Origin of the sequence: Mycobacterium sp. 48b, from assembly GCF_048282725.1 — a bacterium.
Classification (GTDB): Bacteria; Actinomycetota; Actinomycetes; order Mycobacteriales; family Mycobacteriaceae; genus Mycobacterium.
Genome location: NZ_JBLVUL010000001.1, coordinates 5885440 through 5940134, shown reverse-complemented (window position 1 = coordinate 5940134; position 54695 = coordinate 5885440). Strand labels below are relative to the sequence as shown.

56 protein-coding genes and 2 riboswitches (2 of these 58 only partly in view) are annotated in these 54695 nt (G+C 66.7%); of the genes, 26 read left to right on the top strand and 30 right to left on the bottom strand.

The annotated features are described in order from the left end of the window. A protein-coding gene (locus ACNQR1_RS29030) for a tRNA (cytidine(34)-2'-O)-methyltransferase (RefSeq protein ID WP_418049038.1) crosses the window boundary here: on the bottom strand, positions 1-155 show its 5' portion. The gene continues 310 nt to the left of window position 1, outside the view; the window shows 155 of its 465 coding nt (coding positions 1-155); it begins with the start codon at positions 153-155; the stop codon falls past the left edge of the window. Between the two features lie 331 nt (positions 156-486). Between ACNQR1_RS29030 and ACNQR1_RS29025 the strand changes: the two genes are divergently transcribed. Genes ACNQR1_RS29025 through ACNQR1_RS29005 form a run of 5 tightly spaced genes read left to right on the top strand, consistent with a single transcriptional unit; the run spans position 487 to position 5449 of the window. Further along, entirely contained in the window at positions 487-3489 is a 3003-nt protein-coding gene (locus ACNQR1_RS29025; protein WP_418049037.1) for an ATP-binding protein, read from the top strand. Further along, positions 3486-3893 (top strand): roadblock/LC7 domain-containing protein, encoded by a 408-nt coding sequence (locus tag ACNQR1_RS29020; protein ID WP_019346515.1) that lies wholly within the window; start codon positions 3486-3488, stop codon positions 3891-3893. Before ACNQR1_RS29025 ends, ACNQR1_RS29020 begins: the two co-directional genes overlap by 4 nt. Before the next feature lie 31 nt (positions 3894-3924). Further along, the gene (locus tag ACNQR1_RS29015; RefSeq protein WP_082448780.1) at positions 3925-4290 is read left to right on the top strand and encodes a DUF742 domain-containing protein; all 366 of its coding nucleotides are present in this window, start codon (positions 3925-3927) and stop codon (positions 4288-4290) included. Further along, the gene (locus ACNQR1_RS29010) at positions 4271-4882 is read left to right on the top strand and encodes a GTP-binding protein (RefSeq protein ID WP_418049036.1); all 612 of its coding nucleotides are present in this window, start codon (positions 4271-4273) and stop codon (positions 4880-4882) included. Before ACNQR1_RS29015 ends, ACNQR1_RS29010 begins: the two co-directional genes overlap by 20 nt. 3 nt (positions 4883-4885) lie before the next feature. After that, a complete protein-coding gene (locus tag ACNQR1_RS29005) occupies positions 4886-5449 on the top strand; it encodes a pentapeptide repeat-containing protein (RefSeq protein WP_418049035.1) in 564 nt (187 codons plus the stop codon). A gap of 152 nt (positions 5450-5601) precedes the next feature. On the opposite strand, the gene ACNQR1_RS29000 is transcribed toward ACNQR1_RS29005, so the two are convergent. After that, positions 5602-8250 (bottom strand): FHA domain-containing protein, encoded by a 2649-nt coding sequence (locus ACNQR1_RS29000; protein ID WP_418049034.1) that lies wholly within the window; start codon positions 8248-8250, stop codon positions 5602-5604. A 76-nt stretch (positions 8251-8326) separates the two neighbouring features. Here ACNQR1_RS29000 and ACNQR1_RS28995 point away from each other — a divergent pair, with 76 nt between their 5' ends. Then, positions 8327-10096, top strand: a complete 1770-nt coding sequence (locus tag ACNQR1_RS28995; RefSeq protein WP_418049033.1) for a hypothetical protein — start codon at positions 8327-8329, stop codon at positions 10094-10096. Here ACNQR1_RS28995 and ACNQR1_RS28990 read toward each other — a convergent pair. The 5 genes from ACNQR1_RS28990 to ACNQR1_RS28970 form a co-directional block, all read right to left on the bottom strand. Beyond that, entirely contained in the window at positions 10093-10515 is a 423-nt protein-coding gene (locus ACNQR1_RS28990; RefSeq protein ID WP_418049032.1) for a hypothetical protein, read from the bottom strand. The genes ACNQR1_RS28995 and ACNQR1_RS28990 overlap by 4 nt on opposite strands. A gap of 44 nt (positions 10516-10559) precedes the next feature. Further along, the gene (locus tag ACNQR1_RS28985; RefSeq protein ID WP_418049031.1) at positions 10560-10985 is read right to left on the bottom strand and encodes a hypothetical protein; all 426 of its coding nucleotides are present in this window, start codon (positions 10983-10985) and stop codon (positions 10560-10562) included. 21 nt (positions 10986-11006) lie between these two features. Continuing rightward, positions 11007-13019: an HNH endonuclease gene (locus ACNQR1_RS28980; RefSeq protein WP_418049030.1), complete on the bottom strand. Its 2013-nt coding sequence runs from the start codon at positions 13017-13019 to the stop codon at positions 11007-11009. 248 nt (positions 13020-13267) lie between these two features. Beyond that, positions 13268-14176 carry a diphosphate--fructose-6-phosphate 1-phosphotransferase gene (locus tag ACNQR1_RS28975; RefSeq protein WP_418049029.1) on the bottom strand — a complete coding sequence of 303 codons (909 nt, stop codon included), beginning with the start codon at positions 14174-14176 and terminating at the stop codon, positions 13268-13270. A gap of 7 nt (positions 14177-14183) precedes the next feature. Then, positions 14184-15416, bottom strand: coding sequence for an NADH:flavin oxidoreductase (locus ACNQR1_RS28970; RefSeq protein ID WP_418049028.1), 1233 nt, complete (start codon positions 15414-15416; stop codon positions 14184-14186). A 37-nt stretch (positions 15417-15453) separates the two neighbouring features. Between ACNQR1_RS28970 and ACNQR1_RS28965 the strand changes: the two genes are divergently transcribed. Both ACNQR1_RS28965 and ACNQR1_RS28960 read left to right on the top strand, forming a co-directional pair. Then, complete coding sequence (locus ACNQR1_RS28965; protein ID WP_418049027.1) at positions 15454-16305, top strand: bifunctional methylenetetrahydrofolate dehydrogenase/methenyltetrahydrofolate cyclohydrolase; 852 nt, start codon at positions 15454-15456, stop codon at positions 16303-16305. Then, a complete protein-coding gene (locus ACNQR1_RS28960) occupies positions 16302-16595 on the top strand; it encodes a DUF3017 domain-containing protein (RefSeq protein ID WP_418049026.1) in 294 nt (97 codons plus the stop codon). Before ACNQR1_RS28965 ends, ACNQR1_RS28960 begins: the two co-directional genes overlap by 4 nt. Here ACNQR1_RS28960 and erm read toward each other — a convergent pair. Further along, the gene (gene erm / locus ACNQR1_RS28955; RefSeq protein WP_418049025.1) at positions 16592-17332 is read right to left on the bottom strand and encodes a 23S ribosomal RNA methyltransferase Erm; all 741 of its coding nucleotides are present in this window, start codon (positions 17330-17332) and stop codon (positions 16592-16594) included. The two genes, ACNQR1_RS28960 and erm, sit on opposite strands and share 4 nt — an antisense overlap. 209 nt (positions 17333-17541) lie before the next feature. Here erm and ACNQR1_RS28950 point away from each other — a divergent pair, with 209 nt between their 5' ends. After that, positions 17542-18165, top strand: coding sequence for a TetR/AcrR family transcriptional regulator (locus ACNQR1_RS28950; protein ID WP_418049024.1), 624 nt, complete (start codon positions 17542-17544; stop codon positions 18163-18165). After that, entirely contained in the window at positions 18162-19697 is a 1536-nt protein-coding gene (locus ACNQR1_RS28945) for an FAD-dependent monooxygenase (RefSeq protein ID WP_418049023.1), read from the top strand. The genes ACNQR1_RS28950 and ACNQR1_RS28945 overlap by 4 nt, the downstream gene beginning before the upstream one ends. Here the strand turns inward: ACNQR1_RS28945 and ACNQR1_RS28940 are convergent. Beyond that, positions 19687-20106, bottom strand: a complete 420-nt coding sequence (locus ACNQR1_RS28940) for a nuclear transport factor 2 family protein (RefSeq protein WP_418049022.1) — start codon at positions 20104-20106, stop codon at positions 19687-19689. The two genes, ACNQR1_RS28945 and ACNQR1_RS28940, sit on opposite strands and share 11 nt — an antisense overlap. A gap of 80 nt (positions 20107-20186) precedes the next feature. On the opposite strand from ACNQR1_RS28940, the gene ACNQR1_RS28935 reads away from it, so the two are divergent. Then, positions 20187-20726, top strand: a complete 540-nt coding sequence (locus ACNQR1_RS28935) for a winged helix-turn-helix transcriptional regulator (protein ID WP_418049021.1) — start codon at positions 20187-20189, stop codon at positions 20724-20726. Here ACNQR1_RS28935 and ACNQR1_RS28930 read toward each other — a convergent pair. Genes ACNQR1_RS28930 through ACNQR1_RS28920 form a run of 3 tightly spaced genes read right to left on the bottom strand, consistent with a single transcriptional unit; the run spans position 20690 to position 23897 of the window. After that, positions 20690-21418 (bottom strand): class I SAM-dependent methyltransferase, encoded by a 729-nt coding sequence (locus ACNQR1_RS28930; protein WP_418049020.1) that lies wholly within the window; start codon positions 21416-21418, stop codon positions 20690-20692. The genes ACNQR1_RS28935 and ACNQR1_RS28930 overlap by 37 nt on opposite strands. Next, complete coding sequence (metX, locus tag ACNQR1_RS28925; RefSeq protein ID WP_418049019.1) at positions 21415-22545, bottom strand: homoserine O-acetyltransferase MetX; 1131 nt, start codon at positions 22543-22545, stop codon at positions 21415-21417. Before metX ends, ACNQR1_RS28930 begins: the two co-directional genes overlap by 4 nt. 20 nt (positions 22546-22565) lie before the next feature. Then, on the bottom strand, positions 22566-23897 hold the full coding sequence (locus ACNQR1_RS28920; protein WP_418049018.1) for a bifunctional o-acetylhomoserine/o-acetylserine sulfhydrylase: 1332 nt from the start codon (positions 23895-23897) through the stop codon (positions 22566-22568). Positions 23898-24081: 184 nt separating this feature from the next. Beyond that, positions 24082-24201, bottom strand: a riboswitch (SAM riboswitch). Between the two features lie 277 nt (positions 24202-24478). On the opposite strand from ACNQR1_RS28920, the gene ACNQR1_RS28915 reads away from it, so the two are divergent. After that, positions 24479-26716, top strand: coding sequence for an NADP-dependent isocitrate dehydrogenase (locus ACNQR1_RS28915; RefSeq protein ID WP_418049017.1), 2238 nt, complete (start codon positions 24479-24481; stop codon positions 26714-26716). Between the two features lie 137 nt (positions 26717-26853). On the opposite strand, the gene ACNQR1_RS28910 is transcribed toward ACNQR1_RS28915, so the two are convergent. Then, entirely contained in the window at positions 26854-27687 is an 834-nt protein-coding gene (locus ACNQR1_RS28910; RefSeq protein ID WP_418049016.1) for an alpha/beta fold hydrolase, read from the bottom strand. A 108-nt stretch (positions 27688-27795) separates the two neighbouring features. On the opposite strand from ACNQR1_RS28910, the gene ACNQR1_RS28905 reads away from it, so the two are divergent. Beyond that, on the top strand, positions 27796-28587 hold the full coding sequence (locus ACNQR1_RS28905) for an exodeoxyribonuclease III (RefSeq protein ID WP_418050545.1): 792 nt from the start codon (positions 27796-27798) through the stop codon (positions 28585-28587). Here the strand turns inward: ACNQR1_RS28905 and ACNQR1_RS28900 are convergent. Beyond that, positions 28578-29195, bottom strand: a complete 618-nt coding sequence (locus tag ACNQR1_RS28900) for a TIGR03086 family metal-binding protein (RefSeq protein WP_418049015.1) — start codon at positions 29193-29195, stop codon at positions 28578-28580. The genes ACNQR1_RS28905 and ACNQR1_RS28900 overlap by 10 nt on opposite strands. Positions 29196-29263: 68 nt before the next feature. On the opposite strand from ACNQR1_RS28900, the gene ACNQR1_RS28895 reads away from it, so the two are divergent. From ACNQR1_RS28895 to yhjD, 3 genes are read left to right on the top strand one after another with little or no spacing between them, the layout of a single operon-like run. Continuing rightward, on the top strand, positions 29264-29686 hold the full coding sequence (locus tag ACNQR1_RS28895) for a MarR family winged helix-turn-helix transcriptional regulator (protein WP_418049014.1): 423 nt from the start codon (positions 29264-29266) through the stop codon (positions 29684-29686). A 24-nt stretch (positions 29687-29710) separates the two neighbouring features. Beyond that, a complete protein-coding gene (gene trpS, locus ACNQR1_RS28890) occupies positions 29711-30727 on the top strand; it encodes a tryptophan--tRNA ligase (protein WP_418049013.1) in 1017 nt (338 codons plus the stop codon). Positions 30728-30747: 20 nt separating this feature from the next. Next, on the top strand, positions 30748-31764 hold the full coding sequence (gene yhjD / locus ACNQR1_RS28885) for an inner membrane protein YhjD (RefSeq protein WP_418049012.1): 1017 nt from the start codon (positions 30748-30750) through the stop codon (positions 31762-31764). 203 nt (positions 31765-31967) lie between these two features. On the opposite strand, the gene ACNQR1_RS28880 is transcribed toward yhjD, so the two are convergent. Next, a complete protein-coding gene (locus ACNQR1_RS28880; protein WP_418049011.1) occupies positions 31968-32285 on the bottom strand; it encodes a DMT family transporter in 318 nt (105 codons plus the stop codon). Between the two features lie 12 nt (positions 32286-32297). Then, positions 32298-32362: riboswitch (guanidine-III (ykkC-III) riboswitch) on the bottom strand. 22 nt (positions 32363-32384) lie between these two features. Here ACNQR1_RS28880 and ACNQR1_RS28875 point away from each other — a divergent pair. Continuing rightward, complete coding sequence (locus ACNQR1_RS28875) at positions 32385-33242, top strand: NAD(P)H-dependent flavin oxidoreductase (RefSeq protein WP_418049010.1); 858 nt, start codon at positions 32385-32387, stop codon at positions 33240-33242. A gap of 93 nt (positions 33243-33335) precedes the next feature. Here the strand turns inward: ACNQR1_RS28875 and ACNQR1_RS28870 are convergent, their stop codons facing one another. From ACNQR1_RS28870 to ACNQR1_RS28845, 6 genes are all read right to left on the bottom strand, one after another. Further along, on the bottom strand, positions 33336-34595 hold the full coding sequence (locus tag ACNQR1_RS28870; RefSeq protein ID WP_418049009.1) for a glycosyltransferase: 1260 nt from the start codon (positions 34593-34595) through the stop codon (positions 33336-33338). Next, entirely contained in the window at positions 34596-34826 is a 231-nt protein-coding gene (locus ACNQR1_RS28865) for a F0F1 ATP synthase subunit C (protein ID WP_122975218.1), read from the bottom strand. A gap of 7 nt (positions 34827-34833) precedes the next feature. Further along, on the bottom strand, positions 34834-36105 hold the full coding sequence (locus tag ACNQR1_RS28860) for a glycosyltransferase (RefSeq protein WP_418049008.1): 1272 nt from the start codon (positions 36103-36105) through the stop codon (positions 34834-34836). Further along, a complete protein-coding gene (locus ACNQR1_RS28855; protein WP_418049007.1) occupies positions 36102-36731 on the bottom strand; it encodes a TetR/AcrR family transcriptional regulator in 630 nt (209 codons plus the stop codon). The genes ACNQR1_RS28860 and ACNQR1_RS28855 overlap by 4 nt, the downstream gene beginning before the upstream one ends. Before the next feature lie 93 nt (positions 36732-36824). After that, entirely contained in the window at positions 36825-37985 is a 1161-nt protein-coding gene (locus tag ACNQR1_RS28850; protein WP_418050544.1) for a D-alanyl-D-alanine carboxypeptidase family protein, read from the bottom strand. A gap of 310 nt (positions 37986-38295) precedes the next feature. After that, positions 38296-39234, bottom strand: a complete 939-nt coding sequence (locus ACNQR1_RS28845) for a helix-turn-helix domain-containing protein (RefSeq protein WP_418049006.1) — start codon at positions 39232-39234, stop codon at positions 38296-38298. 105 nt (positions 39235-39339) lie between these two features. On the opposite strand from ACNQR1_RS28845, the gene ACNQR1_RS28840 reads away from it, so the two are divergent. After that, a complete protein-coding gene (locus ACNQR1_RS28840) occupies positions 39340-39825 on the top strand; it encodes a MarR family winged helix-turn-helix transcriptional regulator (RefSeq protein WP_418049005.1) in 486 nt (161 codons plus the stop codon). Between the two features lie 4 nt (positions 39826-39829). Here ACNQR1_RS28840 and ACNQR1_RS28835 read toward each other — a convergent pair whose 3' ends face one another. The 3 genes from ACNQR1_RS28835 to ACNQR1_RS28825 all read right to left on the bottom strand — a co-directional run bounded on the left by ACNQR1_RS28835 (position 39830) and on the right by ACNQR1_RS28825 (position 42798). Then, a complete protein-coding gene (locus ACNQR1_RS28835; protein WP_418049004.1) occupies positions 39830-40837 on the bottom strand; it encodes an SMP-30/gluconolactonase/LRE family protein in 1008 nt (335 codons plus the stop codon). An 81-nt stretch (positions 40838-40918) separates the two neighbouring features. Continuing rightward, positions 40919-42289 carry an aspartate aminotransferase family protein gene (locus tag ACNQR1_RS28830; protein ID WP_418049003.1) on the bottom strand — a complete coding sequence of 457 codons (1371 nt, stop codon included), beginning with the start codon at positions 42287-42289 and terminating at the stop codon, positions 40919-40921. After that, entirely contained in the window at positions 42286-42798 is a 513-nt protein-coding gene (locus ACNQR1_RS28825) for an Lrp/AsnC family transcriptional regulator (protein WP_036440614.1), read from the bottom strand. Before ACNQR1_RS28825 ends, ACNQR1_RS28830 begins: the two co-directional genes overlap by 4 nt. A gap of 123 nt (positions 42799-42921) precedes the next feature. On the opposite strand from ACNQR1_RS28825, the gene ACNQR1_RS28820 reads away from it, so the two are divergent. The 3 genes from ACNQR1_RS28820 to ACNQR1_RS28810 all read left to right on the top strand — a co-directional run bounded on the left by ACNQR1_RS28820 (position 42922) and on the right by ACNQR1_RS28810 (position 45928). Continuing rightward, positions 42922-44409, top strand: coding sequence for a gamma-aminobutyraldehyde dehydrogenase (locus ACNQR1_RS28820; RefSeq protein WP_418049002.1), 1488 nt, complete (start codon positions 42922-42924; stop codon positions 44407-44409). 98 nt (positions 44410-44507) lie between these two features. Continuing rightward, positions 44508-45434, top strand: coding sequence for a sigma-70 family RNA polymerase sigma factor (locus ACNQR1_RS28815; RefSeq protein ID WP_418049001.1), 927 nt, complete (start codon positions 44508-44510; stop codon positions 45432-45434). Further along, positions 45434-45928 carry a PPOX class F420-dependent oxidoreductase gene (locus tag ACNQR1_RS28810; protein ID WP_418049000.1) on the top strand — a complete coding sequence of 165 codons (495 nt, stop codon included), beginning with the start codon at positions 45434-45436 and terminating at the stop codon, positions 45926-45928. Before ACNQR1_RS28815 ends, ACNQR1_RS28810 begins: the two co-directional genes overlap by 1 nt. 3 nt (positions 45929-45931) lie before the next feature. Here ACNQR1_RS28810 and ACNQR1_RS28805 read toward each other — a convergent pair whose 3' ends face one another. From ACNQR1_RS28805 to sdhC, 6 genes are all read right to left on the bottom strand, one after another. Next, positions 45932-46756, bottom strand: coding sequence for a 3-oxo-5-alpha-steroid 4-dehydrogenase (locus tag ACNQR1_RS28805; protein ID WP_418048999.1), 825 nt, complete (start codon positions 46754-46756; stop codon positions 45932-45934). A 99-nt stretch (positions 46757-46855) separates the two neighbouring features. Beyond that, a complete protein-coding gene (locus tag ACNQR1_RS28800) occupies positions 46856-47437 on the bottom strand; it encodes a carboxymuconolactone decarboxylase family protein (RefSeq protein WP_418048998.1) in 582 nt (193 codons plus the stop codon). A 162-nt stretch (positions 47438-47599) separates the two neighbouring features. Beyond that, complete coding sequence (locus ACNQR1_RS28795; protein WP_418050543.1) at positions 47600-48313, bottom strand: succinate dehydrogenase iron-sulfur subunit; 714 nt, start codon at positions 48311-48313, stop codon at positions 47600-47602. Between the two features lie 75 nt (positions 48314-48388). After that, on the bottom strand, positions 48389-50143 hold the full coding sequence (gene sdhA / locus ACNQR1_RS28790; protein WP_418048997.1) for a succinate dehydrogenase flavoprotein subunit: 1755 nt from the start codon (positions 50141-50143) through the stop codon (positions 48389-48391). Between the two features lie 3 nt (positions 50144-50146). Then, on the bottom strand, positions 50147-50569 hold the full coding sequence (locus tag ACNQR1_RS28785) for a succinate dehydrogenase hydrophobic membrane anchor subunit (RefSeq protein ID WP_003882378.1): 423 nt from the start codon (positions 50567-50569) through the stop codon (positions 50147-50149). A 47-nt stretch (positions 50570-50616) separates the two neighbouring features. Then, the gene (gene sdhC / locus ACNQR1_RS28780) at positions 50617-51033 is read right to left on the bottom strand and encodes a succinate dehydrogenase, cytochrome b556 subunit (RefSeq protein ID WP_418048996.1); all 417 of its coding nucleotides are present in this window, start codon (positions 51031-51033) and stop codon (positions 50617-50619) included. A 214-nt stretch (positions 51034-51247) separates the two neighbouring features. Between sdhC and ACNQR1_RS28775 the strand changes: the two genes are divergently transcribed. From ACNQR1_RS28775 to ACNQR1_RS28755, 5 genes are all read left to right on the top strand, one after another. Further along, positions 51248-51646, top strand: a complete 399-nt coding sequence (locus tag ACNQR1_RS28775; protein WP_418048995.1) for a cytidine deaminase — start codon at positions 51248-51250, stop codon at positions 51644-51646. Positions 51647-51705: 59 nt separating this feature from the next. Beyond that, on the top strand, positions 51706-52998 hold the full coding sequence (locus ACNQR1_RS28770) for a thymidine phosphorylase (protein ID WP_418048994.1): 1293 nt from the start codon (positions 51706-51708) through the stop codon (positions 52996-52998). Positions 52999-53115: 117 nt separating this feature from the next. After that, positions 53116-54204: an adenosine deaminase gene (locus ACNQR1_RS28765; RefSeq protein ID WP_418048993.1), complete on the top strand. Its 1089-nt coding sequence runs from the start codon at positions 53116-53118 to the stop codon at positions 54202-54204. 144 nt (positions 54205-54348) lie between these two features. Further along, the gene (locus ACNQR1_RS28760) at positions 54349-54621 is read left to right on the top strand and encodes a hypothetical protein (RefSeq protein ID WP_418048992.1); all 273 of its coding nucleotides are present in this window, start codon (positions 54349-54351) and stop codon (positions 54619-54621) included. A 69-nt stretch (positions 54622-54690) separates the two neighbouring features. Further along, a protein-coding gene (locus ACNQR1_RS28755) for a DUF1254 domain-containing protein (protein ID WP_418048991.1) crosses the window boundary here: on the top strand, positions 54691-54695 show its 5' end (the start). 1402 nt of this gene lie beyond the right edge of the window; 5 of the gene's 1407 nt are visible here — the first part of the coding sequence; it begins with the start codon at positions 54691-54693; its stop codon lies beyond the right edge, outside the window.

The window sequence follows — 54695 nt, the reverse complement described above, 5'->3', positions numbered from 1 at the left end:
TGGTAGTCGAGGCCGGCCCGGCGCAGCTTGGGTTCGGACAAATCGAACCCCAGGGGCTCGACCAGATGCAGCTCGCACCCGGTACCTGCCACCATCCTGATCGCATTGCCTGTGTTGGGTGCGATGCGAGGAGAAAAGAACAACACCCGGAACATCCGACGATGATCGTACGAAGGCCCGCCCGGGGTCGAATCGGGATGTGAATGAGGCCCGAATCGGCACGCGGAATAGGAAGTGGAAATCGGCACGCGATTCGGCAAGGACAGCGCTGTTTGCTCGATTACCACACAACTGCGCTACGGCTCGGTCACGAACTCTGTCTGTTCAGTAAGAATTGTGGAAACGCTCGCGAGCTGCTGTCATACTCGTGCAATTGCCAAGGCGTTTGACGCCCGCCCCCGCGTGGGCGGAAACAGCAGGAAGTCTTATGAATCACGCCCCACGAGTAAATTGCGGCCACGCAGCCGGTAGTGCGGTTGGGCGCCGATGACTGCCTTTACGCAGCTGAAACAGGCTGACGGCACCCTCGTCGAATTCTCCCCAGCACCATCGGCTCCGGCCAAGCGCCCCTCGCGCTGGTCACCGGCCAACTGGCCGGTCAGCCGGAAAGTCCTTGCCATTGTCGTCGTGCCGTTGATCCTGGCGGCGACGTTCGGTGGCTTGCGCATCTATGCCAGCGCCAGCGCTGCCGGAGATCTGCGATTGGCGGCCGATCGTGCCGAAGTGATTCCCGACGTCGACCGCTACATGGCGGCGATGGAGGGTGTCCTTATCGCAGCTACCGAAGGTGGCGACGGGCAGTCGGCGATGTCCACGTTCAATGAGCGCAAATCTGATTTGCAGCAACGGGTAGATGCCACCGATGTGTCCGAGGACGTGGGCCAGGCCGTGGCCGGCCTTCTCGGCAAGGGACAGCAGCTCGTCGACGCGGTGATGTCCGATTCGATCGATCTGCGTCAGCGCATCCTCGATTACGGTCCGCTGCTGCTGACCGGGGAAGCCGCCATCACCGGCTCGGTGCACAGCAACCAGCAGTCGGTCCAGGCTCAGGTCGAGGCGCTGGCCCGGGCGGTCGGTGCCCGCGGGCAGATGGCGATCCAGCGGATGCTGGTCAACCGGGGCGGGGACGAGCCGGAGCCGCTGCTGCGCACTTCGATGATCACGATGGCCGGAACCGAGCCGTCCACGGTCGCTGCGCTGACCAAGGTGCTCGGCGGTGGCTCCGAGGAGGCGGCGACGCTTCGCGCCGAGATGGTCAAGCGCATGGCGATGATGTCGAACCCCGGCATCCCGCTGGTCGGTAACCCGGACATGCTGGCCTCGCTGGACGCGACCAACAAGATCGCCGGGCAGATCGTCGCCGACACCACCGCGTCCATTCCGGCCGCCGTGGAGGCCCAGGCCAACGATGCCCGCAACGACGCGATCCGTGACGCCATCCTGGTGGCGACCGCGATCGTCAGCGCCATGGTCATCGTGTTGTTGGTGGCCCGCTCACTGGTGCGCCCGCTGCGGACGCTGCGCGACAGCGCGCTCAAGGTGGCGCATCAGGACCTGGCCAAGGAGATCGAACGGGTCCGTGCCGGCGGTGAGTTGGTGCCGGTCACCCCGATCCCGGTGCAGACCACCGAAGAGGTCGGTCAGGTGGCCCATGCCGTCGACGAGCTGCACGAGCAGGCGGTGTTCCTCGCCGGCGAACAGGCTCAGCTGCAGTTGCAGGTCTCCGACATGTTCGAGACGCTGTCGCGGCGCAGCCGCTCGCTCGTCGACCAGCAGTTGTCACTGATCGACCAGCTGGAGCGCAACGAGGACGATCCGGAACGCCTGGAGAGCTTGTTCCGGCTCGACCACCTCGCTGCCCGCATGCGCCGGAACGGTGCGAACCTGCTGGTGCTGTCCGGCTCCAAGCTGGCACGCGAGCACAGCCGCCCGGTGCCGCTGGCGACGGTGATCAATGCCGCGGCCTCGGAGGTCGAGGACTACACCCGCGTCATCACCGCGTCGGTGGCCGACGTCGAGATCACCGGTTCGGCGGCGGGCGACCTGATCCACCTGCTGGCCGAGCTGCTCGACAATGCGCTGCGCTATTCGCCGCCGATCTCGCAGGTGCGGGTGTCGGCTGTGCACGCGGCCAAGGGTGCGTTGGTGATCGAGGTGAGCGACGTCGGCCTGGGCATGACCGAGGCCGACCTGCGGGTCGCCAACACCCGTCTGCAGTCGGGCGGCGAGGTCAATCCGTACACCGCGCGTCACATGGGTCTGTTCGTGGTCGGGCGGCTGGCCACCCAGCACGGTCTGGTGGTGCGGCTGCGCAGCACCGTCGCCGAAGAACCGAGCTCGGGCACGACGGCAGGGGTGTACATCCCGGCCACACTCCTGGCCCGCGACGGCGGCGACGCGGTCGACGACCTTCCGTACGGCAGGCCTGTCGACGCGCACGCCGGGATCGCGACGGCGCTGTCGCTGGACGCGGACCCTGCCGATGCGTCGGCATTCGGGTCCGGCACCGACGAACCCCACCTCAACGGGGCCGAGATGCCGTTCGATCTGCTGCCTCAGCGCAGTCCGGGTGCCAGCGGCATCTCGGAGCTGCCGGGGACACTCGCACCGCAGCCGGACCAGGCTGCCGAGGTGCCGGCCGAGGAGCCCGCGGAGGAGCCCGTCGGTGAGTGGCCACAGCAGTGGCCGGTGCACACCGAAGAGAGTGCGGCGCTGGCCAAGGGAGAAGCCAAGGGCGAAGTCGCCGCAGCGGCCGACCCTGCAGCCTCCGACGACGCGGTTGACGACGTGGAATCCGGGCGTCAGACGCCCACCAACACGTCATCGTTCTTCGCGTCCCGCGGGCAAGCCGCCACCAACGGCGTGAACGGTCACAGTGGCCCCAACGGGGCGAGTGACCTCAACGGCCACAGCGGCCTCAACGGCGTCAATGGCGTCAATGGTCTGAACGGTCTCAACGGTCTCAACGGTGCGGCTCATCAAGCCGAGCAGGTACCCGAGGAACCGGTCGAACCCGCCGCGGCTCAGGCCGAAGACCCCGAGGTCCAGGGCGACTCGATCTATCAGTCGATGGTCTCGGAATTCGAGATCGACCCGACGACCCACGTGCGCAGTGCCGATCTGGACTGGAAGACGGTCTGGGAGAAGGGCTGGTCGGTGGCCGCCGCCGCCCAGGATGCGCCCGTCGAGCAGCACACCGAGGAAGGCCTGCCCATGCGTACGCCGGGTGCCCGCCTGGTGCCGGGTGGCGTGGCTGCGGCTGTCGGAGTGGCCGGCGAGTCCAACGGCCGTCACCGCAACGGTGGAGTACACCGTAACGACGACGGCTTCGAGACGGTAGCATCGGCAGACGAACCTGACAGCGGCATGTTCGCGGCGTTCAAACCGCGTGACCCCGAGTCTGTCCGTACGAGCACCAGCAACCTTTTCGGAGGCGTGCACGCCGGACGATCGCATGCCCGTGAGACCAGAGGAACCGATAACGAATGACCCGTCCGACGCAGCGCGACTCCCTGGACTGGCTCGTGTCCAAGTTCGCCCGCGAGGTATCCGGGGTGTCCCACGCAGTGCTGGTTTCGGCCGACGGACTGCTCATGGCAGCCAGCGAACACATGCCGGTCGAGCGGGCCGACCAGCTCGCCGCGGTCTCCTCCGGCCTGGCGAGCCTTGCCACCGGCGCCTCCCAGCTGTTCAACGGCGGCCATGTGATGCAGTCGGTGGTCGAGATGGAGAACGGCTACCTGCTGCTGATGCGGGTGGGCGACGGCTCCAACCTGGCCACGCTGACCGCCCCTTCCTGTGACATCGGCCAAGTCGGCTACGAGATGGCCATCCTGGTCGAGCGGGTCGGCGCGGTGGTGCAGTCTTCGCGCCGTACGCCGCAACCGTCCTGAGTCCCCGCTCCCTTCAAGTCGCGAGGTGCCTGTGGACGAACCGGAAACTACTGACCGTCCGAGTCTGGTGCGGCCGTACACGCTGACGGCCGGCCGCACCGACTCGCGCGTGCACCTTCCGCTGGAAGCCCCGATACAAAAAACCGACACGACACGTGAACCGCGCTGGACTGGGCACGATGTGCGCGCACAGATCGTAGAGTTGTGCACCGGCAGCCCTTCGGTTGCCGAGATTGCCGCTCATTTATCTCTCCCGCTCGGCGTGGCGCGCGTGCTGATCGGGGACTTGGTGACGCAGGGTTATCTACGGGTGGAAGCCACCCTTGATGATTCGGCTAGCTTCGACGAACGCCGCGAATTGATTGGAAGGACCCTGCGTGGCCTACGAGCACTCTGAACCCCGCTCGGCCTCCGGCGGTGGCGCCCCCCGACGTGGGGCTGCCTCGACGAAGATCGTCATTTCTGGCGGGTTCGGCGCAGGGAAGACAACATTCGTGGGCGCGGTCTCCGAGATCATGCCGCTGCGCACAGAAGCGTTGGTCACCAACGTGTCTGAGGGCGTCGACGCGCTCGACGGCACCCCGGACAAGCGCACCACCACGGTCGCGATGGACTTCGGCCGGATCACGCTCGGCGAGGATCTGGTGCTGTACCTGTTCGGCACCCCCGGGCAGCGCCGGTTCTGGTTCATGTGGGACGACCTGGTCCGTGGCGCGATCGGTGCGATCATCCTGGTCGACGTGCGCCGCCTGCAGGACAGCTTCGCCGCCGTCGACTTCTTCGAGGCCCGCAAGCTGCCGTTCATCGTCGCGGTCAACGAGTTCGACGACGCGCCAAAGCATCCCACCCAGGCGGTCCGCAAGGCCCTGGCGCTGCCGGAGCACATCCCGGTGGTCGCCGTGGACGCCCGTGACCGCAACTCGGCCAAGGCCGCGCTGATCGCGGTCACCGAGTACTCGTTGACCACAATGTCGGCGTTGCCCGGCTGAGGCGTGGTAGCTGACGAAACCGCCTGGGCGGACCGGGAATTCACAGGTCACGATTTCCGCGAGGAAGATCTGAGCCGGTTGCGCACCGAGCGTGTGGTGTTCACCGAGTGCGATTTCAGCGGTGTCGACATGTCCGAGTCGCAACATTTCGGCTCGGCATTCCGCAACTGCACGTTCCGCCGCGCCACGCTGTGGCACAGCACGTTCACCAACTGCAGCCTGCTGGGTTCGGTGTTCACCGAGTGCCGGCTGCGGCCCATCAAGATCGTCGAGTCGGATCTGACCCTGGCCGTACTCGGCGGCTGCGATCTGCGCAGCGTCGACCTGTCGGACTGCCGGATGCGTGAGGCCAGCCTGGTCGGGGTGGACCTGCGCAAGGCGGTGCTACGGCAGGCGGACCTGACCGGCGCGCGGGTGCAGGACGCCAAGCTCGACGAGGCCGATCTGCGCGGGGCGCGCGTCGACCCCACCTTCTGGACCACCGCCAAGTTGCGCGGCGCCAAGATCGACATCGCCCAGGCGCTGGCCTACGCCGCCGCCCACGGTCTCGACGTCCACGGCGGCTAGCGGTTACCGGTCGCCGCTGTCGCGCACCTTTTGTCACGCCAGAGTGATTGCCAGCGTCCAGTGTCACGCCAGCGTGACACCCCAACTTGCTGTGTCACGCCAGAGTGGCGATCGGCACCGGGCGTCACTCTGGCGTGACAAAGCGGGAGAACTCAGCCGGCCTTGAGGCGGATCCGCCAGCGAACGAACCCGGTGTAGACGATGCAGAGCAGCAGCAGGATGCCGATGTTGATCAGCCACACGGTCGGGGTGTGCTTCCAATGCGAATCGGCGGGCAGCAGCGGCGGCGGCACCAGGCGAGTCAGGTCGATGGTCGAAGCGGAGGCCGCGAAGCCCCAGCGCGCCGGGGTGATCCAGGACAGCTGATCGAGCACCACGCGGTCGGTCACCGGGATCATGCCGCCGGAGAACACCAGCTGGCTCATCACGGTGACCACCAGCAGCGGCATGATCTGTTCGGCCGAGCGGGCCAGTGCCGACAGCGCCAGGCCCACCATCGCGGAGGCCACACACGTCATGGAGATGTCGATGAACAACTCCAGGTTGCGGCCGCCGATGAAGGCCCCGCTGTCGACAGAACCCGGGCCCCAGCCCTTTCCGAGGATCGTGATCACCGTGACGATGGCGGATTGGAGCACCGCGAATACGGCGAACACCGCGATCTTCGCGAGCAGGTAGGCGGTCGTCGACAGGCCGACCGCCTGCTCGCGACGGAAGATTGCCTGCTCGCCGATGAGCGCCCGGATGGTCAGTGCGGTGCCCATGAAGATGGCACCGACGTTGAGCATCACCAGGATCTGGCCCGGTTCGTTGGGTGCCTCGCCGCCCTGGACGGCAGGCACCGGCAGACCGAACCCGACATCACCGGGCACCGACAGCGACAGCACACCCATGATGAACGGCAGCATCAGCAGGAACGCGGTATAGCCCCGGTCGGACACGATCAGCCGGACTTGCCTGCGGGCGATCGTGGACAGCTGCCGGAAGAGGCTGGTCTTGGCCGGCTCGCCGAGATCGCCGGGTTGTGCCGACGACGCCTCGGCCGCCGGGGCAGGACCGGTGCGGGCCAGGTACTTGCGGTTGGCCTCGGCCGGATCGCCGGCGACGGTGCTGAAGATGTCGGCCCAGTTGGTGGTGCCGAGTTCGGGGCCGATCTGGTCGGGCGGGCCGCAGAAGGCGGTCTTGCCGCCGGGGGCCAGCAGCAGCACCTGATCGCACACGTCGAGGTAGGTCAGCGAGTGCGTGACGACCAGCACCACGCGGCCGGCGTCGGCCAGCTGGCGCAGCATCGTCATCACCTGGCGGTCGAGCGCCGGGTCCAGGCCCGAGGTGGGCTCGTCGAGGATCAGCAGTGACGGGCCGGTCAGCAGTTCGAGGGCGACCGAGGCGCGCTTGCGCTGGCCGCCGGACAGCTTGTCGACGCGGGTGTCGAGGTGCTTGGTCATCTCGAGTTCCTCGAGCACCTGCATGACGACCTGTTCGCGGTCTTCCTTGGTGGTGTCCGGTGGCAGCCGCAGTTCGGCGGCGTACATCAGCGCCTGCCGGACGGTGAGCTGACCGTGCACGACGTCGTCTTGGGGGACCATGCCGATCCGGGAACGCAGCGAGGCGTACTCGGCGTGGACGTCGTGGCCCTCGAAGGTGATGGTGCCGCTGGTCGGATGTGTGTAGCCGGCGACCTGTTTGGCGAACGTCGACTTGCCGGCACCCGACGGGCCGATCACCGCGGTGAGCGTGCCGGGCCGGGCGGCTACGGAGATGTTGTCGAGAAGCGTCTTGTTGCCCTCGATGGTCCAGGTCAGACCGCGCACCTCGAGGCCGCCGGTGCGGGTGTCGGCCTCGGTCTCGCTGCGCCGTACCAGGGTGCCGCCGCTGAACACCAGGTCGACATTGCCGATCGTGACCACGTCACCGTCGTGCAGGATCGCGCTGTCCACCCGCGCGCCGTTGACGAAGGTGCCGTTGATGCTGCGCTCGTCACGGATCTCGGTGCCGCCGGTCAACGGGATCAACGTGGCGTGATGGCGTGAGGCCAGCACGTCGGGGATGACGACGTCGTTGTCGGTCGCGCGGCCGATCTTCACCGCACCTGCCGGCGCCGGGGTCGTGCGACCGGGCCGCAGGATCTTCATCATGCTGGTCGCGATGTTGCCGCCGGCCTCGCTGCCGGCCCGGTCCGGGGTGGCAGCGGGCCGCATCGTGGTCGGTGCCTGGGCCGGGTTCGCCGGGGCCGGGGTACGAACCGGTTGCGACTGGTACGCCTGTGGCCCGCTGGGATATCCCGACTGCGGTCCGCTCGGGTAGCCACCCTGGGGGCCACTCGGATATCCGGTCGGCGGGGTCGGGTAGCGCGGCTGCGGGCCGGACGAGTAACCGGGGCGCTGGGCAGCCGGTGGCTGACCGTACTGCTGACGCCCGGGGGCCGCCGCCTGGGTGGGCCACGCGCCGCTGGGCCGGTTCCCGATGGGTACCGCCGCGGTCGGTGTCCGGCCGACAGAGCCCTGGTGACGTCCGACCTCGAAGGTCACCTGGGGCCCGTCCGGGTTGCCGATGTTGACGACCTGGCCGTCGTGGATGTCGATCGAGGGCACCCGGCGGCCGTTGGCGTACATGCCGTTGAGGCTGCCGTTGTCGATCGCGATCCATCGACCTTGGTCGAAGCGCAGCACCAGGTGCGCACGCGAGATCAGCGGGTGGGCGATGCGGACGTCGGCGCGGAGGTCTCGGCCGATGACGACATCGTTGCCCGGGGCAAAGGTACGGGTCGATCCGTCGTAACGAACGGTCAGCGCAGGGCTCATCGCGCTCAACTCTATCTGTACTTTTCACCGGGGCTGGGCCGTTGCGGGGGTGTTGCGGCGTGTGACTATGGCTCACATGGGTTCTGAAGGGTCGCAGAAGACGGCCGACCGGGTGCTCGGCGTGCTACGTCTGCTCGGCACGGTGTTGGCCGGTGCAGCGGCGGTGTTGTTGGTGTGGGCTGCGGTGCTGGGTGCCTGGGCGCGGCTGGTCGCGCCACGCAGCGCAGGGGAGGGCTCCTGGTACGTGATCGGCCTGCACCGCTGGGGCGAAGCGCTGCCGAACCGCATGGCGCTGGCGGTGGTGGTGATCGCGGTGGTGCTGATCGCGGCGATGGCCTACAGCGTCTGGCGTGGGCAGACCGGCCGTGACCTGGCGGCCACCCCGGCCGGTGCGGGCGGCGTGGCGGCGCTGCTGGTCATCGCCTACGTCTCGCAGGGCATCCCGGCGTTCTATCGGACGGCGATGACCGGTTCGCCGGTCACCGCGGCGCTGCCGGCCGGGATGGCGGCGTGGTGGTTGTGCCTGGCCGGTGCGGCGGCGACGTTCCTCGCGGCGCGGGCGTTCCCTCGGTTGGACCGTGGCGCGGTGAAGTTGCTGGCCGTCGGTGCGGCGATTGCTGTCGTGGTTGCCGCGGTGGTGACCGTGGGTGCGTTGCGTGCCGGTGACGACGGACGCTTCGTCGATGCGACGACGACGGCAGCTACCGATGTGCCCGCGGTGCCCAATGTGTTGGGGAAGCGGACGTTCACGGTGCCGGTGGCCGATGCGTTCGGCGATCAGGGCGTCGCGACGTACGACATCGGTTCTGCTGGTGCCGGATTCGCGGTGTACCGGGACGGGCGCATCACGGCCTACGGCGCTGACGGCAAGGAGCGCTGGCACTACGCGCGTACCGGGCCTGGCGATGTGGCCGTCACCGGGATGCGGGTGCTCGACAATGGCGCCACGGTCCTGGCGTTCATCGATGGCGGGCTGGTCGGCCTGGACGCCATCACCTGGCAGCAGTTGTGGGTGAGTGCGGATGCGGCCCTTCAGGAAGCGGCCCGTGGGCGTTTTCGTTTGGCGTCCGGGCCGTTCATCGTCGGGTGGAACGACGAGCGCATCTGGACCCGGTATGACAGTCGGACGGGCCACGCGATGTGGAGCGTGCCCGCCCCGCATCCCGGTTGCGGCATTGTCGAACCCGTCGTGACCGCCGCGGGGGTGGTGTCGATAGTCCAATGCCAGGACGGCAAGGTCTGGTTGAGTGTGCTCGATCCCGAAACCGGGCAAATCGGCTGGGACACAGTGCTGACGGAGAAGAAGATCGACCCGGCGGTGCCGATCGAACAGCGCTACCTCAAACTCGGGGCCAGGCCGGCCAACAGTGCCGGAGTCTTCGTATCACTGACTGGTTCCGGTGCGCCGGGCAGTGCACTGTATGCCGACATCGTTCACCGCACCGCGGCCCCATTGCCGGCTGAGGCGCGGCCGGCTGAATCGTACGGTCCCGGTGAGGATTTCGTGGTGTGGTACCTGATGGACCGGACCACCCGGCTGACCCTGTTCGGTCCCGACGGGCGTCAACGGTGCCAGGTTCCCGACGGCGTGGAGCCGGTTCGGACCAACGTGCCGAGCCTGCGAGTTGATCAACCCGCCTTTGTCACGTTCCCTGACACGCTGCTGCTTGCCGACCGCGGCGCCCGGGGCGCCGAGGGATCGCTGCGCACATTCGACGCGAAGACCTGCGCTCAGACCGCCACGGTGCCCGCCGAATCGGTCGAAGGATTGGTGCCGGTACCGGGCGCGGTGCTGGTGTTGCGCCGTGACGGGCAGACGCTGCAGATCGACGGGTACACCGCCTAGCTGTCGTCGATGAGGATGTTGATTTCGTCGGTTCCGTTGCCGGGCTGTGATTCTCGGGTGAGCACGCGGATGGGGATGGAGCCTGGCCGCCTGAGCGAAACATGTTGGCGGTCATCCTCAGCTGCGAGTCCACTACCGAAGGTGCATTCGGGTTGCGGAAAGATCAACGATGCGTCGAAGATGAGTCGCCCTAGGCCGGTGGTGTCCGCTCCTCGGTAAACATGGACATCGGCAGTGCGATCAGCGTGTTCGTCTTGGTCGTCGGCGAACGTGAAAATGTGGATGCTGGATTCGTCGGCAATGAACTCCACTGGGTATTCGTCGAGTTCCGGAACGCTCCTCGAGCCGAGTGCGGCGAAACGTACCTGGTGGTAGGCGGGGATGATGGTGGCTTGGGCGAGTAGTTCGTTCGCTGTCATCGGGACCGGCCCTTTCTGCTTCTTCTGGTCGACGGGTACACCGTCTAGCTGTCGTCGATGAGGATGTTGATTTCGTCGGTTCCGTTGCCGGGCTGTGTTTCTCGGGTGAGCACGCGGATGGGGATGGAGCCTATGCGTCGGAGCGGGACGTGGTGGTGGTATTCCGCGATCGCCAGGATGCTGCCGAAGGTGAGTTCAGGTTCGGGGAAGTTGAGGGGCGTGTCGAAGATGAGTCGGCCCAGCCCGGTGGCGTCGGTACCGCGGTAGACATAGATGTCGACGGTGCGGTCGGCGTGTTCGTCTTGGTAGTCGGCGAAAGTGAAGACGTTGACGCTGGATTCGTCGGAAATGAACTCCACTGGGTATTCATCACCAAGCTCTGGAACGTCATCCCAACCCAATGCCACGAAGGAGACTTGGTGGTAATCCGGGATCATGGTGGCGTGAGCGAGTAGTTCGTTCCCTGTCATCGGGTCCGGTCTCCTTCTGCCTCAGTTGGGCTTGGAGTGGTGCTTCTTACTCTTCCTGTCTTTCTTGGGTTTCTGCTTCTTCTGGTCACGGTTCTTGTTCGACGAAGACGCCGAGCGGTTGCCGTTGTCATTGTTGCGGTTTTCGCGGGCGGAGATCACCCCAGCCTTCTGCACCGCGTTGAGGCGCTGCCGGTTGGTGACCGTGCTGACCCGGTCGGCGTCGATGGCGCGCTGCTGGGCGGGGTTGGACGGCCGCAGCTGTGGCTGTCTCTTGAGCAGGTCTCGTTGTGCGCAGTCGCGGCAGCTGATCTGGCCGGTGCGGTCGCGGAATACTACTTCCACCTTGTCGCCGGGCTTGAGCTGGTATTTCTCTCGTACGTGCATCCAGATATTGCCTTCGACCGCGGACGCTCTGGGATTCAGGTATCGCACGTTAGGTGGACCATTGCCCCGGTCGGCGCTCATAGCGAGTGGTTTCTCATCCCGGGCAAACCCTGATCGCAAAGGAGAGCCTTTCATGGCATCTTTGCGGTGGGCGTCTCTCGCGGCCTCAGTGGCGATGGTGAAAGGACTGGGCTGGTCGAGGATTGCAGCTTCGTAGTGGTCGATGAAGGGGCCCTGGCCGCCCATCTTGGTTTCGTCGTAGACCCCGGCCGGGTGTTGAGTGGTGCACCCGCAATCCAGTGCGTGCCCGGGGGGAACATCTCGGGGGGTCTTGGCTGGGGGCCCGTTGGGGATCTTGGGAGTGCTCACGCCGGGCACGGGTGCTTTCGGGGCGCCCGTGGCAGCAACCTCGTCGGCGAGTTGCGCTGGCGGGGTGGGTGCGGCTTTGGCGACTTCGACCACGTCGTCGGCGTGTTTGGCCAGTTGTTCCCCGGCGATCTCCACGCCTTCTTTGACAGCCTTTTTGGCTGCGCCTTGTGGGGTCAGTGCGCTGGCGATGTCGAAACCGGTGGCGATGTTGCCGAGTACCTTGTTGTCCGGCATGGCCGCAGCGGCGATGTCCAGCCCAGCCGAACTCAGGTTCACGGTGGCGGCGGCGATCGCCGCAGCTCCGGCCGGGCCGCCGACTCCGGTCACGGCCAAGGCGACACCGCCGACGAGCATGGCCGATTCGAGCGGGTTCTCTTTGACGAAGGTGCCGACGGCCTTGGCTCCGGAGACGGTGGCCGACACCGCGGTAGCGGTGGCAGAGCTGACGGTATCGGCCATGGAGCTGACAGCGTTGGTGATCGAATCGAAAAACCCCTGCGGCAGTGGGATTCCGCCGGTATTGGTGAGATGCAGGGGTGGGTCAACGTAGACGGGCCAGGCGGTGTCGGGCCTGGGATCGATGGCCTCGGTCAGCGCATACAACTGTGGAGAGAGTCGCTTGACCACATACGAACTCGGCACCAAAGCGCCGGTGGCGTCGCGGGTTTCAGCTGGGGAGAACATGCCGATGGTCTCGGCGGCCGGGGTGGCCCGGTTGATCGTGAGATAGCCGTTGGTGTGAGCCAGCATCACGGTGTCGACGGGCGTTCGCACGAACGTGGTGACGATCCGCGGCCCGTCCGGATCGTTGATTCGGGCGACGGTGCGGGTGCCGGTGGCGGTGTTCTCGGCCAGCATGTCAAAGCCGGCCCCGGCATTCGGATAGACCACCTGGCCGCCTGCGGTGTGCCGGGCATGCCCGAGACCACCGGGCAGTACGACCTGAACCGGGCCGGCTGCGGTGGGTGAGGTCAGCCCGGACACCGGATCGACAGGCAAGCCCGCTCGCCGCTGCTGGGCCGACAATGACGGATCGGTGCCCACCGCCGAGTCACCGAAAGCCGCTACCGCTGCTTCGGCGAACCCCTCGTGCGCCGAGGCCGGGGACATCTCACCCTCGACCCGAGGTGGGGTCGGGGGGATCAGGTGTAGGCCGCCGACGGTGACGGCCACGGCGCACAGCACGGCCGACCACCGCGCCGGCCAGCCCAGCCAAATGCTTTGCTGACCATCTGGCACCAAGGGCCGTTTGGCCGACGTGTGGCTACGGCGAGTGTCCATGCTATCCCCCGATCAGCAAATCGCCATGTGTGCGAGCGGTCGCCCCGCCGACATGGATCGATACGGTAATCACAGCTGTTAAAAGCTGTCAATCGCATGTCAGGTGTTCGAGCTGAATGGGGCGGAAGCGTTAGTTTCTTGGGAGACAGCAAATGAAGCGTCACATGCACTGGGGTGGGTGACGGCCGCTCATGCCATCTGCGCGGTGACTGAGCTGCCGCTGGTGAGTTAGCTGATCGCGAGGCCGGTCACGGCGTGGCGTTGGCCAGCGTGGGAACGGCTTCCGCCGGGTAGCGGTCCTGGGCATCCCAGACGTCCCAGGTCTGCACGGCCCAGAACACCGCGAACAGCACGATCAGGATGAGTTCGACGGTGATCACGCCGAAGTGCCAGCCCAGGATCAGCAGCACGATGCCGGCCACGACAGTGGTCAGCATGAGGGCGGCGATGGTCGCGTAGAAGCGGGCCAGGTGTGGGCGCACAGCAGCCCTGGCGTAGCACGCGTGGTAGACCGCCACCAGCGTGATGGCCAGGAACATCGCCACTGCGGCGATCACGTGGGCGTGTTCGGCGAACCAGTCCCACAGCATCAGCGGTGCCCCGGCGATGGAGATGACCAACAGTGCTGCCGGAAGCCACTTTTCGACCCGAAGCAGTGCGGTGGCGATGGTCTTCCACAGGGTGGCGGCCTCGGCGCAGGACGGTTCGGAGGCCACGGGGGCCTGCTGGGGCCGCCGCCAGCGACCGAGCGCCAGGTACATCCCGGTGCCGACGGCGACGGCCACGAACAGTGCGGCGACATTGTTGGCGACGCCGCCGAAGGGGTCGGCCACGGTGGGAAGCCATGGCTGACACAGGTCGTCGCCGGGGCCGGTGGGTACCAGCGCCACGATGAAGGCCATGAAACCGGAGTAGTTCAGCAGCGCGTCCTCACCCACCCGGCTGCCCTTATAGGCGATCAGGCAGATCCCGATCGCGCACAGGGAGGCCAGGAACACCGCGTGGGTGCGGGTGTAGAAGAAGGCGCTGATCGACCCCTGCGGGCAGCTGTGCGCCCACGTCAGCGCCAGCGAGGTCAACAGGAACGCCACCAGCGCGACCAGTCCGACCCGCACGTACCGGTAGGTGACCATGGTGTCGCTGGGGTTACCGACCATAAAGCTATTAGCTCACGAGTGCGTCCGGGGCTCCCGTCACCACGCAGTGCGTGTGGCTGTAGATCGTCGGCATGCACATGTTGCAGTGCGTGCACTTGGACAAGACACGGCCTTGACCGTCGTTGTCTTTCTCGGCCTGGATCCGGTTCAGCAGGTCCGGCTCGGCCAGCAGCGCGCGGCCCATGGCGATGAACTCGAAGCCCGCTGCCATCGCCCGGTCCATCGTCTCGCGGTTGGTGATGCCGCCCAGCAGGATGATCGGCATGCTCAGCTCGGCGCGGAACTTCTCGGCGTCGCGCATCAGATACGCCTCGTGGTACGGGTATTCGCGGAAGAACTTGTTGCCGCTCATCCGGATGCCCCAGCTGATCGGCGGTTTGAAGTTCGCGGCGAATTCCTTGACCGGCGCGCCGCCGCGGAACAGGTACATCGGGTTGACCAGCGAGCTGCCCGCGGTGAGCTCGATGGCGTCGAGGCCGCCATCCTCCTCGAGCCACTTCGCCGTCTGCAGCGACTCGTCGATCGGGATGCCGCCGCGGACGCCGTCGCTCATGTTGAGTTTGGCGATGACGGCGATCTTCCTGTCGCCGTGCTTGTCGACGGCGTCGCGCACCGCGCGCACCACTCCGCGGGCGACCTTCGCCCGGTTCTCCAGCGATCCGCCGAACTCGTCGGTGCGCCGGTTGATGAGCGGAGACAGGAATGAGCTGGCCAGGTAGTTGTGGCCGAGGTGCACCTCGACCGCGTCGAAGCCGGAGTCGATGGCCAGCCGCGCGGCGTTGGCGTGCGCTTCGGTGACGTCGCGGATGTCGTCGATCGAGGCCTTCTTGGCAAACCGCATCGACAGTGGGTTGAAGAACCGCACCGGCGCCAGCGCAGGGGCCTTGTTTGTTCGTGAATTGGCGACCGGCCCGGCATGGCCGATCTGGGCGCTGATGGCAGCGCCCTCGGCGTGGATGGTCTCGGTCAGTTTGGTCAGTCCGGGGACAGCCTCGGGCCGCATCCAGATCTGCCAGCCGTCCGTGCGGCCACCGGGGGCCACCGCGCAGTAGGCGACGGTGGTCATGCCGACACCGCCGGCCGCGGGCAGCCGGTGGTAGTTGATCAAATCCTCCGTGACCAGCGCATCCGGCGTGGACGCTTCGAAGGTGGCGGCCTTGATGATGCGGTTGCGCAACGTCACGGGGCCGAGCTTGGCCTCACTGAAAACATCAGTGAACACATTGGGCTGGGTGTTCATATGCTGAGCCTGCCACGCGACTGACACAATGGGGACCGTGGGTTCCATTGTGTTGGACGGTAAGGCGACGCGCGACGAGATCTTCGTCGACCTCAAGCAGCGTGTAGCGAAGTTGGCCGAAGCCGGCCGGACGCCCGGTCTCGGGACCGTGCTGGTCGGTGACGACCCCGGTTCGCAGGCCTATGTGCGCGGCAAGCACGCCGACTGCGCAAAGGTGGGGATCAACTCGATCCGCCGCGACCTGCCCGCCGACATCACGCAGGCCCAGCTCGACGAGACGATCGACGAGCTCAATGCCAACCCGGAGTGCACGGGCTACATCGTGCAGCTGCCACTGCCCAAGCATTTGGACGAGAACGCCGCGCTGGAGCGCATCGATCCGGCCAAGGACGCCGACGGTCTGCACCCGACGAACCTCGGCCGGCTGGTGCTCGGCAAGGAAGCGCCGCTGCCCTGTACTCCCCGCGGCATCGTTCATCTGCTGCGCCGGTTCGACGTGCCGATCGCCGGGGCGCACGTCGTGGTGATCGGACGTGGGGTCACCGTGGGCCGGCCGATGGGCCTGCTGCTGACCCGGCGTTCGGAGAACGCCACCGTCACGCTCTGCCATACCGGCACCCGGGATCTGCCCGCGCTGACCCGGCAGGCCGACATCATCATCGCCGCAGTCGGTGTGCCGCACATGGTCACCGCGGACATGGTCAAGCCGGGTGCGGCGGTCGTCGACGTCGGGGTGAGCCGGGTGGACGGCAAGCTGACCGGTGACGTCGCACCCGACGTCTGGGACGTGGCCGGGCATGTGTCGCCCAACCCCGGTGGGGTGGGCCCGCTGACGCGCGCGTTCCTGCTGAGCAACGTCGTCGAAGCCGAAGAGTCGAAACTGGCGTGACAGTGAACGAGTTCGTCCGCAAGGTGTTCGCCGGACAATGGCCGATCCTGGTGGTCGGGCTGATCTTCATCGCGGCATTCGTCTTGGTGGTGGCGGGCTATTGGCGTCGCGGCGCGCTGGTGATCGGGATCGGCGTCGGTGCGGCGGCGGCGCTGCGGCTCGCGCTGACCGATGACCGGGCCGGTCTGCTGGTGGTGCGTAGCCGCACGATCGACTTCGCCACCACCGCGACGGTGAGCGCCGCGGTGCTCTACATCGCCTGGACCATCGACCCGCTGGGCACCAGCTAGCCGACCGCGGCGAACAACGCCACCCATTGTCGTACGGACAAGTCCCTTGGCAACGCCGAGGGATCAATTCCATTGGCCTGCAACCACCGCCGATCCACGTGAGGTCGCAGGATCTGCGCCAGGCCGCGGCCCCTCCCGGTAAACACCCGATGTGCCAGTGCCTGATACCGGCTACGCTCGGCCCACGGGATCAGCGGTTCATCGCGGCGCGTGATGGTCAGCAGCCCGGCGTCCACACCGGGGCGTGGCCGAAACGCGTCCGCGGAAACCTTTCGAGCCAGCCCGAATTCGAACCACGGCCACCACTGCGCCGTCATCATGGTGGCGCCGCCTACCGCAGCCCGCCTCCGGGCCACCTCCCACTGCATCAGCAGTACCGCGTCGGTCCATCCCGGGCCGTGTAGCAGCCGCCGCAGGATCGCGGTGGTCAGGTGGAAGGGCAGATTGCCCACCACCACGTGCGGTGTCTGCGGCAGCCGGTACCGCAGGAAGTCGGTACTGACCACCTCGGCCGAGGTTCGGCCGGCGAGTCGCCTGGCCCTCCGGCGGTCGATCTCGATGGCGGTCAACGGCCGGTCCAGCCGTTGCAGCGGCAGGGTCAGCGCGCCGTCACCGGCACCGATCTCGACAATGGGACCTGTTGTGCGCGCGACGATCTCGACGATATCGGCAACCACTCGACGGTCACACAGAAAATTCTGGCCGTACTCATGCCGGCCGTGATGAGTTGATGACACGAATGCTCCGCGCTCGCAGGGACAAAGCTGCTACGGCGGACGTTCCTGGAAAGTGAAGATCCGCCGGCTATGTGATGCGCAAGCGGATGTAGGTCACCGACATGGCTGCCACGTTAGGCAGGATGGCGCTCCGGCATCAACTGATATTCACAGTAAATGCCCAGGAGGCAATATTGCCCGCCGGGCAATATTTGGTCTACGGTGAAGGCATGGCACCCGGACTGCGAGAACGTAAGAAGCTCGATACCCGCAGAGCGCTGAGCGATGCCGCGCTGAGCCTGGCGTTCGAGCGCGGTCTGGAGAACGTCACCCGAGAGGACATCGCCAACCTGGCCGGGGTCTCGTTGCGCACGTTCACCAACTACTTCGCCGGTAAGTACGACGCGCTGGCCTACCGGCAGCAGGAACGCATGCGTCGCAGCATCGACATGCTGCGCGCGCGCCCCGCTGATGAGCCGTTGTGGACCGCCGTCACCGAATCGGTGATCAAACCGTTGGACGCAGACCTGTCCGATGTATACGGTGCCGAGAACGTGCTGCCTTCCCGCCGGCAGTTGGCCGAGGTTCGCAAGCTGCTGATGGTCGCCGAGATCCGCGATGCCATGTTCCGCGGGATGCACGACGAATGGGTGGCGGTGATCGCCGAGCGGACCGGCACGGATCCGCAGCGCGACATGTATCCGCGGCTCGTGGCTGCCGTCGTGCGGGCGGTCGGCGACGTCGCGATGGACGAGTACGGGATCTCCGATCCACCAGTGGCTTTCACGTCACTGCTGCGCAAAGGGTTTGCGGCGGTGGCCGCAGGCCTACCTGAACCGGGAGGGAAAGAATGAAAGATCAGGTAGACGTCGTCATCTCAGGTGCGGGTCCCAACGGCCTGCTGGTGGCGGGGGAGCTGGCCCTGGCCGGGTTGCGGCCGGTCGTGCTCGAGCAGCTGGCCGAGCCCAGCCCTGAGCTCAAGGCCAATGGCATTGTCGGTCAGGCCAATCGGGTGCTCGACTTGCGCGGCCTGTATCAGAAGCTCAGCGGGTCTGACGGCCCGCCGGAGCCGATGAACGGCTACATTTTCGCGGGCATGCAGGTGCCGTTCGCCGATGTGACGGACAATCCCATGTACGGCATGTTGATTCAACAGCCCCAGGTGGTACGCGAACTGGCGGACTGGGTTCGGGGCCTGGGGGCTGAGATCCGGTGGGGACATGAACTCACCGATTTCGAGCAGGGATCCGGCGGCGTCGCCCTGACTGTCTCCTCCCCTGAGGGGGACTACCGGTTGCCGGCCACCTACCTCGTCGGTGCCGACGGCGGCCGCAGTCCGGTCAGGAAGAAGGCCGGCATCGACTTCCCCGGGCTGACCACCGATGTCGTCTCGCGGGTGGCCCACATCAGCGTGCCGGACGAGTTGCGCACCGGCTATGGTGCACTCGACATCCCCGGTGTCGGTCTAATACCGTTCGGGCACAACCGGTTCGACAACGGAGTGCTGATCTACGCGGAATTCCAGCCGGGCCGGTCCATGCTCGGGACCATCGAATACGGTTCGATCCTGCCCGACGATGCCCCCGAGTTGACCATCGGCGAGCTTCGCGAGAGCGTGAAACGGGTGATCGGCGCGGATCTGCCGTTGGAACCGCCGAGTGGGCCGGGGCCGCATGCCCTGCGGCGGATCAACGGTCAGAACACGCGTCAGGCCGCGCAGTATCGCGCCGGCAATGTCTTCCTGGTGGGCGACGCCGCCCATGTGCATTCGGCCATGGGCGGGCCCGGGCTGAACCTGGGCATGCAGGATGCGATGAACCTGGGCTGGAAACTCGCCGCGACCGTGCAGGGCTGGGCGCCCGAGGGCCTGCTGGACAGCTATCACGCTGAGCGCTGGCCGGCCGGGCAACGGGTGATGATGCATTCGATGGCCCAGGCCGCCCTGATGGCCGCCGGCCCCCAGGTCACTGCGCTCCGAACGCTTTTCGGTGAGCTGCTGGCGACACCGGACGGCTCGGCGCACATCGCCGGCGTGCTTGCCGGTTCCGATGTCCGCTACGACGTCGGCGATGAGCACAGGCTGTCCGGGCGCCTGGTCCCGGCGTTGACGTTGTCCGACGGCCGCCGCGTCGAGCAACTGTTGCACCGCGGGCGCCCGGTACTGCTCGACCTGTCCGGCGGTGACTGCGCCGCGGCGGTCTCGGGCTGGCAGGATCGGGTCGACGTGGTCGAGGCGACCGCGGTAGATCGGCCCGCCGCCGCCCTGCTGATCCGGCCCGACGGGTACGTCGCCTGGGCTGCAGACGAATTCGACCAGGACGGCCTGCGTGCGGCCCTGGAGCGCTGGTTCGGTTCCGAGGCCGAGGTGGCCGCGCTCAGCGCCTGAGGGCGCGGCGCAGCACGCCGGGATGGCGGGCGAGTTGCGGTCCGAGCAACATCGCGAACACGGTCGTCGCGAACCATGGCCGTAGGTGTGGGCGCAGGCGTCGGATCTGCCCGCTTCCGTCGAGTTCGAACACCAGCGCATCGGTGATCGTGACGCCCGCGACCCGGCCGTCGCTGATCGCGACGCGGGAGGTGCCGGCGCCGATCACTTCCAGCCAGGTGAGGTCCCGCAGGCCGCTGTACACCGCACCGAGGAGTAGGCGGAGGTCGTCGTGTCCCCGGAACACCATCCGGCCCGAGAGCGGTGAGACCAGCTCCGCGTCGGGTGCGAGGGTCGCGACCAGCGCGTCGAGGTCATTGGTGCGGGTGGCCTCGCAGAACGCTGCGACGGAATCGGTAGTCGTTGTCATGCGCTGTCCTCACCTGGATTGCGATTTGCAACCCACTCAACCGTAGTTCATTGCAATTCGCAATGGACTACGGTTGAGTGATGCCGAAGCAGTCCTTCAGCGACATCTCGTGCTCGATCGCGCGTGCCGTCGAGGTGGTGGGGCAGCGGTGGACGCCGCTGGTCCTGCGTGACCTGTTCGCTGGGATGGCCCGGTTCGAGGACATCCGGCGCGACCTCGGTATCGCGTCGAACATCCTGGCCGCGCGTCTCGATGAACTCGAACAGCACGGGGTTGTTCAACGCCGCCAGTACCAGAGCGCGCCGCCGCGCTATGAGTATCTGCTCACCGACAAAGGGCGCGATCTGTACCCGGTGATCGCGACACTGCTCGCCTGGGGGGACAAATGGCTGGCCGGCGCGGACGGTCCGCCGGCCGTGATCGTCCACACCGAGTGTGGGTGCGCCACCACCGCGAAGACCGTGTGCGCCCAGTGCGGAGGCGAACTCGACGCCGCGACGGCAACAGCCGCGGCAGGCCCGGGCGCCCGGCCGGGGCCGGGCACTGCCGTCATCGGCGAGTTCATTCTCGGCGGTTCAACGGGTCAGGCGAGGGTGGCGCGGATGCCCACCGTCACGTAAGGCAACGCCAGCCCCGAGGAGTTGGCCAGTGCGGGGTGCGTGGCCAGCAGTTCGCGAACCTGCTCCAGCGTCCGGGTGCGCACCCGCTCCGGTGAGGTGATGCAGTAGCTCCGAGACGCCACCAGGTCGATGAGGGCCTGCGGTGTCAGGTAACTCGTCCACTCCACCTGATGCCGCTCGATCTCACCGAAGGGCTCGGCCAGCGTCACCTCACTGGTGAACGGATCGTGTTCGGGGCCGATGATGCGGCCCAGATCCTTGACCCAGCCCAGCCTTTCGTCGCGGGTGTTCCACACCAGGCCCAGCCGGCCGCCGGGGCGTAGCACCCGGCTGACCTCCTTGACGGCCCGTTGGGGGTCGAACCAGTGCCAGGCCTGGGCCACCAGCACCGCGTCGACGCTGTTGTCGGCCAGGGGGATCTCCTCGGCCGTGCCCAGCAGGGCCGGGGTATCCGGCAGCGAGTTCGACAGCAGCTCAAGCATTTCCGGGATGGGGTCGACGGCGATCACGTCCAGGCCGCGCTCGACGAGCCGGGTGGTCAGCTTGCCGGTGCCCGCACCCAGGTCCAGCACATCGTGGGCGCCCTCGGGCAGCAGCCAGTCGATCGCCTCCGGCGGATACGACGGCCGGCCGCGTTCGTAGGCTGCGGCTTCTGAGCCGAAGGACAGGGAACGCGCCTTGGGCGAGCTCACCGCTGTGCCAGCTCCAGCGTGCGGCGGATCAACTTGCCCACCACTTCCGTCTCGACCAGGAAGCCGTCGTGCCCGTATGCCGAGTCCACGACGTCCAGGCCGTTACAGCCGGGCAGGAGCTCGGCCAGCTCCTGCTGCAGCCGGATCGGGTAGAGCCGGTCGGAGGTGATCCCGCCGACGATGACAGGCACGGGACAACCGCGCAGCGCACTGGCAACTCCACCGCGGCCGCGACCCACATCGTGGGTGGACAGCGCATCGGAGAGAGTCACATAGGTGCCGGGGTCGAATCGGCGGGCCAGCTTGCCGCCCTGGTACTCCAGGTAGCTCTGCACTCCGTAGCGGCCGCCGGTGGTCGGATCCTCGTCGCCCTGGGCGTCGTTGCCGAAACGCTCGTCGAGTTCTTCCTCGCCGCGATAGGTCAGGTGGGCGAAGCGCCGGGCGATCTCCATGCCGGCCAGCGGGGCCCGGTCGGTGCCGTAGTAGTCCCCGCCCTGCCAGTCCGGATCGGCCTTGATCGCAGCCACCTGGGTGCTCTGGGTGCCGATCTGATCGGCCGTGGCGCGGGCGCCGACGGCCAGCACGAGACCGGCCCGCACCTCGTCGGGATGCCCGACGAGCCACTCCAGTGCACGGGCTCCGCCCATCGACCCGCCGACCACCGCAGCCACCTCGGTGATGCCGAAGGCCGCCAGTGCGGCCCGGTCGGCCTCGACCTGGTCGCGGATGGTGATCTGGGGAAACCTTGAGCCCCAGGGCTTTCCGTCGGGGGCGGGCGATCCCGGTCCCGTGGATCCCTGGCAACCGCCGAGCACATTCGTCGAAATCGCGCACCACTGGTCGGTGTCGATCGGGGCACCCGGTCCGGCCACCCCGTCCCACCAGCCAGCGGTCGGATGTCCGTCGCCGGCCGGTCCCGTGACGTGGGAGTCGCCGGTCAGGGCGTGCAGCACCATCACCACGTTGTCGCGTGCGGGTGACAGCTCACCCCAGCGCTGTACGGCGATCGACACGTCGGGCAGGACGGTGCCGTTCTCGAGCGTCAGGGCACCGATGTGCACCACGCAGGTCTCGCCTTCAGCGGGCAGAGGGAGGGTGGACACGGCTGGTTCTTCGGTGATCGTCATGCCGGTCTTCTCTCGCCGTCCTACACCGTCGCCGCGGTCTGCGGCACGCCGCTGAACGGACGGGCGGCGGCGAACCCCTGCTCCAGGTCGGCCAGGATGTCGTCGATTCCCTCGATGCCGACGGCCAACCGCACCAGACCGGGGGTGACGCCGGTCGACAGTTGTTCTTCGGGGGAGAGCTGCTGGTGGGTTGTGGAGGCCGGGTGGATCACCAGCGAGCGCACATCGCCGATGTTGGCGACGTGGCTGTGCAGCGTGAGGGCGTTGACGAATGCCTTGCCCGCTTCCACGCCACCGGCCAGCTCGAAGGCCAGCACGGCGCCGGTGCCCTTCGGGGCGATCGTGCGGCCCAGCTCGTGCCAGGGCGAGCTCGGCAATCCGGCGTAGTTCACCGAGGTGACGTCGGAATGCCCGGCGAGATACTCGGCGACCTTCTGTGCGTTGGCCACGTGCCGTTCAACACGCAGGGACAGCGTTTCCAATCCCTGCGCGATCAAAAAGGCGTTGAAGGGTGAGAGGGCGCTGCCCAAATCGCGCAGCAGCTGCACCCGGGCCTTGAGCGCGTAGGCCGGTGCACCGAGCTCGGCGAAGACCACGCCGTGGTAGCTGGGGTCCGGTTCGGTGAAGCCGGGGAACTTGCCGTTGGTCCAGTCGAAGGTGCCGCCGTCGACGATCACGCCTGCGATCGCCGAGCCGTGCCCACCCAGGTATTTGGTGGCCGAGTGCACGACGACGTCGGCTCCCAGCGCGATCGGCTGGATGAGGTACGGGGTGGCGATGGTGTTGTCGACGATCAGCGGGACGCCGTTCTCGTGTGCCACGGCGGACACGTTCGGGATGTCGAGGATGTCGATCTGGGGGTTGGAGATGGTCTCGGCGAAGAAGGCCTTGGTGTTCGGCCGCGCCGCCGCCCGCCAGCTGTCCAGGCTGTCGGGGTCTTCGACGAAGCTGACCTCGATGCCCAGCTTGGGCAACGTGTAGTGGAACAGGTTGTAGGTGCCGCCGTAGAGCCTGGGGCTGGACACGATGTGGTCGCCGGCGCCGGCCAGGTTCAAGATGGCGAACGTCTCGGCGGCCTGGCCCGAGGACAGCAGTAGCGCGGCGACGCCGCCCTCGAGTGCGGCGATGCGCTGCTCGACGACATCGGTGGTGGGGTTACCGATGCGGGTGTAGATGTTGCCCGGCTCGGCCAGCCCGAACAGCGCGGCGGCGTGGTCGGTGCTGTCGAAGGTGTAGGACGTGGTCTGGTAGATCGGCAGGGCCCGGGCCTTCGTGGCTGTGTCGGGGCTTTGACCTGCGTGGACCTGCTTGGTCTCGAACGACCAGTTTTCGACGATCTCGGGGTTTGTCATGGCTGGGGTGTCTCCTCCAGTGGCGGGGCGAGGGTCCCGAAGATTGGGAAGGTAGAAGTGCGGTCGGCTACCGGGCGTCCGGCCTGTCGTCGATCACGACGGGCCGACACCTTGGGTTCACGGACACATACACATGGCTGGCCTCCATCAGGTTTCCCTGTCTGTCTGGGGGCCCGTACCTTCGGACCCGCGCTTGCCTTACAGCCGCGAACGACTGCTCAACCTGGTCATCACCCGGGGCACCCCACCGCGGTTGGAGGGTTGCCGGCCAGCAAGCCGGGGCTTGATGCTGACACTCATGACCGGCCTGCAGCTTATCGCAACGCGTTGAGGCCATGCCAGTCGGTTCTTCGGAGTGTTTGCCGGATCTGCGCGAGGGCGACTGAAACACGTTCAGTTCGGTGGGCGCGTCGGGGCGCCGGACGGCTCGCCGTAACCCAAAGTTACTGGTCAGTAATGAAAGCTGCTCCTTCGCGGCCGTTCGCGCCCTTGTAGTCTGGCCCGCGATACAGAGCAGCGAATAACCGCGGGTGACAACGAGTGATCCTCGTCGAACCCAGACTGACGCCGGGAGAGCAACCATGACTGCCCAGCAGCCGACCATCATCTACACGCTGACCGACGAGGCGCCGCTGCTTGCGACGTACTCCTTCTTGCCGATCATCCGCGCCTTTGCAGAGCCGGCGGGCATCGATATCCAGACCAGTGACATCTCGGTGGCGGCCCGCATCCTGGCCGAATTCGGTGACTATCTGACCGAGGACCAGAAGGTCCCCGACAACCTCGGTGAACTCGGCCGCCTCACCCAGCTGCCCGAGACCAACATCATCAAGCTGCCCAACATCAGCGCCTCGGTCCCGCAGCTCGCGGCCGCGATCAAGGAATTGCAGGAGAAGGGCTACGCGATTCCCGACTATCCGGGCGATGCCAAGACCGACGAAGAGAAGGCGATCAAGGACCGCTACTCGAAGATCCTCGGTAGCGCGGTGAACCCCGTTCTGCGCGAAGGTAACTCGGACCGTCGTGCCCCCAAGGCGGTCAAGGAGTACGCACGCAAGCACCCGCACAGCATGGGCGAGTGGTCGCAGGCGTCCCGGACCCACGTGGCCACCATGAAGGACGGCGACTTCTACCACGGTGAGAAGTCGATGACCCTCGACAAGGCCCGCAACGTCCGCATGGAGCTGGAAACCACCGGGGGCGAGACCATCGTTCTCAAGCCCGAGGTCAAGCTCGACGAGGGCGACGTCATCGACTCCATGTACATGAGCAAGAAGGCGCTGTGCGACTTCTACGAGGAGCAGATCGAGGACGCCTACAAGACGGGCGTGATGTTCTCGCTGCACGTCAAGGCGACCATGATGAAGGTCAGCCACCCGATCGTGTTCGGCCACGCCGTCAAGATCTTCTACAAGGACGCCTTCGCCAAGCATCAGAAGCTGTTCGACGAGCTCGGCGTCAACGTCAACAACGGCCTGTCGGATCTCTACAGCAAGATCGAGGCGCTGCCCGCCTCGCAGCGTGAGGAGATCATCGAGGACCTGCACCGCTGCCACGAGCACCGGCCCGAGCTGGCCATGGTGGATTCGGCCAAGGGCATCTCGAACTTCCACTCGCCCAGCGACGTCATCGTCGACGCTTCGATGCCCGCGATGATCCGCCTCGGCGGCAAGATGTACGGCGCCGACGGTCGCACCAAGGACACCAAGGCCGTCAATCCCGAGTCGACGTTCTCCCGGATGTACCAGGAGATGATCAACTTCTGTAAGACCCACGGCCAGTTCGATCCGACCACGATGGGCACCGTGCCCAACGTCGGCCTGATGGCGCAGAAGGCCGAGGAGTACGGCAGCCACGACAAGACCTTCGAGATTCCCGAGGCAGGCGTCGCCAAGATCGTCGACATCGACTCCGGTGAGGTGCTGCTGAGCCAGAACGTCGAAGAGGGCGACATCTGGCGGATGCCCATCGTCAAGGACGCCCCGATCCGGGACTGGGTCAAGCTGGCCGTCAACCGCGCGCGGCTGTCCGGCATGACGTGCGTGTTCTGGCTCGACGACGAGCGGCCGCACGAGAACGAGCTGCGCAAGAAGGTCAAGGCGTACCTCAAGGAAGAGGACACCGAGGGTCTGGACATCACGATCCTGCCGCAGGTGTGGGCCATGCGGTACACGCTCGAGCGCGTCATCCGCGGGCAGGACACCATCGCCGCGACCGGCAACATCCTGCGTGACTACCTCACCGATCTGTTCCCGATCCTGGAGCTGGGCACCAGTGCCAAGATGCTCTCGATCGTCCCGCTGATGGCCGGTGGCGGGCTGTACGAGACCGGTGCGGGTGGTTCGGCGCCCAAGCACGTCCACCAGCTCGTCGAGGAGAACCACCTGCGCTGGGATTCGCTGGGCGAGTTCCTCGCGCTGGGGGCCAGCCTCGAGGACCTGGGCAACAAGCTGGACAACGACAAGGCCAAGGTGCTGGCCACTGCCCTGGACACCGCGACCGGAGAGTTGTTGAACGAGAACAAGTCCCCGTCACGCAAGACCGGTGAGCTCGACAACCGCGGCAGCCAGTTCTACCTCGCGCTGTACTGGGCGCAGGCGCTGGCCGAGCAGACCGAGGACAAGGAACTGGCCGCGCACTTCGCGCCGCTGGCCAAGGCGCTCGGCGAGCAGGAGCAGGCCATCGTCGCCGAACTCAATGCGGCGCAGGGCAAGCCGGCCGACATCGGCGGCTACTACTACCCGGACCCCGAGAAGACCGCTGCCGTGATGCGTCCGAGCAAGACGCTCAACGACGTCCTGGCGGCGGCCGAGGGCTGAGCTCCCGAGAAGGCTTAGGCCCCGAGCTGGGGCGGACCGCCGCGTCGATTTCTACCGTAGGGCGGTGACCCGCGAATGCGGGCAACCGTGGTGCAGAAATCGGCGAATGGCGGTCGCCCCTGCGTTACAAACGCGGCCTAACCCGTCGCGCGTGTCTGACCGATGTGCCGGTCGACAAACTCGGTGATCACCCGCGTGATCGTGTCGGGCGCCTCGAACATCGGTACGTGCCCAACGCCTTTCAGGGTGGTCACCACTGCGTCCGGCGCCAGGCTCTTGGTGAAGTGCCGAGTGAATCGTGGCGCAGGCAGCACGCGGTCCTTCTCGCAGATCACCAATTGGGTCGGCGTATGGGAATCGCCGATCTCCATCAACCCCGCGGTGGTCAGTGCCTTGACCATGAGCTTGAAGTAGGCGGGGCAGTGCGCGAGATCGTCGATCAGATCGCGCCGGTCGCTGTCGTTGAGCACGTCGGGTGTGGCGCTGACGGCCAAGTAGGAAATCTGCTTGGTCAGTGGGAGTTTGAGCAGCTGCTGACGCAACACCGCAGTGGACAGCACCACCGGCAGGGCCGCCACGAATTTGGCGATGATCTCGTACTTCGCCAGCGTGTGCATCGACCAACCACCCGCGGGGGCGATGCCGGTGAGCGTGCGGGCCCGGCCGCGGCGTTCCAGTTCGAAAGCCACCCAACCGCCCAGTGAGTTCCCGACGATGTGCGCCGTGGTCCAGCCGAGCTCGTCGAGCCGGCGTTCGACATCGTCGGCCAGTGCAGCGACGTCGAGAAGCATTGGGGCATGGGCGCCGCCGTGGTGGCCGGCCATCGTCGGGGCGAATACGTCATAACGACCGGTCTGCGCGAGTTGCGGTGCGACGTACTTCCACACGCTCTGCGACAGCAAGAACGGATGCAGCAACAGGATCGGGTCGCCGTCGGGAGTGCCGAGGTGGATGGGAGCACGTTCAGCCATGCCGCCCGACATTAAGGTGATACCGCCGGTACCGCAAGAGGCTGTTCGGCGGTTGGGTGGGTGTCGGTCGGGGTCGGTAGGGTCTGGGCCGTGGCATCTCCGGCACCCCTGACCGTCAGCACCATCAACGTCAACGGCATTCGCGCCGCGGTCAAGCAGCGGTCCACCGACAATCTCGGCCTGCTGCCCTGGCTCAAGGAAACCGAGGCCGATGTCGTGTGCCTGCAGGAAACCCGCGCCGACGATGAGCAGCTCAACGATGCCTTGACACCGGCCCTGGCCGACGGCTGGAACGTCGCCTCGGCCGAACCGCATGTCAAGGGCCGCAACGGGGTTGCGGTGTTGTCCCGGCACCCCATCGAGGCGGCGCGGCTGCTGGTCTCCGACGAGTTCGAGGTGCACGGGCGCTACCTCGAGGTGGATACCGCGGGCGTGACGGTGGCCAGCGTGTACGTCCCGACCGGGGAGGCCGAGACGGACCGGCAGCTGGAGAAGGAACGGTTCATGGCCGCCATCGCCGCCCGGATGGCCGAGCTGCACGGCCGTGACGCGGTGCTGTGTGGTGACTGGAACATCGCCCACACCGAGAATGACATCAAGAACTGGAAGGGCAACGTCAAGAAGGCGGGCTTCCTGCCCAGTGAGCGGGCGTGGCTTACCGAGCTGCTGGGCACGGGCTGGGTGGATGTGGTGCGGGTGCTGCATCCCGACGTGGCCGGGCCCTACAGCTGGTGGTCGTGGCGCGGGAAGGCCTTCGACAACGACGCCGGCTGGCGCATCGACTATCACCTGGCGAGCCCGACGCTGGCCCTCAGGGCCAGCTCGGCCCGGGTGGACCGGGCCGAGCTGTACGCACTGCGGTGGTCCGATCACTCACCGGTGACGGTCAGTTACGCCTGATGCCATCCCGGCATCCGTCCCAGATGTAGCAGGACTTTCTCGAAATCTGTTGCCGCCGACGCGTTGACGGCCCGGTCGAACGGTGAGGCCGAACTGTCACGGAAGTCGCCGTCGGGAATCGCCATGACCAATGGCAAGACGGCGGCGACAACCTCGTCCGGCAGTTCGTAGGCCTCACCGAGGGACGCCGCGACATCCCAGCCGTGCACCGCGTAGTCGACGAAATGGAATCCGATTGCCAGCGCGCCGGGGAACGTCGCGTTCGGGCCGAACTCGGGTAGGGCGAACGTCGCCTCGGTGATCCCGTCGCCGGCGAAGGCGTCGAGCACATCGTGCGCGGCGGCGGTGTACGCGCCGGCCGGGTCGGCGCGCACGGCATCGGCCACCGTCTCGACCTTCCAGGGCGCTTCGTCGTCGCCGTGTCCGCGGGCGGCGGCGGCGAACCCGCGATGCTGCACGGTCATGTGGGCCAGAAGGTCACCAAGGGTCCATTCCGCGCAGGGGGTGGGGCGGTCCAGGTCGGATGGGCGGACGGCATCGACGGCTTCGACGGAGCGCAGGACGGCGACGCGGTGCAAGGGGCGTAGGTCGGTTTCAATAGTAGGCATATGCCTACGATATGCTGACGCATATAATATGGCAACGCCTACAGTGCTCGGATATCTACGATGAGCGAATGCCGAAGCGCCCCGACCTGGCGGCCATGCTGGCCCCGTTGTTGCGGGAGATGATCGCCGCCGAGCAGCCCGTGCTCGACGCCCATGGCCTGTCGATGTGGGGCTACGTCGTCCTGATCGCGCTGGACCGATCCTCGGTGCGCACGCAGGCGGCGCTGGCGGAGGCGATCGGCGCCGACAAGACCCGCATCATCCGCACCCTCGATGACCTGCAACAGCAGGGCTTCATCGAGCGCGAGGCCGACCCCGACGACCGCAGGGTGCGGCTGCTGGCCATCACCGAGGAGGGCCGCGCGGTCAAGGATGCGGTCCAGCGGGATATCCAGCGCGGGGAGGAGCGCTGGCTGGGTGAGCTGACGGCCGACGATCGGAAAGTGTTCCTGCGGGTCCTGCAGCAGCTGACCCGTGAAGAATCCGGATGACGTCAGTGCGAAAATCAGATCATCATGAGTAGCGGAAGCAAACAGGTCGTATTCTCGGGCGCCCAGCCCACCTCGGATTCTCTGCACCTCGGCAATGCCCTGGGTGCCGTCACGCACTGGGCGCAGTTGCAGGACGGTTACGAGGCGTTCTTCTGTGTCGTCGACCAGCACGCCATCACGGTGCCGCAGGACCCCGAGACCCTGCGCCGCCGCACGTTGGTGACCGCCGCGCAGTACCTGGCGCTGGGCATCGACCCGACGCGCAGCACCGTGTTCGTTCAGAGCCATGTCCCCGAGCACAGCCAATTGGCTTGGGTGCTGGGATGTTTCACCGGTTTCGGCCAGGCGTCGCGGATGACGCAGTTCAAGGACAAGTCGCAGAAGCAGGGCGCGGATGCCACCACCGTGGGCCTGTTCACCTATCCGGTGCTGATGGCCGCCGACGTGCTGCTCTACGACACCGACCTGGTTCCGGTCGGGGAGGACCAGCGTCAGCATCTGGAGTTGGCCCGGGACCTGGCGCAGCGATTCAACGCCCGGTTCCCGGACACCTTCGTGGTGCCCGAGGCGATGATCCCGAAGGCGACCGCCAAGATCTACGACCTGCAGGATCCGTCGGCCAAGATGAGCAAGTCGGCGGCCAGTGACGCCGGGCTGATCAGCCTGCTCGACGACCCGAAGGCCACGGCCAAGAAGATCCGCTCGGCGGTGACCGACAGCGAGCGGGAGATCCGGTTCGATCAGGAGAACAAGCCGGGCATCTCGAACCTGCTGACCATCCAGTCCGCGGTGACCGGTACCGATGTCGAGAAGTTGGTCGAAGGTTATGCCGGCCGCGGCTATGGCGATCTCAAGAAGGAGACCGCCGAGGCCGTGGTCGAGTTCGTCACCCCGATCAAGACCCGCGTCGACGAATTGCTGGACGACCCGGCCGAACTCCGGTCGGTCCTGGCCGCCGGAGCCGAACACGCCCGGGAGGTCGCCGGGAAGACCCTCGCTCGCGTTTACGACAGGATAGGGTTTCTCCAGCAAACGCCATAAGCACCGGGGAGGGGTTGGCGGTGGACGAGCCGGAGAAGCCGGGACTGCTGGAACGGGTACGCGCGCGCTTTCCCTGGTTCGACCACGTGATGAGGGCGCAGGAGCGCTACAACGACTGCAACGGCAACTTCTACGCCGCTGGCATCACCTATTTCACGATCTTCGCGCTGTTCCCGCTGTTGATGGTCGGCTTCGCGGCCGGCGGGTTCCTGCTTTCACGGCGACCCGATCTGCTCGAAGAAATCGAGGAGCGGATCCGTCAGGCGGTCTCGGGTGATCTCGGCCAGCAACTGGTCACGCTGATGGACTCGGCCATCGCCTCGCGCGGCACGGTCGGTGTGATCGGCCTCGCGACCGCGGCGTGGGCCGGCCTGGGCTGGATGGCGAACCTGCGCGAGGCGTTGAGCCAGATGTGGGAGCAACACGCCGAGTCCAGCTTCGTCGGCAACAAGCTCTCGGACCTGTTCGCACTGGTGTCGGCGTTTCTTGCGATGGTGGTCACCATCGGGCTGACCGTGCTCGGGGATCCCTCCTTGATGCGGAAGATCTTGCGCTGGATCGGTCTTCACGACGGCGCGGTGCTCGGCAGCGGGTTGCGCGTCATATCGATCGCCGTGTCGGTCTCGATCTCCTGGCTGTTGTTCACCTGGATCATCTCCCGGTTGCCGCGCGAACCGGTGCCCTTCCGCCGGTCGACGCGGGCCGGCCTCCTGGCCGCCGTGGGCTTCGAGATCTTCAAGCAGGTGGCGTCGATCTACCTGCAGTCCGTGCTGAACGGGCCGGCCGGAGCGACGTTCGGACCGGTGCTGGGCCTGATGGTGTTCGCCTACGTCACCGCGCGGCTGATCCTGTTCGCGACAGCGTGGGCGGCGACCTCGACAGAGAGCCTGGCCGAGGCGCCGGTGCCACCACCGAACCCCGCGCAGATCGTCACCAGGGTGCAGGTCCACGAGGGGATCGGGGTGTCCGGGGCGTTGGCCGCCGCCGTGATGGGAGCCATTGGTGCTCTCGGGCTTTCGCGGTTGCTGCGACGTTAGTGGCTGACGGCCTTTGGTCGGTGGCGGCGGCTGGTTTGTCACGCTGGAGTAGCTGTCGCACTCGGCTGCCACTCCAGCGTGACACTCGCGCGTGAAGCGTCGCGCCGGCTCTACCCCGGGCAACCGACTGTCACGCCAGTGAAGCTCGCGACGCCGACAGCCACGCTGGCGTGACAAAGTCGGAGCCGGTGGGGAAAGGCTGGCTAGTGGCTGACGGCCTTCAGGCCGACGATGCAGCCGACCACACCGAGCATGAGTACCACTTTGATCACCGAAGCGGATTCGGCGCCGGTGATCATTGCGTAGCCGACGGTGAGCACCGCGCCGATGCCCACCCATATCGCGTAGCTGGTGCCGGGGGGCAGGCTGCGCATCGCGATGGCCAGCCCGATCATCGACAGGACAAGCGCCACACCGAATATCACCGACGGCCAGAGCCGGGTGAAGCCTTCGGTCTTGCTCAGGGCCGTCGCCCACACCGCCTCGAGAACGCCGGATACGACGAGAATCAGCCAGGCCATGGCACACCTCCGAACATCCCGTCTTTTCGCTGGCCGGGTACGGGTGCGCCTCGTCCGGTGCCATGTGCTGGCGATATCCATTGTAACAACGACGTAACATTGCAGGTTGTGAGCTTGGCAACCACCTGGTCGCGGTCGATCGGCATCAACGTCCCCATCGTCAACGCACCGATGGGCGGCGTGGCCGGAGGCCGGCTGGCGTCCGCGGTGTCGGCCGCCGGCGGCCTGGGCATGGTCGGGATGGGCAGTTCGGCGACAGCCGATCAGTTGGCCGCCGAACTGGCGCAACTCGATGCGCCGCGATTCGGAATTGGCCTGGTGCACTGGGTCGCTCAGGATCGGCCGGATCTGTTCGACGTGGCGTTGGCAGCGCGGCCGGCGCTGCTCAGCGTGAGTTTCGGGCAGGACTGGGACTGGGTACGCCGGGCACACGATGAGGGCCTGACGGTGACGACCCAGGTGGCCACGGTCGACGCGGCCCGGCGCGCGGTCGACGCCGGCGTCGATGTACTCGTGGCGCGCGGCGCCGAGGGCGGCGGACATGGTGAGCCGACGATGGGCACGCTGCCGCTGCTGGCCGAGGTGCTCGATACCGTCGACGTACCCGTGATCGCGGCAGGCGGAATCTCGTCGGCACGCGCGGTGGCCGCGGTGCTGGCCGCAGGGGCGGGCGCGGCGTGGGTCGGCACGGTGTTCGCCGCGTGTTCCGAGGCTCTCACGCCCACCGGCGCACGTGATGCGCTGCTGGCGGCGGAGGGTGAGGCCACCGAGCTCACCACGGAGTACGACGTCGCCGCAGGATATCGGTGGCCGGCGACGATCCCCGAGCGCGTACTGCGCGGATCGCCCGTCAACGCGGGGCAGGGTGTGGGGCTGGTTCGGCGGCAGACCGGCGCGGCCGAGATCGTCGGATCACTGGCCGAAGGCGCCGAACGGCTACTCGGGCGCTGGCATTGACGGGCCTGCCAAACCGCCGAGAGCGGCGGCGGTTTGGCAGGCCCGGTTGTATCTAACTTGAGCGGCAATTCTTTGTCAGTCGAACGCGCAAATTCATGATCGGTTGCTGAGTGCTGTCTGCACGGCGGCAACCACTCGGCCGGCTCCGTCGTCGGCACTGATCTGCGCAGCCAGTGCTGCCGCGTTGTCGCGCAGACCATTGTTCGACAACACGTCGCGTATCGCTTCGCTGAGGTGGTCGGCGGTGAGTCGACGTTGCGGGATCGGGCGAGGGCACACGCCGAGGCCGAACAGCCTGCGCGCCCAGAACGGTTGGTCGCCGTAGGCGCCCGGTATCGCGACAGCCGGCACCCCGGCACGGAGTCCCGCAGCGGCAGTGCCTGCGCCGCAGTGGTGCACGACGGCGGCCGCGTGTGCGAACAGCCAGTCGTGGGGAACCTCGCCGACCGTGATCACGTCGTCCCCGTAGAACTCGAGCCCCGCCCAACCGGCCTGGATTACCGCTCGGACGCCCGCCTCCCGAACTGCCTGTGCGACAAGCGCGGACAGCCGTTGGGCCTCGGCGCCGCTGTTGACCGTGCTGCCGAAGCCGATGACGACCGGTGGCGGGCCGGCGTCGAGGAACTCCGCCAGTTCGGTCGGCGGTTGCCATCCGGTCGCGCGCGCCGGCCACCAGTAGCCGACGACCTCGATACCCGGGCGCCAGTCGGCGGGCCGGGGCAGGACCGCGGGCGAGTAGCCGTACAGGATCGGCCAACGAGCGTCGGTGCGCCGCTGCCGCAGCACCCTGGCCGGAGCCGTCGCGAGGCCGAGCTGTGCGCGAAAGTGGTTGACGGCCTGGCCATACAGCCCGTCGATCGTCGCCGCACCGATCCGCGCTGACGCCCTGTTCCCGTATCGACCGGCAGTCCACGCTCCCAGCACCGCCGGTGGATGGTCGGCCGTCGCCGAGAACGGCTGCAACCGGACGCCGATCGCGGGAACAGTCAGTGCGTCGGCGAGCGGATGGCCGGCCAGCTCCGCGAACGGTGACAGCAGCAGCACGTCGACCGGTTCGTCACGGATAGCGGCCAGCATGCGATCGCCCAGCATCCGCATCCCGCGCGGTGAGAGGAATGCTGCCATGGCCTTCGCGGCTTGGCGTGCCGACACGTCCGACAGATCGGCCGATGCGTCGTCGAGATCGTCGGCGACTCCGCGAAACTCCAGTCCACATTCGGTGACGAGATCGGCGAAAGCCTGATACGCCACCACGATCACGCGATGCCCGGCCCGTTGCAGCCGTGCACCGACTCCGGTCAGCGGTGCGACATCACCGCGGCTGCCGATGGCGATGATCGCGACGGTCGCCACCTATCCGCCCGGGGTGGCGAAGACGAACAACGCCATGAACGCGATGTTGATGAAGAAGGTCGCTTCCACCAGGCTCACGGTGATGAAAAACGGTGTGTACAGGCGTGCTTGGGCTTCCGGCTGGCGTGCCACACCGGCGATGAACTGCGACCCGGCCAGACCGTCGCCGATACCGGCGCCGATCGCTCCGCCGGCCAGCACGATTGCCCCCGCCAACAGGGCGTTACCCATCAATGCGTCACTGGCCATGGTGAACCTCCTGCGGTCGATTGAGCAGTTCGGTGATGCGGTGCGTTGCCGACTCGGCTCCGTCTTCGCGGGCAAGCAGGGTCGAGAGCTGTTGAGCACGTGCCCGATACGACGGATCGCCGCATACTTCGCCGAGAGCGGTGGCGAGTTCGGAGGCGGTCAGGTCGGCCCGGACGAGAGCGGCAGGTGCGGTGCCCAGGAGGCGCAGCCGCTTCGCCCAGAACGGCTGATCCATGATTCCGGTGACGGGTATCGAGGGGACACCGGCCCGCAGCGTCGCTGCTGTGGTCCCCGCGCCGCAGTGGTGCACGACCGCCGCAACCCGGGGAAACAGCCATGAGTGTGGAAGCTCGTTGACCATCAGTACGTCGTCGCCGTCGCAGTGCAGCCCGGCCCAGCCGGTCTGCACCACGGCCCGCGTGCGGGTGGCACGCAACGCTGAGCTGATGGTGTCGGACAGCTCAGGTCCACGCGCGGTGGCGGTACTGCCGAGACCGACGAACACCGGTGGAGGGCCGGCTTGCAGGAAGTCGACCAGTTGCCCTGGCGGAGACCAGTTGTCGGGCTCGCACGGCCACCAATAGCCGGTGACCTGCAGGTGCGCCGGCCAGTCGGCGGGCCGGGGCACCACGTGTTCACTGAAACCGTGCAGGACGGGCCAGGTGGCTGCGCGTCTACGTTGATACCCGGCCAACGTGGTCGGGCGCAGACCGAGCTCGGTGCGTAGCTCGTTGATCAGCGCCAGGTGTGGCTTCTCGCCGAGTGCGCCCAATCGGCCGACCATCCGGTTGCCCCACCGGCCGAGGGATCGGGCGCTGAGCACTGACGGAAGGAAGTCGCCGGTGGGGGCGGTCGGTTGCAGGGACGCCCCGACGCTGGGGATACCGAGTCCTTCGGCGACGTGGTAGCCGAGGAGGGCAGCGACGGATGGAAGTAACAGAAGGTCAGCGTCTTTCGCTGCCTCGATCAGGCCCCGGCCCAGCCGGCGCAGATCCTCGCGCATCTCCTCGAGCAGGTCCCGGGAAGGCCGCATCCTGGCGCCGTCGACGAACGCCTGCGCGGCGGGTGAGGCCTTGGTGGCGCGTTCGGTGTCCCCGGGCAGCGGGCGGAATTCGATTCCGCTGGCGGACACCAGTTCCCGGTAGGGCTCCTGGGCGGCGACGGCCACCCGGTAACCCTCATCGGCGAGGCGTCGGGCCAGGCCCGTGTACGGGGCGACGTCTCCGCGGGTGCCGAAGGCGGCGATGACGATGGTGGTCACGGCGCGGTGGCTTTCTCGAAGACCTCGACGAGCACGTCGCCATGGGCGATGACGTCGTAGTCGGGGTCGCGGGCGTACTCCTGCGCTGCGCTGTCCAGCGCGCCGCGCAGGATGTTCTTCATGAACAGCGGTGACAGTTCCCGGAACTCACCGCTGTTCACGCCGTCGGCGAAGATGGTCTGCGGGTCAAGGGCAGCCAGGTCTCCGGTGGGGGGATTCTCTTGGACGGCTTTGGCCGCGGCTTGGTCGACGCGCAATCCCTCGGCGTCGCGGTAGCCGGAGATGAGCTCGAGCATCGCCACTGCCGCTGACCGGTTGGCTGCGATGAACGCGATGTTGGCCCGGATGTAGGCGGACAGCCTTGCCGCCGCGGTGGTTTCGGCGTTGACCGCTGGGACGATCACCGCCACGCCGCGGGTGAAGATCTCCGCGAAGACGGCTTCGACCACTTCGGACTTGCTGGTGAAGTGGTACAGCACAGCGCTTTTCGCGATTCCGATGTGTTCGGCGATGCGCGCAAGCGAGGCCTGTGGATAGCCCTGTTCGGCGATCACCTCCAGGGCGCCATCGACGATCTGCCGTCGGCGTGCCCGCTCTGTAAACGTCTTCGTGCGTTCTGACCGCATGGTCTGAGATTAGACCGATCGGTCAGACATCGGCAAGGGGTAGCCGTGAGCCGGCGCAAACCGGCTGGTCGGAGGCCTAACGGGAGGCGTCGATCAACGAACGGGGCGGCGATTGAGCGACCGCGCACCCATGATCAACAGGAATACGATCACGGCCCCGACGATGGCCACCCCGACGCGCACCGGCAGCGAATCGGCCGGTGGCAGCACCGAGGCGGCCTGGGCTGCGGTCGGCTCGTCGGCCTTGGGTGTTTTCAATGACGGATCCGGGTCGACGAGGGTTCCGACCTTGGTTCCCGGTGGGGTGGCGAACCCATAGTCGAGCAGGTGTGCGGCCTGCTCCCACGGCGCGATCGGCACTCTCGTGCCCTTCATCAGGATGGCCACCAGACGCCGGCCGTCCCGGTTGGCGGCGCCGACGAAGGTTTGTCCTGCGTCATCGGTGTAACCGGTCTTACCGCCCATCGCCCCCGGATAGTTGTAGAGGAGCTTGTTGTCGTTCTCCACCGGGTAGGACGGATTGCCGTCGCGTCCGGGGAAGTCGTAGGTCTGGGTCGCCACGATGTCGGCGAAAGCCGGGTTCTGCCAGGCGTAGCGGTAGAACAGCCCGATGTCGTAGGCCGAGGTGCTCATACCCGGGCCGTCCAGACCGGACGGAGTGGCGGCGCGGGTGTCGCGGCCGCCGAGCTTGCCCGCCAAGATGTTCAGCTTCTGCAGTGCGGGGTCCATGCCGCCCAGCTGAACCGCCAGGGCGTGGGCGGCGTCGTTGCCGGAGTGCATCAGCAGGCCGTGCAGCAGGTCGTTGACCGTGTAACGGCCACCCGGTCCGACGCCGACGCGGGTGCCCTCGGAATTGGCGTCGTCCTGGGTGCCCGCCACCAACTTGTTGAGGTTGAGCTCATTGAGTGCCGCGGTGGCCACGAGCACCTTGATGATGCTGGCCGGACGGTGGCGCCCGTGCGGGTCCTTGGCGGCGATGATCTCGCCGGTGTCCAGATCGGCGACCAGCCAGGCCTCGGCGGAGACGTCGTTGGGCAGCGGCGGGGTGTTCGCCGCAGTGATCACGCCGCAGCCAGAAAGGGCTTCGCCGCCAATCGTCTTGGTGGGCACCGGCAGCGGTCCGGGTGCAACCTCACCCGGCTTGGGTGCTTCCGACGCGTCCACGGCGGGGGGAGTGGTCACCTTGTAGGGGCACTCGGGCGCGGGGTCGGCGGCGGCTGCGGGCATGCACAACACCGTCGGCCCGGCAAACATCGCCAGGGCCGCGAGTGTCGAGAGCCCGCGCGTCAACGCACGTGTCGGGAGCCTTCGCTGGATAGCCATCGTCTGCGCAGATTAGGCGAGCGAAGATGGGATTCGGCGGAGCCACGCTGTGACTCATGTGGTTTCTGTGACAAATGTGATCTTGGGTGGCGGAGGCGCCGGGATCGAGTTTCATTCATGGGGCGGGGGACGGTACCAAGCCGTTAAGCGCGATTGTCCAAGATCACACCACCGAAAGGAGCCGTCCCCTGCACAAACGGTAGCCCCGTTGTCAACGACCGGTTGTGCACCTGGTCGGCCCTCACCCAGAAGCGCGCAGCCGCGTCTGCGACGGCAGCTCCCCGAACATGCTGCGGTACCGGGCCGACATGCGACCGAGCTCGCTGATGCCCCATCGGTTGGATACGTCGGCGATCGTTGATCCTGGACAGCTACCGGCGAGCAGTTCGGTCCGGATGCGATGCAGGCGCATCCTGGCGATGTACGACTGCGGTGACTCGCCGATTGTCTCGTCGAACGACCGGGCGAGAGTTCGCCTGGACACGCCCGCCATCCGTGCCAGGCCCTCGATGTCGAGCCGGTGGCCGAGGTTCTGGTCGATATGGATCCGGGTCAACTCGACGATCCTCTGGCGCTGCCTGAGCTGCGGAACCGGGAGGGTCGCAGGCTCTTGGGCGAAATGACCGATGAACGCCGTGGAGATGTCGGCGAATGCGCCGGAGGGAAGGTGGGCTTGACTGCCGTCCTGATGCAGGCGAGTCAGGAACGAGGAGATCGTGGTGAGGTGGGCCCGGGCCATCGGCTCCGGGTGAATAGCGGTTCGTCGAAAAGTATTGAGGGACAATCTCATTCCGTGACGATGTGCCTCACGCTCCAATGTCTCCTCACTGAGGGAGACAACCGCATAGAGGGAGTTAACGTCGTGAAAAGCCTCCTGCTCGTCACCCGGGCGGAATACGGTCACGACGCCGGAGTCGATTTCTCGCAGCAGTAGCCGGTTGCGCGGCGGGATCTGCAGGCCGACCGCGATGGACAGTGCGTCCTGGGACAGGGGCCCGCGGATCTGCACCCGGCTGTCGAAGCGCCCCGAACTGAATGCGACCCCGTCGTGGGCGGCATGCACCAGACTCCCGCTGGGTGCTTCGCGCGACATCTGGAACGCGCTGAGCCCGGCGTCTGCGACCGCGTCGCTCAGATCCTCGAGCTGCGTGATTCGTGTCCGAACCAACGGCACGTCCATGGGCCAGCAGTGTAAGACGCAACCGGGCTGTCCCAATCCGCATAGACCGCATTCGTTGGCTGGGCTGAGATTTCGGGAGCGGTCGACGAGGGAGGTCTGGCGACGATGTTGGCATTCGAGTCCGTGGAGTCTCGCGAATGCTGCGATGTCAGCGACGACGAGTGGCGGAGCTGGAAGCGCTTCGGGGAATCCGCCGAACTGCTCTACCGGGAAATCAATGCCGCACTGACCGTGAAATACGGTCTGTCGGTTCCCGACGTGCAGCTACTCAATCTTCTTGCTGCGGAACCGCGTCGAGGTGTTCGAATGGGCGCGCTGGCCGATGCCCTGGTTCTCGCGCCGAGCCGGGTGACGTTCCAGGTCCGCCGGTTGGAGCAGCGCGGATTTGTCCGCAGATTTCGTAGCCGCGAAGACAAACGGGGGATCGTCGTCGGGATCAGCCGGCAAGGGCAGGAGTATCTGAGGCCGGTGCTGCGCACGTACGCCCTGTTGGTACGTCAGTTCTATCTCGCACCGTTGAACCGACATCAGATGTCCGCGCTGGGGGACAGCACCCGGCGGGTTGGCAACGCACTGAAGGTCAAGCCCTGAAGGGTCAGTGTGCGAGCGGCACCTCGCCGAGGTCGGTATAGGCCAGCGCGGGGAACTCGATCGTCGACATCCAGAGCCTGCCGGCGGATTCCACCACCCCGGTGACGGTACCGAAGTCAGGGCGAATGGTCTGAACACCGGCGACCACGTCGCCGGAGTCGGCGTCGAATGCCAGCACCCACACCTGCGGCCGGATCTTCGGCTGGAGCCGGTCGGGCAACCGCCACAGCAGTTTTCGGATCAATGGTGCTCGCGGTGCGAGCCACTCGGCGGCGGCGTTCGGTGGGGAGACCATCGCCACCCAGATCCGGCCGTCGCGACCGGTCGAGATGTTGTCCGGGTACCCCGGCAGGTGGACCGCCAGCGGTGTCACGGTGCCGGCCTGCGGCCCGCTCAGCCAGTACTTCGACAACCGCCGGCCCTGGGTCTCGGCGAACACCAACGCCGATTCGTCAGCGGTGGTTGTCACGCCGTTGGCGAAGTAGAGGCCGTCGACCACGGTGGTCACCGTCCCGTCGGGGTCCAGCCGGAACAAGCTGCCGCGCCCACGGGCCTCCATGATCGCCCCAGAGAAATGCTCGAAATGGAAGTGGCTCGTCGACTCGGTGAAAAACATTGTGCCGTCCGATGTTTCGGTGACATTCGAGCAGAATCTCAGCGGCCTGCCATGTACCGATTCAACGAGCGCCGACAGAGTCCCGGTGGCCGGGTCCAGCGCCAGCAGCCCCCGGTGGCTGTCACAGATCAGCACCCGCCCGTCGCGGGCGACATGCAAACCGAGCGGACGTCCGCCGGTATCGGCGACGACCGTGGCGGCACCGTCGGGGGAGACGCGCACGATTCGCCCGTCCACCAGTCCGGTCCACAGCTGTCCGGCTGCGTCGGCGACGACGTCCTCCGGTCCGTCTCCGGGCATCGGCACGATGGTCAGCTCGGCAGGGCCCAGATCAGGTAGCGGGTCGATCGGGGGTGGCGTCCAACGGACCGGATCGATGGGTGGCTTGCGCGGCATCCGGTCATTCTCGTACCGAGACTGCGGTGAGATCGCCATTTCGCGACGAAGCGCGATCTCACCGCAGTCTCGAGCCAAAAACTAAAGCAGCTTTCCGGCTTCGGACAGCACGCCGTGCAGGACCTCGTAGATCGCGTCGAACTCGGCCTGCCCGCTGATCAGCGGCGGGGCCAGCTGGATCACTGGGTCGCCACGGTCGTCGGCGCGGCAGTACAAGCCGGCCTCCCACAGCGCCGGGGTCAGGAACCCGCGCAGCAGCCGCTCGGACTCTTCGTCGTTGAACGTCTCCTTGGTGGCCTTGTCCTTGACCAGCTCGATTCCGTAGAAGAAGCCCTCACCTCGGACATCGCCGACGATCGGCAGATCGTAGAGCTTCTCCAAGGTGGCCCGGAACGCCGGAGCGGCGTCCTTCACGTGGGCGTTGATGCCCTCGCGCTCGAAGATGTCGAGGTTGGCCATCGCCACCGCGGCCGAGACCGGGTGTCCGCCAAAGGTGTACCCGTGGCCGAATGTCGTCTTGCCGTCGTTGAACGGCTCGAACAACCGGTCACTGGCCACCATCGCGCCCAGCGGCGAGTAGCCCGACGTCAGGCCCTTGGCGCTGGTGATGATGTCCGGCACGTAGCCGAAATCGTCGCAGGCGAACATCGAACCGATGCGGCCGTACGCGCAGATCACCTCGTCGGAAACCAGCAATACGTCGTACTCGTCGCAGATCTCGCGGACCCGCTCGAAGTATCCCGGCGGCGGCGGGAAGCAGCCACCGGCGTTCTGCACGGGCTCGAGGAACACCGCGGCCACGGTGTCAGGACCCTCGAACTCGATGGCCTCGGCGATGCGATCGGCGCAGTAACGGCCGAAAAGCTTTTCGTCGTGGGCATATTCGGAGGGTGCCCGGTAGAAGTTGGTGTTCGGTGCCCGGAAGCCACCGGGGGTCAGCGGCTCGAACGGAGCCTTGAACGCCGGGATGCCGGTGATCGCCAGCGCACCCTGCGGCGTGCCGTGGTAGGCGATGGCACGCGAAACCACCTTGTGCTTACCGGGTTTGCCGGTCAACTTGAAGTACTGCTTGGCCAGTTTCCACGCGCTTTCGACGGCTTCGCCGCCGCCGGTGGTGAAGAACACCCGGTTCAGATCACCTGGTGCGTAGTTGGCGACGCGCTCGGCCAGTTCGATGGCCGGCGGGGTGGCGTAGGACCACAGCGGGAAGAAGGACAGCTTCTCGGCCTGCTTGGCCGCGGCCTCGGCAAGTTCCTTGCGGCCGTGACCCACCTGGACGACGAACAGGCCGGACAGGCCGTCGATGTAACTCTTGCCCTTGTCGTCGAAGATGTGGACACCTTCGCCGCGGGTGATGATCGGTGGTGTGATGCCCTCTCCGTGGCGGGCGAAGTGCCCCCACAGGTGGCGGTTGGCTTTGGCTGCCAGATCGGATGTTTCGGTGACGCTCATCGAGTACCCCAATTGTATTGCTGTTTGACGAGTTTCAGATAGACGAGGGTTTCGGTGGTTATCACTCCCGGCAATGAGCGGATCTGGGTGTTGAGGAGTTCGAGCAGGCTGTCGTCGTCCTCGCAGACGACCTCGCAGATGGCGTCGAAGGACCCGGCTGTCAGCACGACGTAGTCGACGGCCTCGATGGCGGAGAGCTTCTCGGCCAGCTTGAGGGTGTCGCCGGTGCAGCGGATGCCGATCATCGCCTGCCGGGCGAACCCGAGTTGCAGCGGATCGGTCACCGCGACGATCTGCATGACGCCGGCGTCGACCATGCGCTGGACGCGCTGGCGCACCGCGGCCTCGGACAGGCCCACGGCCTTACCGATTCCGGCATACGAACGGCGGCCGTCGGCCTGCAGCTTCTCGATGATCGCCTTCGACAGTTCGTCGAGTTGAAAGGCGGTGCGAGAATTGTTCACGCGCAGTGGCACGGCCTGAAGGTCGGGACCATCAGGGTTGGTCATGCACCGATTGTGCACGGAATCCGTCGTTTAGGGCAACCGAATCGATGAAATCCCTCGTTTGAACCGGGCTCAAGCGCAGGATTGCGTAGAGATCGGATGGCCTATCGGTTACCGTGGGGCCCCATGAGCGTGGCAGTGAATGTGACGAGCAGCTGGATCAACGGCGCCCCCGTGACGACGGCCGGGGCCACCCATCAGATCATCGACCCCGCCACGGGCCGGCCCGTCGCCGACTATGCGCTGGCCACTCCCGCCGACGTGGACAACGCCGTCGATGCCGCCCGCAAGGCGTTCCCCACCTGGTCGAAGGCAACGCCGGCCGAGCGGTCGGCGGTACTGGCCAAGCTGGCCGAACTCGCCGACGAGCACGCCGACCAGCTGATCGCCGAAGAAGTCAGCCAGACCGGCAAGCCGGTACGCCTGGCCACCGAATTCGATGTCCCCGGCAGCGTGGACAACATCGACTTCTTCGCCGGTGCGGCGCGTCACCTGGAGGGCAAGGCCACCGCGGAGTACTCCGGTGACCACACGTCGAGCATCCGGCGTGAAGCCGTCGGCGTCGTCGCGACCATCACGCCGTGGAATTACCCGCTGCAGATGGCGGTGTGGAAGGTCATCCCGGCGTTGGCGGCCGGCTGTTCCGTTGTCATCAAACCCGCCGAGATCACCCCGCTGACCACTCTCACCCTCGCCCGGCTGGCCACCGAGGCGGGCCTGCCCGACGGCGTGTTCAACGTCGTCACCGGCGGTGGCGCCGACGTGGGCACCGCGCTGGCCGGGCACCGCGACGTCGATGTAGTCACCTTCACCGGATCCACCGCGGTGGGCCGCAAGGTGATGGCAGCCGCCGCCGTCCACGGACACCGCACCCAGCTCGAGTTGGGCGGCAAGGCGCCGTTCGTGGTGTTCGACGACGCCGATCTGGACGCCGCAATCCAGGGCGCAGTGGCCGGTGCCCTGATCAACACGGGACAGGACTGCACCGCCGCCACCAGGGCGATCGTGGCCCGCGACCTGTACGACGACTTCGTCGCCGGCGTCGCCGAAGTGATGAGCAAGGTCGTCGTCGGCGATCCGCATGATCCCGACACCGATCTGGGCCCCCTGATCTCGTTCGCGCACCGCGACAAGGTGGCGGGCATGGTGGCCCGGGCCCCTGAGCAGGGCGGTCGCGTCGTCACCGGTGGCGTGGTCCCTGATCTGCCCGGTGCGTTCTACCGGCCCACCCTGATCGCGGATGTCGCAGAGACCTCCGAGGTGTACCGCGACGAGATCTTCGGCCCGGTGCTGACCGTGCGGGCGTTCGCCGACGACGACGACGCGATCCGGCAGGCCAACGACACCGTCTACGGCCTGGCCGCCTCGGCCTGGACCCGGGACGTGTACCGCGCGCAACGGGCCTCCCGCGAGATCAACGCCGGGTGTGTGTGGATCAACGACCACATCCCCATCATCAGCGAGATGCCGCACGGCGGCGTCGGCGCGTCGGGATTCGGCAAGGACATGAGCGACTACTCGTTCGAGGAGTATCTCACCATCAAGCACGTGATGAGCGACATCACCGGTGCGGCCGAAAAGGAATGGCACCGAACGATTTTCACCAAGCGCTGATCTCCGGCCGGTCATCGCGGGCTCGACTGTCACGCTGGGGTGGCTCCCAGTGGCGACAGTCACTCTGGCGTGACACTCGGCGGGATTAAGCTTGGCCTGTGACCACTGCGGCGCGCACCGACGAGTTCGAGGCGCTGCGGCCGCACCTGCTGGCGGTCGCCTACCGGTTGACGGGTACCTATGCCGATGCCGAAGACATCGTGCAGGACGCCTGGCTGCGCTGGCATGACAACCAGACCACGATCGCCGACCTGCGGGCCTGGCTGACCACGGTGGTGAGCCGGCTGGGCCTGGACCGGTTGCGTTCAGCGGCGCACCGGCGCGAGGCCTATTACGGGGAATGGCTGCCGGAGCCCGTCGTGACCGGGCTCGACACGAATGACCCACTCAATGCGGTGGTGGCCGGGGAAGACGCCCGGTTCGCGGCGATGGTGGTGCTGGAGCGGCTCACACCCGATCAGCGGGTGGCCTTCGTGTTGCACGATGGCTTCGGCGTGCCGTTCAGCGAGATCGCCGGCGTGCTCGGGGTCAGCGATGCATCGGCCCGCCAGCTGGCGTCGCGGGCCCGCCGCGCGGTCGCCGACAACCCCCCGCCGGCGTCGCCCGACGATCTGCACAACCAGGTCGCGGGCGAGCTCATGGCCGCCCTGGCGTCGGGGGAGCTCGACGCCGTCGTGCGGTTGCTGCATCCCGACGTCACGTTCACCGGTGATTCGAACCGGCGCGCCCCGACGGCGGCCCGTGTCATCCACGGGCCGGACAAGGTGGCCCGGTTCATCCTCGGCCTGGCCCACAAGTACGGTCCGAACTGGTTGGCAGGCAGTCAATTCGCACTCGTCAACGGTCAGTTGGGGGTCTACACGACAGGCGCGCCCGCCGGTGACGGCTACCCCGAGATGATGCCCCGGGTCACGATCTTCACCGTCCGCGACGGCCTGGTATGTGCGGTGTGGGACATCGCCAACCCCGACAAGTTCACCGGATCCCCTCTTCGCGGAGGTGGCGAGCCTGGAGGTATGACGTGATGCCGAACGAACCCGGAACTTTGGCCCACACCTTCAGCCGAATGATGTTCCGCGGCATGGACAAGATGCGCCATCGCGACGCCTTCGACATCGGTGCGCCGACCGGGTCGGACTTCGCCGGGTTCGAGAAATACCGCCAGATCGTGTTGGTGACCTTCAAGCGCTCGGGTGAGGCGATGCCCAGCCCGATCAACCACGGCGTGTCCGGCGGCAAGATCTATGTGCGCACAGATCCGTCCACCGGCAAGGTCAAGCGAATCCGGAACAACCCGAAAGTCCTTGTGGTGGCCAGCAATCTGCGCGGCAAGCCCAGTGGGCCCGTCGTCGCCGGCGTGGCGCGCATCCTGCCCGAGGCGGAACATGCGCACGCCGAGGCGGTGATCGCTGCCAACTGGAGCGCGCCGATGAAGGTGTTCGAGCGCAGCCTCGACTACGGCAGCCAATTGGCCGGGGTGCCAACGGCTTACATCGAGATCACGCCCGCGGAGGCGTGACGCCTACAAGACGTAGGGGATCAGTGCCTTGCGGTCGGTGGGGTATTCGGGGAACTTGTCCTGATACCAGCCGTGGGTGCCCAGCGCCCGGGGCACCAGATTGCCCGCGGTGATCAGCAGGATGGCGACACCGGGCAACGCCCAGGTCAGCACCGCGAACCCGGACCAGGCGATGATTTCGCCCAGATAGGCCGGGCTGGTGACGAACCGGAAGCCGCCGCCGACCGGGATCCGGTATTCGGCGGATGAGCCGCTTGCGCGAAGACCAGATGCAGATGCGCCGGGGCCGCCCTTCTCCCGCAGGTTGCGCACGATCGATTCGGAGTTGACCAGCAGCGCGAACCCGCACAGGTAGATCGCCAATCCCACCAGGAATCGCGGGTCGGTCAACCATGCGGTGGTGTACTGCCCGAAGAAGTCCTGGCTGAACAGGGTTCCGTTGAGGTAGCCGTGCATGGAGGTGACGAGCATGCCCATCACGATCACCGAGATGTTGAACGTGCCGCGCTTGCCGGGCACCTGGCGGATCGCGAGCGGGAAGAACCAACCGCGGTTGGCGTAGTGCAGCATCCAGATCCCGGCGAGCACCAGGGATGTCGGCTCGAACCGGTTCGGCCCGGCCAGGTAGCTGATCAGGAACACCACGGTCGCGGGGATCTCCATCAGCCACCAGCCGAGCTTCGGGTTGAGGTTCAAGCCGAGTTTCGTTGACGAGAAGCGCCCGTACGAGCTCTGCGCGAAGAACCCGCCGATGATCACGAATGCGGCGAACGCGAACGCCGCGGTCAGCACCGTGTCATAGAACGTGTTGCCGGTGTACCAGTGCATGGGCGGTTCCTCGCTGAACAGGTGGTTTCAGCGGCTGAGGCCGCTATTTCTGTAACGTGTTCTACCACCTGGCCGCACCGTGATGCCAGCGCGTCGGGATCACTCAGCCCATGGCACCCGGCAGGCATCTCCGGAGTTGAAGCCCTGCTCGGTGATGCCCAGGGCCGCATACATCCGCGACCGCATGTTCTCGACGCCGATCTGGTAGGTCAGCTCGATCACGCCGTCGTCGCCGAAGCGCTCACGTAGATCGGCCACCTGCTCGTCGGTGACGGTGTGCGGGTCGGTGGTCATCGCGTTCGCGTAGGAGATCGCGGCACGCTCGTCCTCGGTGAACAGCGGCGAGGTGGCGTAGTCGTCGATCGACTTGAGCCGCTCCACGTCGAGGTTCTCCAGACGCATCAGCATGGAACCGAAGTCCACGCACCATGAGCAGCCGACGGTGCGGGCGGTCCAGAACACCGCGAGCTCGCGGACCGTGGCGGGCAGCTTCTTGGAACCGCCCTGCAGCAGCATCTCGTGGACACCGTTGGCCACGAGCAGACGCGGATGGTTCGCGGCCACGGCGAACGGCTCTGGCACCTCACCGAACTGGCGCTTGGCGTACCAGTACATGGCGCGGGTCAGCAGGCCGGCTTGTTTGGGGGTAACGGCGGGGATTCGTGTCTTGGTCTCGGTCATACCAGTTAGACGAGGCAGCCCCGGAATGTGTGACAGCGGGGGTGACAGCCAGCGCGCGAGAATGCAAAACGGGCGCCGACTCTGCGCTCAGATCGTGATTCCCCTCGAAAACACGATCTGAGCGCAGAATCGACGCCCGGTAAGCAGCGTCGGCGAGAAAACCTAGCGCGCGAACATCAAAGCGCGCTTGACCTCCTGGATCGCCTGGGTCACCTGGATGCCACGCGGGCAGGCCTCGGTGCAGTTGAACGTGGTGCGGCAGCGCCACACACCGTCGACCTCGTTGAGGATGTCCAACCGCTCGGCGGCCGCCTCGTCACGCGAATCGAAGATGAACCGGTGTGCATTGACGATCGCGGCCGGGCCGAAGTACGACCCCTCGCTCCAGTACACGGGGCAGCTGGTGGTGCAGCACGCGCACAGGATGCACTTGGTGGTGTCGTCGTAGCGGGCCCGGTCGGTGGCGCTCTGGATGCGCTCCTTGGTGGGCGGGTTGCCACTGGTGATCAGGTACGGCTTCACCGCGCGGTACGCGTCGAAGAACGGCTCCATGTCCACCACGAGGTCCTTCTCCACGGGCAGGCCGCGGATCGGCTCGATGGTGATGGTGAGCTGCTTGCCCGCCTTCTTGGGCAGCAGGTCACGCATGAGCACCTTGCAGGCCAGCCGGTTCACGCCGTTGATCCGCATGGCATCCGAGCCGCACACGCCGTGGGCGCAGGAGCGCCGGAAGGTCAGCGTGCCGTCCAGATAGCCCTTTACGTACAGCAGCAGGTTCAGCAGCCGGTCCGACGGCAGGCAGGGAACCCGGAAGCTCTGCCAGCCGGCGGCGTCGGGGTTCTCCGGGTTGAACCGGGCGATCTTGAGGGTGACCATGACCGCGCCCTCGGGGACGGGGGGCAGCTCCGGATCGCCGGCTTCGGGCTTGTCGATGACAGGTGCACTCACGGTCTAGTACTTCCTTTCCATCGGCTCGTACCGCGTCTGGACGACGGGCTTGTAGTCCAGCCGGATGTCGGAAAGCAGCTCGCTGCCTTCCTTGTACGCCATGGTGTGGCGCATGTAGTTGGTGTCGTCGCGGTCGGGGTAGTCCTCACGCGCGTGCCCGCCGCGGGACTCCTTGCGGTTGAGCGCACCGACCACGGTCACCTCGGCCAGCTCAAGCAGGAAGCCCAGCTCGATGGCTTCGAGCAGGTCGCTGTTGTAGCGCTTGCCCTTGTCGTGCACCGTGATTCGCGCGTAGCGCTCCTTCAGTGCGTGGATGTCGGTCAGCGCCTGCTTGAGCGTCTCCTCGGTGCGGAACACCGCGGCGTTGTTGTCCATCGACTGCTGCAGCGCGGTGCGGATGTCGGCGACGCGCTCGTTGCCGTGCTCGGACAGGATGTCGCCGACCCAGCCGACCACCATGTCGGCCGGGTTCTCCGGCAGGTCGACATGGTTGTGGTTGGCGGCGTACTCGGCGGCCGCGATACCGGCGCGACGGCCGAACACGTTGATGTCCAGCAGCGAGTTGGTGCCAAGGCGGTTGGCGCCGTGCACCGACACGCACGCGCATTCACCGGCGGCGTACAGGCCCGGGATGACGTTGGTGTTGTCGCGCAGCACCTGGCCGTGGATCGTGGTCGGGATACCGCCCATGACGTAGTGGCAGGTCGGGTACACCGGCACCAGTTCGGTCACCGGGTCCACACCCAGGTAGGTGCGGGCGAACTCGGTGATGTCGGGAAGCTTGGCCTCCAGCACTTCCTCGCCGAGGTGGCGCACGTCGATGTAGACGTAGTCCTTGTTCGGTCCGGCGCCGCGGCCTTCGAGCACTTCCAGCACCATCGAGCGGGCGACGATGTCACGCGGCGCGAGGTCGACGATCGTCGGTGCGTAGCGCTCCATGAACCGCTCGCCCTCGCCGTTGAGCAACCGGCCGCCCTCGCCACGCACGGCTTCGGAGATCAGGATGCCCAGACCGGCCAGGCCTGTCGGGTGGAACTGGTGGAACTCCATGTCCTCCAAGGGAAGTCCCTTGCGGAAGATGATGCCCAGGCCGTCACCGGTCAGCGTGTGGGCGTTGGAGGTGGTCTTGTACATCCGGCCCGAACCACCGGTGGCGAAGACGACCGCCTTGGCGTGGAAGATGTGGATGTCGCCGGTCGCCAGCTCGTAGGCGATGACACCGGTGGCCACCGGACCCGTCGGGGTGTCGGTCAGCGCGATGTCCAGTGCGTAGAACTCGTTGAAGAACTCCACGTCGTGCTTGACGCAGTTTTGGTACAGCGTCTGCAGGATCATGTGGCCGGTGCGGTCGGCGGCGTAACAGGCCCGGCGCACCGGGGCCTTGCCGTGGTCACGGGTGTGGCCGCCGAAGCGACGCTGGTCGATGCGGCCCTCGGGCGTCCGGTTGAACGGCATGCCCATCTTCTCGAGGTCCAGCACCGCGTCGATGGCCTCCTTGGCCATGATCTCGACGGCGTCCTGGTCAGCGAGGTAGTCGCCACCCTTGACGGTGTCGAAGGTGTGCCACTCCCAGTTGTCCTCTTCGACGTTGGCCAGCGCGGCGCACATGCCGCCCTGGGCTGCGCCGGTGTGCGAACGCGTCGGGTACAGCTTGGTCAGCACGGCGGTACGGACGCGCGGGCCGGCCTCGACGGCTGCGCGCATGCCTGCGCCGCCGGCGCCGACGATGACGACGTCGTAGCGGTGTTCCTGAATCATTGGTTAGCCCCCAATATTCGGGTCGAAGGTGACCAGGACGTAGGTGCCCAGAACCAACGTGAACCCTGTCGCCAGCAGAAGCAGCGAATTCAGGTAGAACTTCGTGACGTTCTTACGGGCGTAGTCGCCGATGATGGTGCGCAGGCCGTTGGCCCCGTGGATCATCGCGAGCCACAGCAGGGCCATGTCCCAGATCTGCCAGAACGGGGAGGCCCAGCGCTGTGCGACGTAGTTGAAGTCGATGCGGTACACGCCGTCCTGCCACATCAGCATGATGAACAGGTGGCCGAGCGCGAGGAACACGAGCGCCAGGCCCGAGAACCGCATGAACAGCCAGGCGTACTTCTCGAAGTACGGAATGCCGCGGGGACGACGGGGCGCGCGCGGGTGGTCCAGCGCGGCCGGCCGGTCGTGCTCACGCTCCATCACCGGTGCCGGACGGCCCAACCGCGACTCGCCCGCTCCTGGCGCGCTCACAGGAACCGCTCCATCATGTGCATACCGAGAACTCCTAGTGCTGCGATGAGGACCACGGCAAAGACGCCGACGGCGACCGCGAGCATCTGCCGCTGGTAGCGGGGACCCTGCTGCCAGAAGTCGATGAGGATGACCCGGATGCCGTTCAGTGCGTGGAAGAGCACTGCGGCGACCAAGCCCATCTCCATCAACCCGACGATGGGGGTCTTGTACGTCTCGATGACCTCGTTGTAGGCCTGCGGGCTCACCCGGACCAACGCGGTATCTAGGACGTGTACGAATAGGAAGAAGAAAATCGTGGCACCGGTAATACGGTGCAGCACCCAGGACCACATTCCCGGATCACCGCGATAAAGGGTGCGCCGTCGTGCTTTCCTGGGTTGCGGAGCCGGTACCTCCGTCTGAGTACTCATCGGGCCCTCCAACGCCATCGGTGGGACGTCTGGGACCGCCTGTGAATTAGCCCCAAACCTCGGGGCGACTCTAAACCCATTTGTAGTGGCGAACGAATTACGGTTGAGCAGTTCGACCCGCTAAACAGGCAAAAGTTAGGCTTACCTATCTTAATGCGCGGGTCGGGAATTGGGGTTTCGGAATGCATTCAGAACCTAGGGCCGGGGATGTCGCATGACCATCGATGTTGACTGGAATCTATTGCGTCGCAAGGCAATCGAGGTTTCGACCCGCGCCTACGCGCCATATTCGGGCTTTCCGGTGGGTGCCGCCGCTCTGGTTGACGACGGCCGCATCGTGACCGGATGCAATGTGGAGAATGTCTCATATGGCCTAGGTCTCTGTGCCGAGTGCGCTGTGGCCTGCGCCCTGCATTCCGAGGGTGGCGGACGGCTCGTCGCGCTGTCGTGTGTGGGGCCGGACGGAGGCCTTCTGATGCCCTGTGGGCGCTGTCGGCAGGTGTTGTTCGAACACGGCGGGCCGGAGCTGCTCATCGACCACCCTCGCGGTGCACGGCCGCTGCGGGAACTGCTGCCCGACGCCTTCGGGCCTGATGATCTGAATCGCAGGTAAGGTCAAGTGGTCCAACAACTCCGGGACCCGGTTAGTTACCGGCGGGTAGGTTGACGGCCATGTCACATCTGGACGCGCCGACCGTCATCCGAACCAAACGAGACGGCGGCGTGCTGTCCGACACCGCGATCGACTGGGTGATCGACGGCTACACCCACGGACGGGTCGCCGACGAACAGATGTCGGCGCTGCTGATGGCGATCTTCCTGAAAGGTATGGCACCCGCCGAGATCGCCCGGTGGACGGCGGCCATGGTCGATTCCGGGGAACGGTTCGACTTCTCGGACCTTCGTCGTGACGGCCGCCCACTGGCCCTGGTGGACAAGCACTCCACCGGAGGGGTGGGGGACAAGATCACCATTCCGCTGCTGCCGGTCGTGATGGCCTGTGGCGCCAGTGTTCCGCAGGCGGCCGGGCGTGGGCTCGGGCATACCGGAGGGACGCTCGACAAGCTTGAGTCGATCCCGGGATTTACCGCTGAGTTGTCGAAAGCTCAAATCCGGCAACAACTTCGGGATATCGGCGCGGCGGTTTTCGCCGCGGGGGAGCTGGCGCCTGCCGACCGCAAGATCTATGCGCTGCGCGACGTCACCGGCACCACCGAGTCGCTGCCGTTGATCGCGAGTTCGGTGATGAGCAAGAAACTGGCCGAGGGCGCGCGATCGCTGGTCCTGGACGTCAAGGTCGGCCGCGGCGCGTTCCTCAAGACCGAGGCCGAGTCGCGTGAGCTCGCGGCCACGATGGTCAGCCTGGGCAATGCCAACGGGGTGCCGACCCGAGCATTGCTCACCGAGATGAACTGCCCGCTGGGCCGGACCGTCGGCAACTCCGTGGAGGTCGGCGAATCCCTGGAGGTGCTGGCCGGCGGCGGCCCGTCCGACGTGGTCGCGCTGACGCTGGCGCTGGCGACGGAGATGCTCGACGCGGCGGGCATCGACGGCGCCGATCCGGCCGCCACCCTGCGGGACGGCAGCGCGATGGACTGCTTCCGTGCGCTGGTCGCGGCCCAGGGCGGGGACCTGAGCCGCCCGCTGCCCGTCGGGGCGGCCAGCGAGACCGTGACGGCCCCGCACGGTGGCTTCATGGGTGACCTCGACGCCATGGGTGTGGCGCTGGCGGCCTGGCGGCTGGGTGCGGGCCGGGCGCAGCCCGGGGAGCCGGTGCACTTCGGCGCCGGCGTGCGGATCCACCGCAAGCCTGGGGAGCCGGTGGCCGCGGGGGAGGTGCTGTTCACGCTCTACACGGAGACCGCCGAGCGGCTGCCCGCGGCGCTGGCCGAACTCGACGGCGCCTGGATTGTCGACGACGCCGCGCCCGTGCAGCGGCCGTTGATCATCGATCGCATGTGCTGACCCAAGCCGCGACGATGCCGCCGCGCTCGGTGCGCGACCTGTTTCGTCACCGATTGTTGAGCGGGTCGCAGCCTGATTGATCGTCGCTGAGCGCCCGCTGTCACGCATGATGGGGTCATGAGTACGCCGCTGAGTCTGGAGAAGATCCAACACGCTCCCAAGGCCCTGCTGCACGATCACCTGGACGGCGGACTGCGACCGTCCACCGTGCTCGACCTGGCCGGCCAGCTCGGCTATGACGACCTGCCTGCGACCGAGGTCGACGAGCTGGCGACGTTCTTCCGTACGGCCGCCCACAGCGGGTCGCTGGTTCGCTACCTGGAGCCGTTCGCCCACACCGTAGGGGTCATGCAGACCTCGGACGCGCTGCATCGCGTCGCCTACGAGTGCGTCGAGGACCTGGCCGCGGACAACGTCGTCTACGCGGAGGTCCGCTTCGCTCCCGAACTGCACATCGATCGCGGGCTGTCGCTGGACGATGTGGTCGACGCCGTGCTGGCCGGGTTCGCCGACGGTGAGAAGGCGGCCTCGGCCGAGGGCCGCACCATCACCGTGCGTTGCCTGGTGACCGCGATGCGCCATGCGGCCCGCTCACGGGAGATCGCCGAGCTGGCAATCCGGTTCCGGGACAAGGGTGTTGTCGGCTTCGACATCGCCGGGGCAGAGGCCGGATACCCACCCACCCGTCATCTCGACGCGTTCGAGTACATGCGAGGCAACAACGCGCGCTTCACCATTCACGCCGGAGAGGCGTTCGGCCTGCCGTCCATCCACGAGGCCATCGCGTTCTGCGGGGCAGACCGGCTCGGGCACGGGGTGCGCATCGTCGACGACATCACCGAGCTCGACGACGGGACCCAAAAGCTGGGCCGACTCGCGGCGATCTTGCGCGACAAGCGCATTCCGCTGGAGATGTGCCCGAGCAGCAACGTGCAGACCGGTGCGGCGCCGAGCATCGCCGAGCACCCGTTCGACCGGCTGGCACGGCTGCGGTTCCGCGTGACGGTCAACACCGACAACCGGCTGATGAGCGACACCACCATGAGCCAGGAGATGCTGCGCCTGGTCGAGGCCTTCGGTTACGGCTGGAGCGACCTGGAGCGGTTCACCATCAATGCGATGAAGTCGGCCTTCATTCCGTTCGACAAACGGCTCGCCATCATCGACGAGGTGATCAAGCCCCGGTACGCGGTGCTGGTCGGCTGAGCGGGCCGGCAATCCGGCTGGCGAAATATTCGGTCGAAATGTGTAACGGCCGGGGTGACGGCTGCGACAATTCAGCAAGCTCGACAATGGCCGCGATCGGGCAAGCTCGCGACCCGCTTCACCCCGTTTGAACAAGGAGAACCCATGGCCAGACCCGTCACCACCGTGTTGTCCGGAGCTGCACTGGCTATCGCCGCGGCGTTCCTCCCGATGGTCTCCGTCCCCACCGCCGGTGCCGATGTATGCGCCGGGGCCGACGGGCGCCACTTCGCCGCAGGCGGCTGCACCAACGTCGCAGGCGACGTTGCCACCGGCGCCGCCATCGCCGCGGCGCATGTGCCGTACGTGCCTGGCGAAGTCCCTTGTTACACCGTCGAAGGCGTGCCGTATTACACGCCGCCCGGCGACCCCTGCTGACAATTTCCCTTCTGACTGGCGCGGCAGAGATCTGCCGCGCCAGTGACGTTCGCGACCTAGGAGTGATGGATGAA

Excerpts from the sequence above, each read along its gene's own strand:
- ACNQR1_RS29025 (WP_418049037.1), top strand. The coding sequence starts at position 487 with ATGACTGCCTTTACGCAGCTGAAACAGGCTGACGGCACCCTCGTCGAA.
- ACNQR1_RS29020 (WP_019346515.1), top strand. The coding sequence starts at position 3,486 with ATGACCCGTCCGACGCAGCGCGACTCCCTGGACTGGCTCGTGTCCAAG.
- ACNQR1_RS29000 (WP_418049034.1), bottom strand. The coding sequence starts at position 8,250 with ATGAGCCCTGCGCTGACCGTTCGTTACGACGGATCGACCCGTACCTTT.
- ACNQR1_RS28995 (WP_418049033.1), top strand. The coding sequence starts at position 8,327 with ATGGGTTCTGAAGGGTCGCAGAAGACGGCCGACCGGGTGCTCGGCGTG.
- ACNQR1_RS28990 (WP_418049032.1), bottom strand. The coding sequence starts at position 10,515 with ATGACAGCGAACGAACTACTCGCCCAAGCCACCATCATCCCCGCCTAC.
- ACNQR1_RS28985 (WP_418049031.1), bottom strand. The coding sequence starts at position 10,985 with ATGACAGGGAACGAACTACTCGCTCACGCCACCATGATCCCGGATTAC.
- ACNQR1_RS28980 (WP_418049030.1), bottom strand. The coding sequence starts at position 13,019 with ATGGACACTCGCCGTAGCCACACGTCGGCCAAACGGCCCTTGGTGCCA.
- ACNQR1_RS28975 (WP_418049029.1), bottom strand. The coding sequence starts at position 14,176 with ATGGTCGGTAACCCCAGCGACACCATGGTCACCTACCGGTACGTGCGG.
- ACNQR1_RS28970 (WP_418049028.1), bottom strand. The coding sequence starts at position 15,416 with ATGAACACCCAGCCCAATGTGTTCACTGATGTTTTCAGTGAGGCCAAG.
- ACNQR1_RS28950 (WP_418049024.1), top strand. The coding sequence starts at position 17,542 with ATGGCACCCGGACTGCGAGAACGTAAGAAGCTCGATACCCGCAGAGCG.
- ACNQR1_RS28945 (WP_418049023.1), top strand. The coding sequence starts at position 18,162 with ATGAAAGATCAGGTAGACGTCGTCATCTCAGGTGCGGGTCCCAACGGC.
- ACNQR1_RS28940 (WP_418049022.1), bottom strand. The coding sequence starts at position 20,106 with ATGACAACGACTACCGATTCCGTCGCAGCGTTCTGCGAGGCCACCCGC.
- ACNQR1_RS28935 (WP_418049021.1), top strand. The coding sequence starts at position 20,187 with ATGCCGAAGCAGTCCTTCAGCGACATCTCGTGCTCGATCGCGCGTGCC.
- metX (WP_418049019.1), bottom strand. The coding sequence starts at position 22,545 with ATGACGATCACCGAAGAACCAGCCGTGTCCACCCTCCCTCTGCCCGCT.
- ACNQR1_RS28920 (WP_418049018.1), bottom strand. The coding sequence starts at position 23,897 with ATGACAAACCCCGAGATCGTCGAAAACTGGTCGTTCGAGACCAAGCAG.
- ACNQR1_RS28915 (WP_418049017.1), top strand. The coding sequence starts at position 24,479 with ATGACTGCCCAGCAGCCGACCATCATCTACACGCTGACCGACGAGGCG.
- ACNQR1_RS28910 (WP_418049016.1), bottom strand. The coding sequence starts at position 27,687 with ATGGCTGAACGTGCTCCCATCCACCTCGGCACTCCCGACGGCGACCCG.
- ACNQR1_RS28900 (WP_418049015.1), bottom strand. The coding sequence starts at position 29,195 with ATGCCTACTATTGAAACCGACCTACGCCCCTTGCACCGCGTCGCCGTC.
- ACNQR1_RS28895 (WP_418049014.1), top strand. The coding sequence starts at position 29,264 with ATGCCGAAGCGCCCCGACCTGGCGGCCATGCTGGCCCCGTTGTTGCGG.
- trpS (WP_418049013.1), top strand. The coding sequence starts at position 29,711 with ATGAGTAGCGGAAGCAAACAGGTCGTATTCTCGGGCGCCCAGCCCACC.
- ACNQR1_RS28880 (WP_418049011.1), bottom strand. The coding sequence starts at position 32,285 with ATGGCCTGGCTGATTCTCGTCGTATCCGGCGTTCTCGAGGCGGTGTGG.
- ACNQR1_RS28865 (WP_122975218.1), bottom strand. The coding sequence starts at position 34,826 with ATGGGTAACGCCCTGTTGGCGGGGGCAATCGTGCTGGCCGGCGGAGCG.
- ACNQR1_RS28855 (WP_418049007.1), bottom strand. The coding sequence starts at position 36,731 with ATGCGGTCAGAACGCACGAAGACGTTTACAGAGCGGGCACGCCGACGG.
- ACNQR1_RS28850 (WP_418050544.1), bottom strand. The coding sequence starts at position 37,985 with ATGTTTGCCGGGCCGACGGTGTTGTGCATGCCCGCAGCCGCCGCCGAC.
- ACNQR1_RS28845 (WP_418049006.1), bottom strand. The coding sequence starts at position 39,234 with ATGGACGTGCCGTTGGTTCGGACACGAATCACGCAGCTCGAGGATCTG.
- ACNQR1_RS28840 (WP_418049005.1), top strand. The coding sequence starts at position 39,340 with ATGTTGGCATTCGAGTCCGTGGAGTCTCGCGAATGCTGCGATGTCAGC.
- ACNQR1_RS28835 (WP_418049004.1), bottom strand. The coding sequence starts at position 40,837 with ATGCCGCGCAAGCCACCCATCGATCCGGTCCGTTGGACGCCACCCCCG.
- ACNQR1_RS28830 (WP_418049003.1), bottom strand. The coding sequence starts at position 42,289 with ATGAGCGTCACCGAAACATCCGATCTGGCAGCCAAAGCCAACCGCCAC.
- ACNQR1_RS28825 (WP_036440614.1), bottom strand. The coding sequence starts at position 42,798 with ATGACCAACCCTGATGGTCCCGACCTTCAGGCCGTGCCACTGCGCGTG.
- ACNQR1_RS28820 (WP_418049002.1), top strand. The coding sequence starts at position 42,922 with ATGAGCGTGGCAGTGAATGTGACGAGCAGCTGGATCAACGGCGCCCCC.
- ACNQR1_RS28810 (WP_418049000.1), top strand. The coding sequence starts at position 45,434 with ATGCCGAACGAACCCGGAACTTTGGCCCACACCTTCAGCCGAATGATG.
- ACNQR1_RS28805 (WP_418048999.1), bottom strand. The coding sequence starts at position 46,756 with ATGCACTGGTACACCGGCAACACGTTCTATGACACGGTGCTGACCGCG.
- ACNQR1_RS28800 (WP_418048998.1), bottom strand. The coding sequence starts at position 47,437 with ATGACCGAGACCAAGACACGAATCCCCGCCGTTACCCCCAAACAAGCC.
- ACNQR1_RS28795 (WP_418050543.1), bottom strand. The coding sequence starts at position 48,313 with ATGGTCACCCTCAAGATCGCCCGGTTCAACCCGGAGAACCCCGACGCC.
- sdhA (WP_418048997.1), bottom strand. The coding sequence starts at position 50,143 with ATGATTCAGGAACACCGCTACGACGTCGTCATCGTCGGCGCCGGCGGC.
- ACNQR1_RS28785 (WP_003882378.1), bottom strand. The coding sequence starts at position 50,569 with ATGGAGCGTGAGCACGACCGGCCGGCCGCGCTGGACCACCCGCGCGCG.
- sdhC (WP_418048996.1), bottom strand. The coding sequence starts at position 51,033 with ATGAGTACTCAGACGGAGGTACCGGCTCCGCAACCCAGGAAAGCACGA.
- ACNQR1_RS28775 (WP_418048995.1), top strand. The coding sequence starts at position 51,248 with ATGACCATCGATGTTGACTGGAATCTATTGCGTCGCAAGGCAATCGAG.
- ACNQR1_RS28770 (WP_418048994.1), top strand. The coding sequence starts at position 51,706 with ATGTCACATCTGGACGCGCCGACCGTCATCCGAACCAAACGAGACGGC.
- ACNQR1_RS28765 (WP_418048993.1), top strand. The coding sequence starts at position 53,116 with ATGAGTACGCCGCTGAGTCTGGAGAAGATCCAACACGCTCCCAAGGCC.
- ACNQR1_RS28760 (WP_418048992.1), top strand. The coding sequence starts at position 54,349 with ATGGCCAGACCCGTCACCACCGTGTTGTCCGGAGCTGCACTGGCTATC.